Here is a 57,671-nt window from a genome sequence, read left to right as displayed (position 1 = left end):
CCGGCGAAACCGTCACCTTCGACGCGGAGTTGAAGGCGCCGGTCCTCGTCGACCCGCTCGACAAGCGGCTGACCTTCGGCCTGGAGTGGGACCTGCGGGAGAAGGCCACCGGCGACTGGCTGTCCGAGACGGACGGGGTGCCGCCGTCGAAGCACGCGGTCACCGCCGAGTACCCGACCTCCGACCAACTCGGCCTTGAGGACTTCTACTCGTACGCCGGGAAGAACACCGGTGCGGGTTCGGCGCTGATGAGCAATCTTCACGCCGGCAACGCCGTGTGGTCGTACAACTCCTTCTCGAACCCGTCGCTGGGCTTCTCGACCTTCCTGCGGCTGGCCTACAACTCGCAGGACGCGTCCAGCACTCCGGCCGGTTTCGGCTGGTCGCTGCAGGCCTCCTCGCCGGTCCGGCTCGGCACGCCGCTGGACTTCCACCCGGCCGCGCTGCTGCCCAAGCAGATCACGCTGACCGACGGCGACGGCACCAGCCATGTCTTCAGCAAGAACAAGAAGGGCGAGTGGGACTCCCCCGCCGGGGTCCACTTCCGCGTCAAGCAGTTGGAGAAGGACTGCCTGCTCCATCCCCATCAGCGGGAGGCCTGGGAGTTCCTGCGCCCGGACCGCACCCGGTTCCTCTTCGACTGCCAGGGCTATCCGAGCGCCCAGGTGGACAAGAACGGCAACCGGATGGAGTTCACGTACGAGGAGCGGCTGCTCGGGCACCCGTCGAAGCTGCTGAAGTACGTCACCGACGCCGAGGGGCGGCGCACGCTCACCGTCGACTACTGGGAGAAGGGCGAGGCGTACACCTACGTCGACAAGGACGGCGAGGTCCGTGAGGGCAAGCATCTCCTCAACCCGTTCATCATCGGCAAGGTCCGCTCCGTCACCGATGTCTCGGGCCGGCGGATCGACTTCACGTTCACCGAGAAGGGGATGCTGGCCCGGCTGACGGACGGTGCGAACGCCGCCGAGAAGCTCCGCAAGGTCTTCGTGTTCGACTACGGCAAGGAGTTCGACCACCCCGGCCTGAAGCTGGTCGCGGTCACCGACCCGGAGGGGAACGCCAGCAAGCTGGACTATGTCGGCCCGCACGACGAGAAGGACCAGCTGCACTACCTGGGGTACACGAAGGCGATCACGGACCGGCTCAAGGGCGTGACCGGGTACCGCTACAAGGACCCCGACGGCCATGACGGCAAGGGCACCGAGACGGTCGTCACGGACGCCGAGGGCAACCCGGCCACCCAGCGGATGGACGGCTACGGCCGCCCGGTGAAGCTCACCGACGCCAAGAAGCGGACCACGAAGCTGGGTTGGGACGCGGACAACAACGTCACGCGTCTGGAGGAGAACAACGGCGCCGCCCGCACCTGGAAGTACGACCCCAAGACGGGTTACCCGCTTCAGGTACGGGACGCCGAGAGCGTCAAGAACGACCGGCCCGCCGCCACGCTGACCTACGCGACCGGCGAGAACGGCTACATCGCCGACCTGGTGCGCCGCGTCTCTCCGGAGGGCCGCACCTGGCAGTTCGGCTACGACGCGCGCGGCAACATGATCTCGGTCACCGACCCCAAGGGTGTGCGGAGCGAACCCGAGGGCGACTACACCTCCGTCAACGCCTATGACGCGCGGGGCCGGCTCATCTCCGCCACCGACGCGAACGAGCACACCACGACGTTCGAGGACTACGACCCCTCCGGCTATCCCCGGGTGATCGAGGACGCCCTCGGCAACCGCACGGTGACGACGTACGACGTGCGCGGCAACGTCACCCAGGTCGAGGAGGCCGACGGGGCGACGACCACGCAGACGTACGACGTGTTCGCGCGTCCGCTGGAGAACCGCAGGCCGAAGGACCAGCAGGCCGGCGAGTTCATCGTCACGCCCGCGCCCGAGTACGACAGGAACGACAACACGCTCGTCTTCACCGCCCCCAACGGGGTGTCGAGCAGCAGCGAGTTCGACGCCGCCGACCAGCTGCTGAAGTCCGTCCAGCCGGGCGACGAGGAGGGCTCCCCGGAGCGTGTCTCGACCTTCACCTACGACAAGGTCGGCAACCAGCTCACCTCGACGGAGCCGAAGGGCAACCTGACCGAGAAGCCCGGCGACTTCACCTCGACGACCAAGTACGACGAGGTCTACCAGCCGATCGAGGCGGTCAACGCGGCGGGCAACCGGGCGAGCGCCGTCTACAACGACGTCGGTGACCTGGTGAAGGTCGTCGATGCCCGCAAGAACGAGACCGAGGACCCCGACGACTACACCAGCAGGTTCCGCTACGACCTCGACCACCGGCTCCTCGAGACCACCGACGCGGCCGGCAAGTCGACGACCAGCACCTACGACTGGGACGGTCTGACCGTCGCCACCACCGACGCCGACGGCAACCGCACCGAGCTGGTCCTGGACCCGCGCGGAGCTCTCGTCGAGGCGCACGTCCCGCACGACGGGGAGGGCGACGACGCGGTCATCCGCAAGACGCGCTTCGAGTACGACGAGGTCGGCAACCAGACCCGCGTCATCACCCCGCGCGGCATGGAGACCGGCGGCGACGACAAGGACTTCGCCGCCGAGACCGTCTACGACGAGCTGAACCGCGTCAAGGAGACCCTGAGCCCCTACGACCCGGACGACGGCCGGTACAACACGCCGGACCGGACGACGTACGAGTACGACGCGCTGAGCCGCGTGAAGAAGGTCAGTGCCCCGCCGTCCGAGGGCCAGAGCGTCCGCAACGAGACGGAGTACACCTACTTCGACACCGGCTGGATCAAGACGTCCACGGACGCCTTCGACATCAAGAACACCTACAAGTACAACGACCTGGGCCAGCAGATCCAGAACACCCTGACCAGCGCGGGCGGTTCGGTCTCCCGCACCCTCGACTCCGCCTTCTACCCGAGCGGCGCCCTCAAGTCCCGCTCGGACGACGGAGTCCCGGTCGGCCTCCAGGTCGCGCTCGTCGACAACTCGGACATCAACAACACGGCGACTCAGGGCCCTTGGGCGGAGGTCGCCGCCGAGGGCTCGTACGGCTACAACGCGCAGACCCACGCGGCCGGCTCGGGCGAGGACCGCTTCGTCTGGCAGCTGACCATCCCCCAGTCCGGGGACTACACGGTCTACGTCCAGTACCCGAAGGTCGACGGGGCGGCGAAGGACGCCACCTACGAGATCAAGCACAAGGAAGGCACCGAGACCAAAACCCTGGACCAGACCGAACTCCCTGGTGAGTGGCGCTCCTTGGGCAAGTACGCCTTCACCGAGGACACCGGCCAGGCCATCACCCTCACCGACAAGGCGACCGGCACGGTGGTCGCGGACGCGGTCCGGCTGGTCCGCGACTACGAGGGCGACACCGACAACGAGAAGAAGGACTTCTCCTACCGATACGACGCCAACGGCAACCAGATCGAGATCGTCGACAACAGCCCCGGGGTCGAGACCGACCGCTACACCCTGGCCTACGACGAACTCAACCAGCTCAGCGAGGTGAAGGAGCACGACGGGGACAGCGTCCGCAACACGACGGCCCTGACGTACGACGCCAACGGCAACACGCTGACGACGACCCACGACCTGACCTGGAGCAAGCTGGACTACGACCCGCTGGACCGGGTCGAACGCATCACCAACGCCGCCTCACCGACAGCCGGTGACCAGCAGATCACAAAGCTGGAGTACACAGCCCGGGGCGAGCTGAAGACACAGACGAAGCCCAACGGCAACGTCCTGACGCTCGACTACTACCTGGACGGAGCAACAAAGAAGACCACTGAGAAGTCCGACGGCACCCTCGTCGCCGAACACAACCTGAAGTACAACGCCAACGGCCACAAGGTCGAGGACGTCCTGAAGCTGATGGACGCCGACGACCACGGCGACACGATCGACAACACGTACGCGTACACGTACGACCCGCAGGACCGCATAGCCAAGGTCGTGAAGACCGGCGACGACGAGAAGACGGAGGAGTACCGCCACGACTCCGCCGGCAACGTGGTCTGGCAGACGGTCGACGACACGACCACGACCCACCGCTACGACCGCAACCGCCTCCTGACCTCCACAGCGGACGGCGCCTCGTCCACGTACAACTACGACCCGCTGGGCCGCCTCGACACCGTCTCCTTCGGCGGCGAGACGATCCAGAAGTACCGCTACGACGGCTTCGATCGTCCGGAGTCCATCAGGGCGGGCACCGGGGACGCGGCCCGGACGACCCGGATGACGTACGACGCCTTCGACCGCACGGTGAAGGAGACGGTCGGCGGGGACGACGCGAAGACGACGCTCTTCACGTACCTGGGCATCACCTCGAACTCCCTGAAGGAAGAGGTGACCGACGAGGGCGTCACGTCGTTCCAGTACGCCTCCTGGGGCCAGAAGCTCACCCAGATTAAGGACGAGGAGGACAAGGCCCCGGAGACCACCCAGTACCTCTACCACCCGCACGGCGACGTAGAGGCGCTGACCGACAAGGACGGCAACACCAAGACAACGTACGGCTACACGGCGTACGGCAAGAACGACACGGCCCAGTTCACGGGCGCGGACAAGCCGGGGGCGGGCGGCGAGGCCGCGGAGCCCTACAACTCGTACCGCTTCAACGCGAAGCGCTACGACACGACATCCGGCACGTACGACATGGGCTTCCGCACCTACGACCCGGGCTTGAACCGCTTCCTGACCCGGGACATGTACGGCGGCGCCCTGGCCGACATGGGCCTGACCACCGACCCCTTCACCGGCAACCGCTACGCCTTCGCCGGCGGCAACCCGATCTCCTTCATCGAGATCGACGGCCACCTGTTCGGCCTGTCGTGGTCGGACATCGGCCACGCCGCACTGGACGTGGTCGGCCTGATCCCGGTCGTGGGCGAGGTCGCGGACCTGGCCAACTGCGGCTGGTACGCGGCCGAAGGCGAGTATCTGGACGCGGCCCTGTCCTGCGCCTCCGCCATCCCGTTCGCGGGGTACGGGGCGACGGCGGCGAAGGCGGCGCGGTACGGCGACAAGGCGTTGGACGCGATCGATACGGCGGGCGACGCGAAGCGCGCGACGGACACCGCGACGAACGCGGGGCGGGCGACGGACACACCACCGGCAGGCGGCACCCCGGACGCCCCGACAACCCCGAAGGACCCGGCCCCGGCCAACCCGGCGCCGGCCCCGGCAGCCGCCCCGGCTCCGGCGGCACCGAAGCCCCCGGAGGCGCCGCCCGCCTGCCCCGTCGGGAACAGCTTCGTCCCTGGCACCGAGGTCCTGATGGCCGACGGGACCACGAAGCCGATCGAGGACGTCGGGATCGGCGACAAGGTCGCGGCGTCCGACGTGGAGACGGACGACACGCAGTCGCGGACGGTGACCCGCACCATCAAGGGTGAGGGCACCAAGAACCTGGTCACCCTCAAGGTCGACACGGACGGCCGGGCAGGAGCCGAGACCTCCACCATCACGGCCACCGACGGCCACCCGTTCTGGCTGCCGGACCTGGGCCGCTGGATGGAGGCCGGTGACCTCGAACGCGGTCAGTGGCTGAGCACGGGCAGCGGCAGCTGGGTCCAGATCACGGCCGTCAAGGCGCACAAGGCACAGGCGACGGTCTACAACCTGAGCGTTGAGGGCCTGCACTCGTACCATGTGCTGGCAGGGGCCACACCGGTCCTGGTCCACAATTGCGGTGCTCGTGTCGTCGATATGCACGGAAACGACATCGCGAATCCGGATGCGCTCGCTTCGGGCCTGCTCCGCCACACGAATACGGCACTTTCCGAATGGAACGCGGGAACCATCGGGTTTTCTCCGGCGGACCTCGCGAGAATCGCCCGGAAACCAAGCCGAGCCAACACCATCAAGGGAAATATCCTCGATGCCCGGGTGAAGGAACTCGCCGGCGGCGATTCGACGCTGCGCGACCTCTTCTCAACTCCTGGCGGTATGCCCGGCCCGGACTGGGTCAATACCGGTACAAGCGTTCCAGGAATCGGCTGGTACGATCTGACGACTCAACGTATGTGGGGGCAGCACGTGTTCGACTACGCCCCCAAGTTCGGTCCGGGAGTCGGCATCCTCTGGCAATGATTCCAACTTCGCCGCACCGTAGTGCTGTGACGGTGGGAAGATAATGGCTGGGTCGCCCGAACCCGACGGGCGACCCAGCCGTTTCTCGTAGCAAGATCTTCGAAAGGGCGAGTCGTGAGCAGCATTGTCAAGTTCTTTGTGGCGACGCGGGAAGATGCGATCGACACGTTGAACACCGGCCCCATCGCATCAACCCGCATAATTTCTTTCGGAAATTTCGATGCCGAGGAAGCGCTGCTGGACTGGGAAGCCCACCTCACCGGCAAAACCTTTTCAGAGCTTCTGGACAATGACGTCCCGGAGGAGGTTGCCGAGAGCGATGACGGTCCTGTGGTGCTCTTGCTGTCCGACGCACTCCTGAACTCGCTCTCTTCCGCATCGAGTTCTCAGCTCGACGAGCTCGCGATGTGGTGGGCGAGCAAGAAAGCAGTCGAGGGAATCGAGATCGATCCACCCCTCGCCGCGAATATTCTGCAGGAACTCGTCGAACTGATTCACCAGCAGCGCGAACCCGACGAAAGCGTGTACTGCTGGACGGGTTGAACGGGCAGGCGCTCGCCCTGGTGAGCGCGGTCCGTCGAGGGCCTCCTCTACGCAACCACCCGCCCGTTCAGCACCACCCGCGACGGGGCCCCCAGCACGCGCACATCCGTGCGGGGGTCCCGTTCGTACACCACCAGGTCTGCGGGGGCTCCCTCGTCCAAGCCGGGCCGGCCCAGCCACCGGCGGGCGCCCCATGTGGTCGCCGCGAGGGCCTCGACCGGTGGGATGCCGGCGGTGACCAGTTCCGCGACCTCGGCGGCGACCAGGCCGTGCGGGAGGGAGCTGCCCGCGTCGGTGCCGACGTAGACGGGGATTCCGGCGTCGTAGGCGTTGCGGACGGTGTCGTAGCGGCGTTCGTGGAGGCGGCGCATGTGGGCGGACCAGCGGGGGAACTTGGCCTCGCCGCCGGCCGCCATGGTCGGGAAGGTGGCGATGTTGACGAGTGTGGGGACGATGGCGACGCCCCGCGAGGCGAACAGCGGGATGAGGTCCTCCGTCAGGCCCGTCGCGTGCTCGACGCAGTCGATGCCCGCCTCGACGAGGTCGCGGAGGGACGATTCGGCGAAGCAGTGGGCCGTCACCCGGGCGCCCAGCAGGTGCGCCTCCGTGATCGCCGCCTCGACCGCCTCACGCGGCCAGCACGGTGTCAGGTCGCCCACCTCGCGGTCGATCCAGTCCCCCACCAGCTTCACCCAGCCGTCACCGCGCCGGGCCTCCCGCGCGACGTACGCGACCAGGTCCTCCGGCTCGATCTCATGGGCGAAGTTCCGGATGTAGCGGCGGGTGCGCGCGATGTGCCGGCCGGCCCGGATGATTTTCGGGAGGTCGTCGCGGTCGTCGATCCAGCGGGTGTCGGACGGGGAGCCCGCGTCCCGGAGCAGCAAGGCCCCCGCGTCCCGGTCCGTCAGGGCCTGCTTCTCCGCCACGTCGGCGTCGACCGGGCCGTGCACGCCCAGCCCGACGTGGCAGTGGGCGTCGACGAGGCCGGGCAGCGCCCAGCCCTCGACCGTGCGGATGTCGGGGGCGGTCGCGGGACGGTCGTAGGAGATCCGTCCGTCGACGACCCACAGCTCGTCCCGGACGTCCTCAGGTCCGACCAGGACCCGGCCCTTCACATGCAGCACCGGCTCATCGCTCATGTACTGCACCCTAGCCACCCGGCTGTTCGGCCTTGCCCACCTGGTCCGACGTCTCCTCCTCCACCTCCGCCATCGCCGGGTCGAGGAGGCGGGAGAGGAAGTGGCGGGTGCGGTCGTGCCGGGGGCTGCCGATGACCTGGGCCGGGGGGCCGTCCTCGACGATCACGCCGCCGTCCATGAAGAGGACGCGGTCGGCGACCTCGCGGGCGAAGGTCATCTCGTGGGTCACGACCATCATGGTCATGCCTTCGGTCGCCAGCCTGCGCATGACCGCGAGGACGTCGCCCACCAGTTCCGGGTCCAGCGCCGACGTCGGCTCGTCGAAGAGCATGACCTCGGGGCCCATCGACAGCGAGCGGGCGATCGCCACGCGCTGCTGCTGGCCGCCGGAGAGGGAGGCGGGGTAGGCGTTCGCCTTCTCCGACAGGCCCACGCGTTCCAGGTTCTCGGCGGCGACCCCGGCGGCCCGCGCCTTGTCCCTCCGCAGGACCCGGCGCTGCGGCAGCGTGAGGTTCTCGGTCACCGTGAGGTGCGGGAAGAGGTTGAACTGCTGGAAGACCATGCCGATCCGGCGGCGTACGGCGTCGATGTCGACGTCGGGGTCCGTCAGCTCGGTGCCGCCGACGAAGACCTGGCCCTTCGTGGGCTCCTCCAGGAGGTTCACACAGCGCAGCAGGGTCGACTTGCCGGAGCCCGACGGGCCGATGACGCACACCACCTCGCCCTGCCGGATCTCCAGGTCGATGCCCTTCAGCACCTCGTTGTCGCCGAACGCCTTGTACAGGCCGCGTACTTGGATCTCCGGGCGTCCGCCGAGGGACTTCCCGCCCAGGGTTTTCTCGCTCATTTCACGGCCTCCTGGGCCTTCGCCTCCATCCGGCGCACGACGAAGCCGAGCGGGATGGTCACCAGCAGGTAGCACAGGCCGGCGACCAGGATCGGCGTGGAGTTGGCGGTGGTGCTGGCCAGGTCGCGGCCGTACTTGGACAGTTCGCGCTCCTCCAGGGTGACGCCGAGGAACAGGACGAGAGAGGAGTCCTTGAAGAGGAGGACCAGTTCGTTGGTGAGCGGCGGGAGGATGATCCGGAACGCCTGCGGGATGATGATCGAGATCATCGCCTTCGCCGGTGAGAAGCCCAGGGAACGGGCCGCTTCCAGCTGGCCCTTGGGGACGGCCTGGATGCCCGCGCGGATCGTCTCCGCCATGTACGCCGCCGCCACCAGGCCCAGCGCGAGGGCGACCTTGCCGTACGTGCCGCCGGGGATCTCCGTGCCGGGGAAGGCCAGCGGCACGGCGACACCGATGAAGATGAAGATCAGCAGGGCGGGCAGGCCCCGGAAGATCTCGATGTACACACCGGCGAACCAGCGGTACGGGCCCACCGACGACAGCCGCATCAGCGCGATGACCATGCCGAGGACGAGGCCGAACGCGAAGCCGGACAGCGTGTACAGCACGGTGTTCTTGAGCGCCAGCGTGATGACGTCGGGGAACATCCGCTCGGCGATGTCCCACTGGGCGAACTGGTTCTTGAGCTGGTCCCAGTCGGCGGACACCGCGAAGGCGATGACCGCCGCGACGAACACCGCGTACTGCGCGCCCCGGGAGAGGGTGCGCTTCTGGGTCCGGCTCAGCCCCTTCTTCTTCGGCTGGAGCGGTGTGTCCGTGTCGGTCACGCTCATGAGGCGGACGGGGAGGCGGTGGCGGCGCTCTCGTCGTACGGGCCGATCCACTGCTCGTACAGCTTCTTGTACGTGCCGTCGGACTTGGCGTCGGCGAGCGCCTTGTTGACGGCGGCGAGGAGCTTGGTGTTGCCCTTCTTGACCGTGAAGCCGTACTCCTCACCGGTGTTGACCTGCTCGGCGACCTCGAAGGCGTCGGCGAGCACCGGGTCCTTCAGCCAGCCCTGGACGACCGGGTAGTCGATGACGACGGCGTCGACCTGGCCGGCGCGCAGGCCGTTGAGGACGGCGTCGGAGGACTCGAAGGAGACCGGGTCGAGGCCCTGGCTCTTGGCGTAGTCCTCACCGGTGGTCTGCGCCTGGGTGCCGACCTTGAAGTCCTCGTCGCCCTTGAGGTCCGCGAAGGAGCCGATGTCGGCCTTCTTGGCGGCGAGGACGGCCTGGGTGGCCTCGAAGTACGGGTCGGAGAAGTCGACGTTCTTCTTGCGCTCGTCGGTGATCGTCATACCGGCCGCGGCGAGGTCGCACTCGCCGGAGTTCAGGAAGGCACCCGTCTTGAAGTTCTCGAACGGCGTGTCCAGGATCTCCTGCTTGACGCCCAGGTCCTCGGCGACGAGGTCGATCAGCGACACGTCGAAGCCCTGCACCTTGCCGTCGATCTCCGACTGGAACGGCGGGTACGGCAGGTGGGTGCAGGTCGTCAGCTGACCGCCCTTCACCAGCTCCACCCCGCCGGCCGCGGTCTTGGTGCCGCCGCTGCCGCCGTCGCCGTCCGAGGAACAGCCGGCCACGAGCAGCAGCCCGGCCGTCGCGGTGGTGGCGGCCAGGATGCGGGTCCGGCGTCCGAGGACCGAGTTCACGGGGAGACCTCCTATGAGGGAACTGCGGGGAACACAGAGAAGACGGAGAAGACAGGGAACACAGACATCCGATTATAAGGAGATCTTTGACTTCCTCAAACCAAACCGATGGCTACTGGGCCGTTCGGCCTCAGATGTCGTCGTCGAGGGGCGAGCCGGGGCCGTCGGTACCCTCGACACCATCTACCCCGTGAGCGAAGAGAGCACCCCGTGACGCACCCGTTTCTGGATCTGGCCCCGTTGAGTGCGGCGCACTTCGCGTCGATCGAGGACCGGGTGGGCCGGCTGCTCGCCACGGAGCAGGACGTCGTGATCACACAGGGCGAGGCGCTGCTGCCGCTGGAGGGGGCGATTCGCGGGGCCGCCGGGCCCGGTACGACCGCGCTGAACGTGATCACCGGTCCGTACGGGCAGACATTCGGGAACTGGCTGCGGGACTGCGGCGCGACCGTGATCGACCTGGCCGTCCCCTTCCACACGGCGGTCACGGCCGAGCGGATCCGGGACGCCTTCGCCGAGCACCCGGCGATCGACTTCGTCTCACTGGTCCACGCGGAGGCGGCGACCGGCAACACGAACCCCGTGGCGGAGATCGGCGAGGTGGTCCGCGAGCAGGGGGCGCTCTTCTACCTGGACGCGGTCGCCTCCGTGGGCGCCGAGCCGGTGCTGCCCGACGCGTGGGGTGTCGACCTGTGCGTCATCGGGGCGCAGAAGGCGATGGGCGGGCCGGCCGGGGTGTCGGCGATCTCCGTGAGCGAGCGGGCGTGGGCGCGGATGGCAGCCAACCCGCGGGCGCCCAGGAGTTCCTACCTCTCGCTCCTTGACTGGAAGGAGCGCTGGATCGACGGTGGCCGCCGCGCCCTTCTCCACGCGCCCGCGCAGCTGGAGATGCTCGCGTTGGAGGCCTGCCTGGAGCGCATCGAGGGGGAGGGCCTGGACGCGGTGATGTCCCGTCACGCGCGCGCCGCCGCGGCGACCCGCGCGGGCACCTTCGCCCTGGGCGGCGGCCTGGAGCCGTACGTCCACGCGGCGGCCGACGCGGCGCCGGTCGCCACGACCCTGCGGGTGCCCGCCGGGGTCGACGCGTCGGAGCTGGTCGCCAAGGCGCTCGCCGCGGACCCCGCCCTGCCGCTGGCCGCGGGCGGCGGCGCCCTCGCCGCGGAGATGGTCCGCGTGAACCACTACGGCCCCGACGCGACCCCGGGCGTCGTGCACTCGAGCCTCGCGGGGCTGGGGGCGGCGCTGGCGGAGTTCGGGGTGGGGGTGGACCTGGAGGGGGCCCGGCGGGCGGCGGCTCAGGCCTGGGCGTAGCGGAACGGAACGGCTCCGCCGGGGGAATTGTGGGAAGTTTTTCCGGTAGGAATTCACATGGAATTCGCAGGGCAGAACCCCGTATTCTTCTGCCCGCTCTCCCCTCGCCTAAACGCAAAGGTTTCGCGAACACTGACGGGGCTAATTCGAGCAGATCTCGTGAGGGTTACGCGCGTGTGACCGACTCCACAACGCGCCCCTTTTGTTCGGTAATTTACGGTCAAACACCCCCACATCGACCATGTCTCGCTGGGCCTCTCACGCCCGCGTGATAACACGTGGGCGGCCCATGCGTAACCCCGCGCGGCGATGCAATTCGAAATTCCCCTCGGTAAATTCAAGCCCCATGACTGCCGCACAAGCAGAACCACTGACGGAAATCGTGGAAGGGATTCGGATCGACCGCCCGGACGTGGCGGACGGCGCGGCGCTGTGGCGTATCGCCGGGGACTCCGGAGCCCTGGACCTGAACTCCTCGTACAGCTATCTGCTGTGGTGCCGGGACTTCGCGGACACCTCGGCGGTGGCGCGGAACGAGACCGGGGAGCCGGTCGGGTTCGTGACCGGGTACGTGCGCCCGGAGCGGCCGGACACCCTGCTCGTGTGGCAGGTGGCCGTCGACGAGGCGCACCGGGGGCTCGGGCTCGCGGCCGCGCTGCTGGACGGGCTCACCGCACGGGTCGCGCGACGGCACCCCCTGACCGCCGTCGAGACCACCATCACGCCGGGGAACACCGCGTCCGAGCGCCTGTTCGCCGCGTACGCCGAACGTCATGGCGCGAGTGTCGAGCGCACGGTCCTGTTCGAGGCGGGTGACTTCCCGGACGGTCCGCACCAGCCCGAGGTGCTCCACCGCATCGGCCCGCTGTCCCCCTGAGCCCTCCCTCACCCCCACACACTTCCCCTCCCCCTCCCTCCCCTCCCCCCACGCATCGAGGAGCGATTCGACGTGACCATCACCCAGCCCGACCTGAGCGTCTTCGAGACCCTGGAGTCCGAGGTGCGCAGCTACTGCCGCGGCTGGCCCACCGTCTTCGACCGCGCGCAGGGCAGCCGCATGTTCGACGAGGACGGCCACACGTACCTGGACTTCTTCGCGGGCGCCGGTTCACTCAACTACGGCCACAACAACCCGGTACTCAAACGCGCTCTGATCGACTATCTGGAGCGGGACGGCGTCACCCACGGCCTCGACATGTCGACGACGGCGAAGCGGGCGTTCCTGGAGTCCTTCCAGAACCTCGTGCTGCGGCCGCGCGACCTGCCGTACAAGGTCATGTTCCCGGGGCCGACCGGCACCAACGCGGTGGAGTCGGCGCTGAAGCTGGCCCGGAAGGTGAAGGGGCGCGAGGCCATCGTGTCGTTCACCAACGCCTTCCACGGCATGTCGCTCGGCTCGCTCGCCGTCACCGGGAACGCCTTCAAGCGGGCCGGGGCCGGCATCCCGCTGGTGCACGGCACGCCCATGCCGTTCGACAACTACTTCGACGGCGCGGTCGAGGACTTCCTGTGGTTCGAGCGACTCCTGGAGGACCAGGGCTCCGGGCTGAACAAGCCCGCCGCCGTGATCGTGGAGACCGTGCAGGGCGAGGGCGGCATCAACGTCGCCCGCCCCGAGTGGCTGCGGGCGCTCGCCGAGCTGTGCGAGCGGCAGGACATGCTGCTCATCGTCGACGACATCCAGATGGGCTGCGGCCGCACGGGCGCCTTCTTCTCGTTCGAGGAGGCGGGCATCACGCCCGACATCGTCACCGTCTCCAAGTCCATCAGCGGCTACGGCCTGCCGATGTCGCTGTGCCTGTTCAAGCCGGAGCTGGACATCTGGGAGCCGGGCGAGCACAACGGCACCTTCCGCGGCAACAACCCCGCGTTCGTGACGGCGACGGCCGCCCTGGAGACGTACTGGGCGGACGGCTCCGTCATGGAGAAGCAGACCCGCAAGCGCGGTGAGCAGGTCGAGCAGGCCCTGATCTCGATCACCGAGGAGAACCTCGCCGATGTGAAGGAGTACCGCGGGCGCGGCCTGGTGTGGGGCATCGAGTTCCACGAGAAGGCGCGCGCGGGGCGGGTGGCCCAGCGGGCCTTCGAACTCGGCCTGCTGATCGAGACGTCGGGCCCGGAGAGCGAGGTCGTCAAGCTGCTGCCGGCCCTCACCATCACCCCGGAGGAGCTGGACGAGGGTCTGCGCGTCCTCGCCCGGGCCGTGCGGGAGACCGTCTGAGACCACAGTCGACCACCGGAAACACCTATCTAGGAGGCATCGCGAAACCGTGATCGTCCGTTCGTTCAAGGACATCGAAGGAACCGACCGGCATGTGAAGTCGGCGTCCGGCACCTGGGAGAGCAAGCGGATCGTCCTGGCCCGGGAACGGGTCGGGTTCTCGCTCCACGAGACCGTCCTGTACGCCGGTACGGAGACGTCGATGTGGTACGCGAACCACGTCGAGGCCGTCGTGTGCGTCGAGGGCGAGGCCGAGCTCACCGACCAGGAGACCGGGCGGAGTTACACGATCACGCCCGGAACCATGTACCTCCTCGACGGCCATGAGCGGCACACGCTGCGCGTCAAGGAGGACTTTCGCTGCCTCTGCGTCTTCAACCCGCCCGTCACGGGACGGGAGGACCACGACGAGAACGGCGTCTACCCCCTGCTCACCGAGGAGGTCTGAACCATCGTGACCACCATGACCGACATCACCGACCTCTACCCGAGCCGCGCGGCCACCGAGGTGTCCGTCCCCCGCCAGGACCCGGTCGTCTGGGGCTCCCCCGGCACGCCCGGCCCCGTCTCCCTGGCCGATCTCCAGGCGTACGAGCGTGACGGCTTCCTCGCCGTCGAGGAGCTCATCGCCCCGGACGAGGTCGCCGTCTACCGGGCGGAGCTGGAGCGGCTCGTCGCCGACCCGGCGATCCGCGCCGACGAGCGCTCGATCGTCGAGCCGAAGTCGCAGGAGATCCGCTCGGTCTTCGAGGTACACCGGATCAGCGAGCTGTTCGCGCAACTCGTGCGCGACGAGCGGGTCGTCGGGCGGGCCCGGCAGATCCTCGGCTCGGACGTCTACGTCCACCAGTCGCGGATCAATGTGAAGCCCGGCTTCGGCGCGTCCGGCTTCTACTGGCACTCCGACTTCGAGACCTGGCACGCCGAGGACGGGCTGCCGAACATGCGGACGGTGTCCGTCTCGATCGCCCTGACCGAGAACTACGACACCAACGGCGGCCTCATGATCATGCCGGGGTCGCACCGGACGTTCCTCGGCTGTGCGGGGGCCACCCCGCAGGACAACTACAAGAAGTCGCTGCAGATGCAGGACGCCGGCACCCCGTCCGACGAGGCGCTGACGGCCATGGCCTCCGAGTACGGCATCAAGCTGTTCACCGGCAAGGCCGGTTCGGCGACCTGGTTCGACTGCAACTGCATGCACGGCTCCGGGGACAACATCACGCCGTTCCCGCGCAGCAACGTCTTCATCGTCTTCAACAGCGTGGAGAACGCGGCGGTCGAGCCGTTCGCGGCGCCGGTACGGCGGCCGGAGTTCATCGGCGCACGGGACTTCACGCCCGTGCGGTGACCTCGCCGTCGCCCTGACCGGGCCGGGCGGTCGCTGCCCCCTGAGCGACCGCCCGGCCCTTCACACGTCCCGATCGGCCACGGCCGTACTACAGCGAGGGGTAGTCCGTGTAGCCCTTCGCGTCGCCGCCGTAGAAGGTCGCGGGGTCGGCCTCGTTGTACGGGCCGCCCGCCTTCAGCCGGGCCGGGAGGTCCGGGTTGGCGAGGAAGAGCTGGCCGAAGGCGACGATGTCGGCGGTGCCGTCCTCGACGAGGGCCAGGTCGTCGGGGCCGGTGGGGCCGTCCGTCGCCGGGTTGAGGATGAGCGTGCCGGAGAACAGCTTGCGCAGCCGCTGGGTCAGCTCACGCTGCCCGGGGGCCTCGCCGATGTGCAGATACGCGAGGCCGAGCGGCTCCAGGGCCTGGACCAGCGCGGTGTAGGTGGGCTCGGGGTCGGGCTCGCTGATGTCGTTGAAGGGGTTGCCGGGCGAGACGCGCAGCCCGGTGCGGTGCGCGCCGATCGCCTCCGCGACGGCCTTCACGGTCTCCACGGCGAAGCGGATGCGGTTCTCGTCGGAGCCGCCCCAGTCGTCGGTGCGCAGGTTGGAGCCGGGCGCGAGGAACTGGTGGATCAAGTAGCCGTTGGCGCCGTGCAGTTCCACTCCGTCGAAACCGGCCTCGATCGCGCGGCGCGCGGCCGCCGCGAACTCCTGGACGGTGTCGAGGACCTCGTCGTGGCTCAGCTCGCGCGGGGTCACGAAGTCCTTGGGGCCCACGTGCGTGTACACCTGTCCCTGCGCGGCGACCGCCGAGACGCCGACCGGGTGCAGGCCCTCGGGGAGCAGCACGGGGTGGCCGATCCGGCCGGTGTGCATCAGCTGGGCGAAGATCTTGCCGCCGGCCGCGTGCACGGCGTCGGTGACCTCGCGCCAGGCGGCCACCTGGTCCTCGTCGTGCAGCCCGGGCGTGTTCGGGTAGCCCTGGCCCACATGGCACGGCTGGATGCCCTCGGTCACGATGAGGCCGGCCGAGGCGCGCTGTGCGTAGTACTCGGCGGTGAGGCCGGTGGGACGGCCGCCCTCGGCGGCGCGGCTGCGGGTCATGGGCGCCATGGCTATGCGGTTGGCGAGCTGCGTGCCGGAGAGGTCGATGGGGTCGTACGCGGTGGTCACGGTAACTCCCGATGAGTGGATTATGTGGTCGGCCAATCAATCCAACCGGGGAGCACTGTAGCCCATTCCTTGGTCGGCCAACTTTTTTGGGGCGACCGGTACCCTTGGGTCGAGAGGCCGCGCTGACCAGGGAGTTTTCGATGGAGGCCACCGAGAAGTGTGCGACCACGCTGCCGTCCGCGGCACGTGGGGGGCCGGTCAGCCACGCGGTCTCCCGGGTGGCCCGGCTGCATCGCAACGCCGCCGGGCGGCTGTTGCGGGGGCTCGGGCTCCACCCCGGGCAGGAGCTGGTGATGATGCGCCTCTGGGAGGGCGGACCGGCGCGGCAGTCCGACCTGATCCGGTTGCTGGACCTCGATCCGTCCACGGTCACGAAGATGCTGCAGCGGCTTGAGCAGGCCGGGCATGTGCGGCGGGCGGCCGATCCTGCGGATCGGCGGGCCGTGCTCGTCGAGGCGACCGAGGAGAGTGGGGCTCTGTTGGAGCAGGTGGAGCGAGCTTGGGAGGAACTGGAGGCACAGACCCTGGCGGGGCTCGATGTCGGCGAGCGTCGACAGCTCTTGGTCCTGCTTGGCCGCGTCGAGTCGAATCTGTGTCCGGAGTCGACGGGCCGTTAGGGGTGGCGGGGACGCTGCGGGTGGGTGGGGGCTGGTCGCGCGGTTCCCCGCGCCCCTGAAGGGGCGCGACCCTCACCGGCAGCTACCAGGCCCCCTCACAGCCATGCCAGTGACGCCGCCCTCTCCAGTACGTTGCGTGCGGCGGCCTCGTCTCCCGTGATGCCCCTCGGTACCTCCTCCGGGGCGTACCGCCCACCCACCAGGAGGCAGAAGTCGACCGGGTCCAGGGTGAGTTCGGCGGTGACGGGCTCGGCGTCCGAGCCGAAGACCCAGGTGGTGTCGGTGGTGGGGCCGGTGATCTCGAACAGGACCGGAGGCGCGTCCTTCAGGGCCAGGCCGAGGATGCGGACCGCGAGGCGGACCAGGCGCTCCAGATGCTCGTCGGGCGGTGGCGGTACGGGGAGGCCGAGCGCGCGGCCGAGGTCGTCCGTGTGGATCCAGGCCTCGAAGGCGCGGACCACGAAGTGGTCGGCGACCGGCAGCCGCAGGCCCATCACCGTGACGGCGCGGGCGGCGAGTTCGGGGTCGCGGGCCTCGGGCGTGGCCAGCAGCGCGGCGGCCTGCGCGGCCCAGGTGGCGACCGTCTCCTCGGGTGTGCGGCCGTGCTCGTGGGCGATGACGTCGGCGGTGCGCCGGGCCCAGGCGTCCCCGGCGGAGGTCTCCTCCGGGATGTGCGAGGCGGGCAGGCGCGCGTCGACACCGAGGGGTACGGCGAGGTGCTCGTCGGCGGCGACGAGGTGCGCGACGGTGGCGTGCGCGTCCCAGTCGTGGACGACCGGCGTGCCCCAGCGGCCGTCCAGCTCCGGGACCAGTGCCTGGAGTCCGGCGACGGCGGCGGCGTAGGGCGCGGCGTGCGGGGCGACCTCGGGGACACGGGGGCGGCGGGCACGGAGGGCCGTGGCGAGGACACCGTCCACGCTCCCGTTCACGGAGCCACCCGGTACGGCGGCACCCGGCCCCGGCGTGCCGTCCAGCAGTCGTACGGTGTCCCTGAGCCGCTCGGCCTCCGCCGCGCAGGTCTCGCATCCGGCCAGGTGCAGGGGGACCGTCCGGTCGTCGCCGGGTGGGAGCGCGCCGACCGCCCAGGCGGCCAGCAGCTCCCGTACGCCGTCGTGGTCGTTGGTCATCGCGCGCCGCCCTTTCGCCCTGCCCCGTCCACGATACGCAGGACCCGCGCGGTCCGGGCGGTCCCGTACGCCCCCATCACGCGCCCCTCACCGTCGCGGGGTCCGATGGGTCCGCGAGGGACTCCGCCAGTTTGCGCAGGGCCGAGCGGAGCCGCGTCTTCGCGGTGCCCTCGGGTATGCCCAGTTCGACGGCGGCCTGGCGGTAGGTACGGCCCGCGAAATAGGCAAGGTGGACCACTTCCCGTTGGGGGCGCGGGAGTTCGGCGAGGGCGGTGTGCAGCAGGAGGGAGCGCTCGCGGTCGACGACCGCCTCGTCCGGGCCGGGCCCCGTGTCGGGGATGGCGTGCAGCGCCGAGTCGTCCGCGCGGGCGTCCTTGCGGTGCCGGGCCTCGCTGCGCACCCAGTCCACGGCCCGCCGGTGGGCGACCATGGACAGCCAGGTACGCAGCGAGCCCCGGCGCGCGTCGTAGCCGTACGGTCTGCTCCACAGCTGGGCGAAGACCTCCTGCGCCACGTCCTCGGCGGCCGCCGGGCTGCGGGTGACACGGACGGCCACCCGCCGGACGAGTGCCCCGTACGCCGCGTACGCCTCACGCAGCGCGGACTCGTCCCCGTACACCAGCCGCCGATGCAACTCCACATCGATGGACGGCTGTTCGAGCGTCGGCTCCACCGGCACCACCACCTCGTGAAGCCTTCCTAGCGTCCTCGCGCGGTCCGCGCCAGTGGGTCTCGGAAGTCAGCCGGACAGGACGTCCAGGATCCGGTCGACATCCGTGGGCGCGTTGTACAGGTGGAAGGCGGCCCGCAGATGGCCCGCACGGTCGGAGACCTCGACCCCCGCCCGGCTCAATTCCGCCTGCCGGTGGCCGATTCCGGGCACCGACACGATCGCCGAGCCGGGCGCCGGCACCGGCTCGTGGCCCAGTCCGGCGAGGCCCGCGCGGAAGCGGTCGGCCAGCGCGAGGTCGTGATCCCGTACGTTCGCCACGCCCAGTTCCTCGATCAGCGCGAGGGAGCGGCGGGCACCGGCGTACGAGAACAGGCTGGGGCTCTCGTCGAACCGGCGGGCGGAGCGGGCGAGTTCCTCGACCGGGCCGTAGCAGCTGTCCCACGGCTCCTCCCCCGCGACCCAGCCGGCGAAGAGGGGGGTGAGTCCGCCGAGGTCCTCCGGGACGACGAGGAAGGTCACCCCGCGCGGGCAGACAAGCCACTTGAAGGCGACGGAGACGACGTAGTCGTACGCGTCCGCCTCGATCGGCAGCCATCCCGCGGACTGCGACGCGTCGACGTACGTGCGTGCCCCGTGTGCCCGCGCGCTCTCGCGGATCGCGCCCAGGTCGGCGACCCGGCCGTCGGCGGACTGCACGGCGCTGACCGCGACGAGCGCCGTGCCCGGCCGCACCGACTCGGCGACCCGCTCCAGCGGCACCTGACGCACCTTGAGGTCGCCGCGCACGTGGAAGGGGTTCACGAGGGACGTGAAGTCGCCCTCGGCGGTCAGCACCTCCGCGCCCGCGGGCAGCGCGGCGGCGATCAGCCCGCTGTAGACGGCGACCGAGGCGCCGGCCGCCACACGGCGGTCCGGCACCCCGACGATCCGGCCGAAGGCCGCCCGCGCGGCCTCCACATCGGCGAACATGTCCTGCGGCCGCCCGGCCGCCACCGACTCCACGCCGGCCTTCATCGCGTCGACCGCGCGGGCGGGCAGCAGCCCCGTGCTCGCGGTGTTCAGATAGGTGTTCTTCGGGGCGAACTCGGTCCGAACGAGGCTCTCGAAGGTCTCCATGACACCACTGTGGGGCCGCGTGGACCCCACGTCCATTGAGATGTTTTGCACGGTTTCCCCAAGCGCCGCTTATACATGGCGGCCGACCTGGACGGCAGCGCCCCTTCAAGGGGCGCGGGGAACTGCGCGAGCGACCACGACGCACCGGCAGCCCGCGAACAACCGCACCCCCTACTGAGGCACGGCACATCCATCCGGCCCACAGGCCTCCGCACCCTCCGCCGCGACCAGCTTCAACGGCGGCCGCTCCCCCCACGCCTGCGCGAGAGCCTTCTCGAACACCTCCGCGGGCTGAGCCCCGGACACCCCGAACTTCCGGTCCAGCACGAAGAAGGGCACCCCGTTCGCGCCGAGCGCGGCGGCCTCCCGCTCGTCGGCCCGGACGGCGTCGGCGTACGCGTCCGAGTCGGCCAGCACCTTGCGCACGGCGTCCTCGTCGAGCCCCGCCTCGACGGCCAGCTCGACCAGATACGCGTCGGCGTCCGCGTACACGGACCGCTCGTCGGCGAAGTTCGCCCGGTAGAAGGCCTGCAGCAGCTCGCTCTGCCGGCCCTGCTCCTTGGCGAAGTGCAGCAGGCGGTGCATGTCGAAGGTGCTGCCGTGGTCGCGGCCCTCGGCCCGGTAGGCGAGCCCCTCGGCGGCGGCCTGCTCGCGGAGGTTGTGCTCGCCGGCCTGGGCCTGCGCCTCACTCATCCCGTACTTCTTGCTCAGCATGGTGAGCACCGGCTGGATGTCGTCCTTGGCCCGGCCCGGGTCGAGCTCGAAGGAGCGGTGCACCACCTCGACGCCGTCGCGGTGCGGGAAGGCCGCGAGCGCCTTCTCGAAGCGGGCCTTGCCCACGTAGCACCAGGGGCAGGCGATGTCGCTCCAGATCTCGACGCGCATGGTGTCAGCTCTCTCCAGGTCGTACGGGTACGGAGACGCCCTCCGCCTCCACGGTTGGTGAACGTTCAAGCAGCCTGGCTCATTCCCCGGTCACGGTGAACGTGAGGAGAAGGTGGTGGTCGCCCGGGGCGGGCCGGTGCTGTGGGTCGGGGGTCCAGCCCAGTCCGGTGTAGAAGGCCCGGGCCCGGTGGTTGTCCGTGTGCACGGAGAGGCCGGCCGTGCGTTTGCCGTCGGCCCGCCACTCCTCCACGCAGGCCGCGTGCAGGGCGCGGCCGGTGCCGCGGCGCCACTGCTCGGGGTCGACGTGGAACTGGGCGAGGTACACGGTGTCGGGGGGCGCGCCGTCGGCCGTACGGAAGGAGGCGACGGCGGTGATCCGGCCGTGCTCCACCGCGCACAGCACGTGCCCGTCCGGCCGTTCGATGGCTCGTCGCCAGGAGGCGGGCCAGTCCGTGCCGTCGTGGGGGATGCCGTCCGGGTGGTACGTCGCGCGGGCGCGGGCGTGCAGTGCGGTGATGCGCGGGGTCTCGGCGGGGAGCGCGGTCCTGATCACGCGCGCTCCGGTGACTCGGGTCACACGGTCCTTGATCATGCCGCTGAGGACGTGGGCGGGGGCGGTGTGGTTCCGGGGGGTTTCTTCGCCCCCGCCGCCCCTACCCATTCCCATCCCCAGGGGCTGCGCCCCTTCGACCCCCGTCTGCGGGTTCGTCGTGGTTGCTCGCGCAGTTCCCCGCGCCCCTGAAATGCTCAGCTGCCGTTCCTCAGGTCCTTCGGCCAGTTCGGGCGGAACTCGATCTCGTCGTACGTGACCACACAGCCCTCGCCCATCGGGGACTGGGTCATGAAGCCGACGAGGGCGGCGCCGCTCTGCTGTTCGCCGGCGAGGGTGAAGAGGCGGACGAAGGTCCACTGCTTGCCGTCGCGGGAGGCGTGGAAGGCGAAGGCCCGGCCGGTGCGGCTGACCCGCAGCCAGACCGAACTGCCCTCCACCGTGAAGGAGTTGGCGTCGTCCGAGTGCCCCCGGGTGACCACCGTGCACACGGTCGGCACATCCGGTGAGTACTCCAGGCAGAGCTTCGCCCAGGCCCGCTCCCCCACATGCACATACAGAACGCCCGCGTCGAACCCGGCGGCGAAGCCGACGGTGACACGGGCGATCAGCTGGAAGTCCCCCTCCGGCGCACCCAGCAGCCTGGGCGCGTCCGAAGCGGGATCCAGCCCCTCGTCGGTCGGCGGCACGAACCGGTCCTGCCGCGCCCCGGCCCACCCGGTCAGCACCCCGTCCTCATAGGACCAGTGCCCATCGGGACCGTATGTACGGAGCAGGAACGGGAGTTCGGGAATTTCGACGTCCATTGGGGGATTCTTACAGCCCCCGGCCCGCGGCAGCAGGCTTTTGAGGGGCGCGGGGAACTGCGCGATCAGCCACGAACGACCCGCAGCCCGCAGACACCGCACCCCTTATGGCGCTACCGCTCCAGAACCCCGTTGAACCGCCGAGGCAACCCCAGCGGGTTGTCGTCCCGAAGCTCCACCGGAAGCAGCGCCTCGGGCGCCCCCTGGTAGGCCACCGGCCGCAGCCACCGCTCGATCGCCGTACCGCCCACCGACGTGGACGTGGAGGTCGTGGCCGGGTAGGGCCCACCGTGGTGCTGGGCCGCAGCCACAGCCACACCCGTCGGCCACCCGTTGACCAGGACGCGCCCGGCCAGCGGCGTCAGCTCGGCGAGGATCTCCGGCCCACGCCCCTCGCCGGCGGCCTCCCCACCGGACAGGTGCACCGTGGCGGTGAGGTTGCCCGGCAGACGGGACAGCACCGACTTGGCCTCGCCCTCGTCCTCGTAGCGCGCCACGACCGTGAGCGGCCCGAAGCACTCCTCCAGGAGCAGGTCGTGCTCGCCCTCGGCCGCCAGCTTGGCGGCGGGGACGGTCAGGAACCCGGGGCTGACGGTGTGCTCGCCGCCCGCGCCGGCGGTGACCGGCGACTCCACGCCGGGCAGCTCCGCGCGCTCGGCGACACCGGCGAGGAAGTTGTCGCGCATCCGGTGGTCCAGCAGGACCCCGGAGTCGACGTCGCTGACCGCGTCGGTGAGCGACTTGAGCAGACGGTCACCGGCGTCGCCGGTGGGCGCCAGCACCAGCCCGGGCTTCACGCAGAACTGGCCGACGCCGAGGGTCATCGACCCGGCGAGCCCCGCACCGATCGCCTCGGCGCGCTCGGAGGCCGCGGCCTCCGTGATGAGGACGGGGTTCAGGGAGCCCAGCTCGCCGTGGAACGGGATCGGCACCGGGCGGGCGGCCGCCGCGTCGAAGAGGGCGCGGCCGCCGCGTACCGAACCGGTGAAGCCGGCGGCCGTGACGAGCGGGTGCTTGACCAGCTCGACGCCCGCCTCGAAGCCGTGGACGAGGCCGAGGACGCCCTCGGGGATGCCGTGCTCGGCGGCGGCCCGGCGCAGCACGATCGCGACCAGCTCGGACAGGGCCGGGTGGTCGGGGTGGGCCTTGACGACGACCGGGCACCCGGCGGCCAGCGCGCTCGCCGTGTCGCCGCCGGGAACGGAGAAGGCGAAGGGGAAGTTGGAGGCCGAGTAGACGGCGACGACACCCAGCGGGACCTTGTAGCGGCGCAGGTCGGGGATGGGCGGGGTCGCGGTGTCGTCGGGGTGGTTGATCACCACGTCGAGGAACGCGCCCTCGTCCACGATGTCGGCGAAGGCCCGCAGCTGGAAGCAGGTGCGGGCGAGTTCGCCGGTGAGCCGGACCGGGCCGAGCGCGGTCTCGGCGTCGGCGACCTCGACGAGCTGGTCCTTGGCCGCCTGGAGCTGGTCGGCGGCCGTGCGCAGGAAGGCCGAGCGGACGGTACGGTCGGCCAGGGAAGCACGGGCGGCGTGCGCCGCGCGGACGGCGGCGTCCACCTCCTGGGCTGTGGCCTCCACCGCAACCTGCTCGCGCTGCTTCCCGGTTCGGGGGTCGACACTCCAGACTGGTGCTGCTGCCACCGCGGGTTCCTCCACGTATATCTGGGTCAATTCCCAGGGGTATATCTGGGTCATTCACCAGGGTCGTTCGATATGCTGAACGCCGTCTCTGATGATGAATATGCTGTCGGAGACTATTTCCCGTCGAACGAAGGGGTCAAGGGCGATGTCGGCAGTCGAGACGGGCGGCGGAGCACAGGTCAAATCGGCGGTAAGGACCGTTGAGCTGCTCGAATACTTCGCCGGACGCCCCGGTATGCACTCCCTGGCCGCGGTCCAGGAGGCCGTCGGTTACCCCAAGTCGAGCCTGTACATGCTGCTTCGCACCCTCGTGGAGCTGGGCTGGGTCGAGACGGACGCGACGGGCACGCGGTACGGCATCGGCGTACGGGCGCTGCTCGTCGGCACGTCGTACATCGACGGCGACGAGGTCGTGACGCTGGCCCGGCCGACGCTGGACCGGCTGTCGGACGACACGACGGAGACGATCCACCTGGCCCGCCTCGACGGGACGAACGTCGTCTATCTGGCCACCCGCCAGTCGCAGCACTATCTGCGCCCCTTCACCCGCGTCGGCCGCCGGCTGCCCGCCCACTCCACCTCGCTCGGCAAGGCGCTGCTGGCCACCTACACCGACGAGCAGGTCCGCAAGCTGCTCCCGGAGACCCTTCCGGCGCTGACCGAGAACACGATCACGGACCGCGAGCGGCTCGTCGAGGAGCTGCACCAGATCCGCGAGCAGGGCTTCTCCGTCGACCGCGAGGAGAACACGCTCGGGCTGCGCTGCTTCGGCGTGGCGATCCCCTACCGCACGCCGGCCCGCGACGCCATCAGCTGCTCGGTGCCGGTGGCCCGGCTGACCCCCGCCCACGAGCAGCTGGTCAAGGACGCCCTCTTCGACGCGCGCGACCGGCTGACGCTGGCGACCAGGAGACTCTGAACCGGCACCGAACCGGCACTGAACCGGCTCGGTGGCAACCCCGGTTTCATGAGGACCCCATGAGAAAACCGGGCGAAGGGAACGGCTGATCGCATCCCGATCGTCTTTCCGGGTGCCATGAACAAGACGATCAGGCGCAGCGCCGTCTTCACCCTGCTGCTCGTGCTCGCCCTGCTGGTGAGGGCGACATGGGTGCAGTTCTACGAGGCCACGGCGCTCGCGGACGACCAGGACAACCGGCGCAACGCGATTCTGACGTACGCGGACCCGCTCGGGAACATCATCGTGGCCGGCGACTCGATCACCGGCTCGGCCCGGACCGAGGGCGGCGACCTCGCGTACAAGCGCACGTACACCGACGGCGAGCTGTACGCGGCGGTGACGGGCTATGCCTCGCAGGCCTACGCGCCCACGCAGTTGGAGGGCATCTACCAGGAGCTCCTCAACGGCACGGACCTCCGCCTGAAGACCGTGATGGACACGGTCACCGACAAGCGGGCCGACCCGGGCAATGTGATCACCACGATCGACCCGGCCGTGCAGAAGGCGGCGTACGACGCGCTCGGCGACAAGAAGGGCGCGGCCGTCGCGATCGACCCGACGAACGGGAAGATCCTCGCGGTGGTGTCGACCCCGTCGTACGACCCGTCGTCGCTCACCGATGCCAACACCGCCGGTACGGCCTGGAAGAAGCTCAACGCCGACGAGGACAAGCCGCTGACCAACCGGGCGCTGCGCCAGCCGCTGCCGCCGGGGTCGACGTTCAAGCTGGTCGTGGCGGCGGCCGCGCTGGAGGACGGGCTGTACGCGTCGGTGGACGCCAGGACCGACAGTCCGGACCCGTACACCCTGCCGGACACCACCACGGAGCTGTCGAACGAGAACGCGAGCGCGCCCTGCGAGAACGCCACGATCCGTACGGCGCTGCGGTACTCGTGCAACAACGTCTTCGCGAAGATGGCCGTCGACCTCGGGCAGGACAAGGTGCGGGCGACGGCCGAGAAGTTCGGCTTCAACGACAAGACGCAGGACGTGCCCGTGCGGGCCTACGAGAGCGTCTACCCGTCGGACATGAACAGGCCCTCCACGGCCCTGACAGGCATCGGCCAGTACGACGTCACCGCGACGCCGCTCCAGATGGCCATGGTGTCGGCGGCGATAGCGAACGGCGGCAAGCTGGTCTCGCCGCACATGGTCGCGCAGATCACCAACAGTGGCGGCGATGTCCTGGAGGACTACGACGCCGAGGCGGACACCAAGGAGATCGTCAGCTCGGAGACCGCCGAGCAGTTGCAGTCGGCGATGCGGACGGTCGTGGAGGACGGCACGGGTACGAACGCGCGGATCAGCGGGGCGACCGTGGGCGGCAAGACCGGTACGGCCCAGAACGGCGAGAAGAACAGCAAGACGCCGTACGCCTGGTTCACGTCGTACGGGAAGGCCGACGGCAAGGAGGTCGCTGTCGCGGTCGTCGTCGAGCAGTCGAACGCGGCGCGGTCGGAGGTCAGCGGCAACGGGTTGGCCGCGCCGGTTGCGAGGGCCGTGATGGAGGCGGCGCTGAAGGGTTGAAGACCACCTGAATAAGAAGGGCCGCCCCTCTCCCCCCGGGGGCGGCCCTTCGTTTTCGACTGCCGGCCGTATGTGGCTGGTCGCGCAGTTCCCCGCGCCCCTTACGGGGCGCGGTGGTTACTTGACCCCGAACAGCTGCTGGATCGGGTTGATCGCGAAGTACACCAGGAACAGGGCCGAGGTGCCCCACAGCAGCCAGTGGATCTCCTTGGCCTTGCCGAGGACCGTCTTGATGAGGACGAAGGCGAGGAAGCCGGCGCCGATGCCGTTGGTGATGGAGTAGGTGAACGGCATCACGGCGATGGTGAGGAACGCCGGGATGGCGATCTCGTACTTGTCCCAGTCGATGTTCTTGACCTGGGTCATCATCAGGAAGCCGACGGCGACGAGCGCGGGGGCGGCGGCCTGCATGGGGACGATGGTCAGCAGCGGGGTGAGGAAGAGCGCCACCGCGAAGAGGCCGCCGGTGATCAGGTTGGAGAAACCGGTGCGCGAGCCCTCGCCGACGCCGGCCGCGGACTCGATGTAGGAGGTCGCGGAGGACGAGGAGGCCGCGCCGCCCGCGACGGCCGCGGCACCGTCGATGAGGAGGACCCGGCCGAGGTTCGGGACCTTGCCCTCCTCGTCCAGCAGGCCCGCCTCGGCGGTGATGCCGACGACCGTGCCCATGGTGTCGAAGAAGTCCGACAGCAGCAGGGTGAAGATCAGCAGGACGACCGTGATGACGGTGGTCTCGCCGAACGAGCCGAACAGGCTGAAGTCGCCGATCAGTCCGAACTCTGGGGCGGCGACGATGTCGTCGGGGACCTTCGGGGTGGTCAGGCCCCAGCTCTTGATGTCGGCCACCGAGTTGATCACGATCGCAACGACCGTCATCGTCAGGATGCTGATGAGGATCGCGCCCTTCACCTTGCGGGCGAGGAGGCCGATGGTCAGCAGGACACCGAGACAGAAGACCAGGATGGGCCAGCCGGACAGCGCGCCGGTGGCGCCGAGCTGCACCGGGACGGTGGTGTTCGCGATGTCCGGGATACGGGTGACGAACCCGGCGTCGACGAAGCCGATGAAGGCGATGAACAGGCCGATGCCGACGCTGATCGCCTGCTTGAGCGCCTGCGGGATGGCGTGCATGACGGCCTCGCGCAGGCCCGTGACCACCAGGACGCAGATGAGGAGGCCTTCGAGGACGACCAGGCCCATCGCGTCGGACCAGCTCATCAGCGGGGCTATCTGGAAGGCGACGACCGCGTTGAGTCCGAGGCCGGCGGCGAGTGCGAGCGGCAGGTTGCCGCCGACGCCCATGATGATCGTCATCACGGCGGCCACGAGGGCGGTGGCGGTGACGAGTTCGGCGCCGTCGAGGGTGTGGCCGTACTTGTCCTTGGCGCTGCCGAGGATGATGGGATTCAGGACAAGGATGTACGCCATCGTGAAGAACGTGGCGAAGCCGCCGCGTACCTCCCGGGCGAAGGTGGATCCCCGAGCGGTGATCTTGAAGAAGCGATCGACGCTGCTCGCCCCGGGTGGCGCGGCTCCGGGACGGTCGGCCACCTTCTGTGCGTCGGACATGAACGGTGCTCCTAGTGACGTGCGTGGACTACGCGCGGATGCTGGCTGGATTGTTCCCCTGTTGAACCCGATTCAGGTTTTCTCCGTGTTACGGAATCGGAGTTCTCCCTGCAAGACGGCGTTCGACGCCGCGTACGAACACCTTTCACGATCACTGCTACTCTTCCGGATCTCGTCGGGAGTCGACCCCGGACGATCACATGTCATTCACATGACACGCACGGGCAGCAGGCTCGGCTGTCTGTGGCCGCAGCGAGAAGAGAGGTCCCCGTGGGCACTGTCGTCGACGACGCAGCCTCCGTGGAGTTCCACGCTTTCTTCGAACGGCATTATGCCGAACTGTCCCGCCTGGCCCATCTGCTGACGGGTGAGGCCGACGCCGCCGACGACCTGGCCGCGGACGCGTTGCTCGCGTTGTGGCACCGCTGGGACCGGGTCCGCGCGGCGGACCATCCGGTGGCGTACGCCCGCGGTGTCGTCGCCAATCTGGCCCGCACCCGGATCCGCAGCGCGGTCCGCGAGCGCCGCAGGATCACACTGTTCTGGTCGCAGCGCGAGGAGAAGACCGAGAATCCCGATGTGGCCGGCGTGGTCGACGTCCAGTCGGCGCTGCGCAGGCTGCCGTTCCGCAAGCGGGCGTGTGTGGTCCTGCGGCATGCCTTCGATCTCTCGGAGAAGGACACGGCGCTCGCCCTCGGGGTCTCGGTCGGTACGGTGAAGAGCCAGACGTCCAAGGGGATGGCCGAGTTGCAGAAGCTGCTCGGCACCGGGGACGCACCGCGGCGTATGCACGCGGGCGTGAACGGCACCGCGGGCGTGACGGGCACGAGTGTGACCGGCGCGGGTGTGCCGAGCAGCGGAGGAAGGGACCGATGAGGGACGTGCACGAGGAGCTGCGTGCCCGGCTGCGCGAGTCGGCCGAGGCGCACGAGCCCGACCGCGCCCGCATCCTGGCCCGGATCGAGCGCGGCATGGCCGCCCCCGGGGAGCGCCGCGTCCGCGAGGCGACGCGTCCGCCGCTGTGGGGCTGGGTGCGGGTGGTCACCGCCACCGCCGGTGTCGCGGGTGTGCTCGCGGTCGGCGGTTACGCGGTCGCCTCCGCGGTGAAGGGCGAGGAGAAGCCACCGGCCGACCAGACGGTCGCGGTCTCCCCGACGCCGGTCGACTCCCCGGCCGCGACGAGCCGGGCACCGGTCCCGCCCGACCAGCCGGGCCCGAGCGCCGGCGGCGGCGAGAAGCAGAAGGAACCCCGCTCGACCCCGTCCACGAGCCCGTCCACCAAGGACACGTCCGCGCCGGAGCTGCCCACCTCGGGGGACGAGGAGGACGGTCCGCTCTGGTCGGACGGTTCGGTCGACCCGCACAGCAACGACTTCTGGGCGCAGAGCAATGTGACCCTGAAGACGGACGAGCAACTCACCGAGCTGACCGTCCAGTTGCGGATCGCCCAGACCGGCGGGGTCACCTCCGCCGGCGCCTGGCGCTCGCTGCCGGAGCAGGACTTCGACCTCACGGTCGAGGAGGACGACGGCTTCCTGGTCTACACCTGGGTGCTGAAGGACGGCCGTACGGTCCCGAAGGGCGAGTTCGTCTTCGCCGGGCAGTACAACCACGAGCGCGGCGGCCGGGACGCGGGCGACGACCGCTACGCGATGGCGGCGAAGGCCGCCGGCGACGACCTCGCGGTGGCGGGCGACTTCGAGGGCAACGACGACGACTCCACAGACGAAGGCGATTCGTAAAGAAATCTCGCGGAGACGGCAACCCTTTCCCCACCGGTGGCGACCAAGAGGCGCAAGAGTCACCACCACCAAGGAATCGGGTTCATGACCGCACCTGCAGAACAGCGCGTCCGGCACCGCCGTCGGGTCACCCGCCGGCGGGCCGTGATCGGCTCGGTGGCCGCCCTCGCCCTCACCGGCGGGGCCGTCGTCACGACGTCGCTGCTGTCCACCGCCGGCGCCGCCGCGACCTGGCCGACGGCCAAGGGCAGCAAGGCCGTCTCCTCGACGATCAAGGTGTCGGGCACGTACGACGGCAAGCTGAAGAAGTTCTTCGGCAAGGGCGCGCTCGGCGGCGGCGGCCAGGACGAGGGCCAGGACCCGATCTTCGAGCTGGCGGACGGCGCGGTCCTGAAGAACGTGATCATCGGCGTCCCGGGAGCGGACGGAGTGCACTGCAAGGGCAGCTGCACCCTCAAGAACGTGTGGTGGCTGGACGTCGGTGAGGACGCCGCCAGCTTCAAGGGCAAGTCGTCGAAGGCCGTGTACAAGGTCGTCGGGGGCGGCGCGAGGAAGGCCGCGGACAAGGTCTTCCAGTTCAACGGCGCCGGGAAGCTCACCATCACCGGCTTCCGCGTGCGGAACTCCGGCAAGCTGGTGCGCTCCTGCGGCAACTGCGCGAAGCAGTACAAGCGCACGATCGTGCTGAGCGACATCGACGTCGTGGCACCCCTGAAGGCGATCGTCGGCGTCAACGCCAACTACGGCGACACCGCCACGCTCTCGAAGATCCGCATCCACGGTGACCCCAAGAAGAAGGTCAAGACCTGCGTGCGCTTCAAGGGCAACAGCTCGGGCAAGGAGCCGACCCAGATCGGCGTGGGCGCGGACGGAACCACCTGCAAGTTCCCGTCATCTGCCCTCACATACAAGTAACCCCAGATCCGACAATCCCGGAGAACCACCCTTGAGCACCCACAAGAGACGTCTCACGCGCCGACGCGTGCTCGGGGCCGGCGCCCTCGGCGTCGCCGCCACCGGTGCCGCCGTCGCGGGCGGCACCGGCCTCCTCTCCACCGCCTCCGCCGCCGGCTTCGGCCACTCCGACGACGGCAGGAACCTCGTCGTCGACACCGGGGCCGACCTGGTCTTCAAGGTCTCCAAGACCACCGGCGACATCACGTCCCTCGTCCACAAGGGCAAGGAGTACGAGGGCTACGGCGGCAAGCACTCCCACGTCGAGTCCGGTCTCGGCGCCTCGACCGTCACCATCGAGCAGTCCGGGTCGACGATCCTGATCAAGGCCGTGCACGGCGCGATCACCCAGTGGTACGCGGCCCGCAGCGGCCAGAACAACATCTACCTGTGGACGAACAAGGCGGACGCGTCCTTCACGGCGACCCGCTTCCTCGTCCGTCTGAAGTCCGGGATGTTCCCCAACGAGGGCCCGGACTCCTGGATCGAGGCCTCCGACAAGGTCATCGAGGCCGGTGACGTCTGGCGGCGCTCGGACGGCACGACCCACTCCAAGCACTACTCGGGCAAGCGGGTCATCGACTACGACCACATCGGCTTCACCACCGGTTCGGTCGGCCTGTGGATCGTCCGCTCCAACCACGAGAAGGCCTCCGGCGGCCCCTTCTACCGCTCGCTGCTGCGTCACTCCAACGACCTGGGCGCCGGGCTCTACGAGATCCTGCACTACAACCAGGCCCAGACGGAGGCGGAACGTTTCGGCCTCCAGGGCCCCTACGTCCTTGCCTTCACGAACGGCGGGGCGCCCTCGTCCTCCCTGTCCCACGACAAGCTGGACACCTCCTGGGTGGACGGACTGGGCATCACCGGCTGGGTCGGCAAGGCCGGGCGCGGCAAGGTGGCCGGCGTGGGCCTCAAGGGCATGGACGCCACGTACGCCTACACGGTCGGCTTCGCCAACGCGGACGCCCAGTACTGGGCGAAGGCGGCCGCCGGCACCGGCGCCTTCTCCTGCAAGGGGATGCTGCCGGGCACGTACACGCTGACCGTCTACAAGGGCGAGCTGGCCGTGCACACCCGGGAGGTGAAGGTGACGGCGGGCGGCTCGACCGCGCTGAACAGCATCACCCTCACCGGCGATCCCTCCGCCGCGAAGACCGTCTGGCGGCTCGGCGACTGGGACGGCACACCCGGCGAGTTCAAGAACGCCGAGCTGATGACGTACGCGCATCCCTCCGACGGCCGGGCGGCGAAGTGGACGGGCAACGTCACGCTCGGCAGCGGGGACCCGGCCGCGTCCTTCCCCGCGTACATGTGGCAGGCCGTCAACGACGGCATCCTCATCTACTTCAAGCTCACCGCCGCCCAGGCCGCCGCCGCGCACACCCTGCGTATCGGCGTCACGGACGCGTTCGCGGGCGGGCGACCGCGGGTATCAGTCAACGACTGGGTCTCGCCGATCCCGGCGGCTCCCAAGCAGCCCTCCACCCGCTCGCTCACCACGGGGTCGTACCGGGGGAACAACCACACGTTCACCTACAGCGTCCCTGCCAGTGCGTGGAAGTCGAACACCGGTGAGTACAACATCCTGAAGATCAACATCGTCAGTGGTTCGAGCGGCACGGACTTCCTGAGTCCGGGCACCTCGTTCGACTGCCTGGACCTGCTGGCCTGAGCCCCCCTCGGCCGGCAGCAGGTGCCGACCAGAGCCCCCCTCGGGGTCGGCACGCACAACGCCCCCCGCCGGTGACGACCGGCGGGGGGCGCCTTTTGAGGGGCGGGAGCCCTTCAGGGGCGCGGGGAACCGCGCGACCGGCCACAGACGGCCCGCAGCTCCCCACAACCCTTTCGCGGCAGTTCAGTTCATCGTCGAACCGATAGCCGTGGAGCCCGTCGTCAAGAACGACGTGGCCGGCAGCGAGCCATCCGCCTTACGGGCGCCGTACGCGCCGGCCGCATCCGTCGACTTGAAGGCCGGCGCGGCCACCCCGCTGTCCCAGTTGTTCGCGGCGGACACCGTGGACGAGCCCAGCTTCGCCTTCCCCGTCCCGTTGCCCACCGCGAGGTTCCGTGCCAGCCGGGCCTTGCCGGTGGCGAAGTAGAAACCCTGCGCCTTGTTGGCGTACGCGGTGTTGCGGTTCAGCAGGATCGCCCCGGTGTTGGAGTTCTCGGTGAAGCCGTGCAGCGTGTTGCCCCAGGCCGCGTTGTTGTTGACGGAGTGGGCGACGGACGCTCCGCCGCCGCCCAGCTTGAACCCGTTGCCGTTGCCCTCGAACGCGGAGTCGTTCCAGCGGTTCTTGCCGTTGCCGAAGGCCCAGGAGTGCTCGATGGTGACGGGCGAGGAGAACTGCCAGAGGTCGAGCCCGTCATCCGCGTTGTTGTAGAGGCGCGCGCCGGTGATCTTGTTGCCGGTGCCGGAGCCGAACTTCACGGCGATGCCGTCGGCGTTCTGGCCGTGGTTCGCGGCGTCGTAGTTGCCGTGACTGTCCAGGTTCCGCACGAGGTTGCCGGTCGTGCCGTCGCCGCGCAGCGTGAAGCCGGAGTCGCCGTTGTTCGCGGTGACGAGGTTCTCGAAGATCCCGCCGACCGAGGACGTGGCGACGAAGCCCTGGGCCGGGGAGTTCTGGAAGGTGAGGCCCGAGACGGTCCAGTGGTCGCCGTAGATCCCGGCGAGCCAGGAGCCGGCGGCGAGCTTGGAGCCGTCGATCGTGACCTTCTCGCTGCCGTACGCGGTGAGCGTGATCCGGGCCGAGGCGGTGCCGTTCGCCGTGGACTTCAGGGTCCGCGTCGGCTGGTAGGTGCCGCCGCGCACCTGGATGGTCGTACCGGCGGTGGCGCTCGCGACGGCCGCCTCCAGCTGGGCGGTGCCGGAGACGGTGACCGTGGTGGCAGCGGCCTGGGCACCGTTGTTCGAGAGGCCCAGGTGGACGCCGCCCGCCCCCGCGGCGACGGACACGGCGGCGGCGATCGACAGGGTGCGGGTTCTGCGATGGCGTCCGTTGGTGCTCTGACGCACGGGTGGTCCTTTCTCAGGGGGACGAGGACGAAGCAGGCCGGAGGGGCCGCCCCGGCCCGCTTCTGATCACTGGTCGCCACCCGGCGGCAAAGGGTTGCCGTGTCCATGCGGAAATTGGTCGAAAGTTTCGCTCGGAGTCTTCACACGCACAGCGATTGACGCGCTGAACCCCACTGACAACACTCCGAGGACAGCTCGCCCAACAGAATCCACCAGACTCCCACAGGATGTGTCATGAGCCGCACCGCCCGCACGATCCTGCTCCCTCTCCTGGCCCTCCTCCTCGGCCTGCTCGCCGCACCGCCGAGCCCGGCGCAGTCCGAGGCCGCGCCCGCCAAGAAACCCAAGAAGTACGCCGGTTATCTCTTCGCCTACTTCACCGGCGAGGGCACCGCCGACGGCGAGCAGATCCGCTACGCGCTCAGCGAGGGCAACGACGCCCTGCACTGGCGGGAGTTGAACGCGGGCGCGCCCGTCCTCACCTCCACCATCGGCGAGAAGGGTCTGCGCGACCCGTTCGTGATCCGCTCCCCCAAGGGCGACAAGTTCTACATGATCGCGACCGACCTGCGCATGTACCAGAACAGCAGCGGCAGTTGGGACCACGTCCAGCGCCACGGCAGCAAGTCCGTCATGGTCTGGGAGTCCACCGACCTGGTCCACTGGACCGACCAGCGCCTGGTGAAGGTGTCCCCCGACAACGCGGGCAACACCTGGGCGCCGGAGGCGTACTGGGACAGCGGGCTCGGCAAGTACGTGGTCTTCTGGGCGTCGAAGCTCTACGCCGACGACGACCCGGAGCACACCGGCTCGACGTACAACAAGATGATGTACGCGACGACGAAGGACTTCCGCACGTTCAGCGCGCCGAAGGTGTGGAACGACCCCGGCTACTCGGTCATCGACTCGACGGTGGTCGAGCACAAGGGCACGTACTACCGCTACACGAAGGACGAGCGGGACCCGACGTCCTCCAGCCCGTGCGCGAAGTTCATCACGGGCGAGAAGTCGACGTCCCTGACCTCGACCACGTACGACTTCGTCGCGGACTGCATCGGCAGTGGCGCGATGGAACGCGGGGAGGGGCCGACCGTCTTCAAGTCGAACACCGAGGAGAAGTGGTACCTCTTCATCGACGAGTACGGCGGCCGCGGCTACCTCCCGTTCGAGACGACGGATCTCGCCTCGGGCCGGTGGACGCCGTCACAGAACTACGACCTGCCCACCAGCCCGAGGCACGGCACGGTCATCCCGGTCACGAAGAAGGAGTACGACCGGCTGCTGGCCGCCTACGCGTAGGCCCCCGCTCAGTTCATCGTCGCGCCGATGGTCGTGCTGCCCGTGGTCAGGAAGGTGGTCGCGGGCAGCGTGCCGCTCGACGAGCGGGCGTTGTACGTCGAGGTGGCGTCGGTGGAGCGGAAGGAGGGCGTGGAGATGCCGGAGTCCCAGTTGTTGCCGGACGACACGACCGACGAGCCCTTGTTCACCGAGCCGGAGCCGTTGCCGACCGCCAGGTTCTTGCCGAGGCGGCCCGCGCCGGTGGCGAAGTAGTAGCCCCACTTGGCGTTGGCGTAGGCGGTGGTGCGGTTGATGACGATGGCGCCCTTGTTGCTGTTCTCGGTGAAGCCGTTGCCGGCGTTGTCCCAGGCGGCCGAGTTGTTGATGACATGGGCGACCACCTCGCCGTCGCCGCCCAGCTTGTAGCCGTTGCCGTCGCCCGCGAACGCGGAGTCCGACCAGCGGTTCTTGCCGTTGCCCATCGCCCAGGTGTGCTCGACGGTGACGGGCGAGGAGAAGGACCAGAAGTCCAGACCGTCGTCCGAGTTGTTGTAGAGGCGGGCACCGGTGATGAGGTTGCCGCTGCCGGAGCCGAACTTCACGGCGATGCCGTCCGCGTTCTCGCCGTGGGTGGCCGCGTCGTAGTGGCCGTACGAGTCGATGTTGCGGACCAGGTTGTTGGTGGTGCTGTCGCCGGTGAGCGTGAAGCCGGAGTCGCCGCCGTTGATGGTCCTGATGTTGTCCCAGACCGTGGAGGCGCAGGACTGGCAGACGACCGCGCTGTCCGGGGAGTTCTGGAAGGTGATCCCGGAGACGGTCCAGTAGTCGGCGGTCAGCTTGAAGATCCAGTCGCCGTCGGGGAGGTTCGAGCCGTCGATCTTCACGGTCTCGGAGCCGTAGGGCTGGAGCTGGATCCGGCTGGAGGAGGTGCCGTTCGCCGTCGACTGGAGGGTCGCCGTCGGATAGTAGGTGCCGCCGCGTACCTGGATGACCGTGCCGGCGGTGGCGTTCTTGATGGCGTTGGACAGGTCGGTGGAGTTGCTGACGACCACGGTGGCGGCCTGGGCGGGGGTCGCCAGGATGCCGAGGCCGGCGGCGGTCGCGGCGGCGGTGGCGAGAGCGGTGAGGGAGATCCTCGTACGATGCATGACGTGCGGGTCCTTTCGTCGTGACGCACAGGGGGACGGACGAAAACGGACGTGCTACAGGACGGCGTCCAGCCATGTGAAGGCGTCGTCCTGCATGGGGGCGGTGAACACATGGCCGAGGTCCGGCCGGATGCGGATGTCCAACCGCTCCCCGGCGTGGCGTGAGCGCCAGACGGCGCGCAGCTTCTCGTGGGCGACCCGGAGACCCTCGCCGGTGAAGAGGGGGTCCTGGCCGCCGTGGAGGAAGAGCATCGGCTTGGGGGCGCCGATGCTCGCCACGTCGGGGAAGTCGAGGTGCCGGGCGAGCCCGGGATGGAGCATGTAGTAGGAGGACTGGCCGCGCAGGATGTTGTTGCCGGGCACCATGACCTCCTTGAGCCCGGTCATCCAGCACACGCTCGCGGCGGCCGCGATGTCGTCGCTGAGCGCGGCCGTCTGCCAGGCCCGGAAGGCGCCCATGGAGAAGCCGAGGGCCGCGACCCGGCGCCGGTCCACCCGGTCGAGGCCCGCCAGGAAGGCCGCCGCGCGCACGTCCTCCCTGGCCATGAGCCCGGCGAGTGATGAGCCCAGGTTGGAGAAGTTGCTCGCGAGGGCCTGCTGCTGGTCGTAGGTGACCGGTCCCCGGTCACCCCAGCCGAGCGCGTCGAGGGCGAGGACGACATAGCCCCGCCGGGCCAGTTCGTCGCCGACGAAACGCCCGCTGAAGTACCGGTCGGCCCAGGCCTGCGCGGAGGTCAGCCGGGTGTCGTCGTACCAGGGCCGGACCAGCTTCTCCTTCCCGATGTCGAACCTGGCGCCGTGGTCGTGCAGGAGGAGGACGGCCGGGAACGGTCCGGTGCCGTGCGGGGTGAGCAGGGCGCCCCGGACGCGGCTGTACCGGGTGAGGGAGAAGGTGACCAACTCCCGTGTGTAGCCGTCCCCTTCGGATCGCTGCCCGCCGAACTCGGGGGTGTACGGGGTGTCGTCCCGGGCGACGAACAGATGCTCCTCGACCTTGGCCCGAGCCGCCCGCCGCCAGGTGCGGAAGTCCCGGATCGGCGAGGTGCCCCAGGCGAGCGGGAAGCGGAGCTCCTCCTTGAGGAGGGGATGGAAGTCGGGGAGGGCGCCTTCCAGCGCGGCGGCCTCGGCGGCACCCGAGGGCTCCGCCCCGGCCGCCGCTGCCGATGCTGATGCCGCTACCGATGCCGCCGCATCCGTTCCCGCTCCCGCTCCCGTTCCCGCGAACAGCGCCGCCGCCCCCGCGCCCACGACGAAGGCGCGGCGCCGCACAGGAGCACGAGCGGCCACCGGATCACGGGCAGTCGCCGGATCATGGGCAGTCGCCGGATCATGAGCGGCCATAAGGCCTCCAGTCCCCCAGATACGTCCGCCGCGTGTGCGCCCCGGCTTCGGCGTCCGTGAGCTGGGGCCGGTTCTCCGGCACCGAGATCACCGCGCCCGGACCGGAGTTGGCGTACTCGCGAAAGCGCATGGTCTGCCAGGGATAGGCCTCGCGCATGTTGGTGTACGGGGCGACCGCGTCGATCCCGGGGCCGATCCAGGTGTCCCGCACGACCAGCGAGGGCCAGGCGGTCGTCTCGTACGACGGCACCCAGGGACGGGCGATCTTGTACGCCGCGTCCTCGGCGCCGGAGGTGATCCGGCTGCGGAGGGCGAGGAAGCCGTAGGGGTTGGCCCGGGCGGTGGCGGGGGCGAAGACCATGCCCTTGGGGGTGAAGGACACATCCCGCTGGAGGGTGCGGAAGTGACAGGAGTCGAAGACGGCCCGGGCCCGCCCGAACACGAAGTCCACGTCACCCTCGATGTAGCAGTGCCGGTAGTACTGCCGGTCGAAGGCGTCCAGCGCGGTGGTGTCCGCGAACAGGGTGTCCTGGTGGGCGAGGAACCGGACGTTCTCGACGTGCGACCGGTCCCCGGTGACATACGCGGCGACGGCCTGCGTCCCCGTGACGTCGGGGTGGTCCGCGCGCAGCCAGTCGTTGGCGAGGGTCAGGTCGCGTACGGTCAGCCCGGGCGCCGCCGAGGTGAAGGTGGCGGAGCCCGCGGTGCCGTAGGTACCGCCCTCGGGCCTGGGGGTGCCGTTGGCGCGGTCGAAGACGATGACGGTGGCGCGGGGGTCGCGGGACGCGCCGCGCAGGGTCAACCCCCCTTTGCCTGCTGGGATGTTGACGACCTCGCGGTACGTCCCCGGGTGGACGACGATCGTCCACCCGGAGCCGTCCACCGCATCCACGGCCGCCTGGACCGACCCGCCGGGCCGCACGTGCAGGACCCGGCGGTTGTGGGCGAAGGCGGGTGCCGCGCCGGCGGCCACCAGGCCGCCGGCGATCCCGGTGAGCAGTGTGCGCCGACGCACCTCAGCACCTCTCCCACGGGGTCCAGTCACCGAGGTGGACCTCGCGGGTGGCCGACTCGGCCTGTTCATCCGTGAGTTGGGGCCGGTTCGCCGGGACGGAGACGACGGCGCCGGGTCCGGTGTTCCGGTACTCGGCGAACCGCTGGTCCTGCCAGGGGAAGCCCGACGACATGGTGGCGTAGGGCGCGACCGCGTCGATCCCGGCGCCGAGGCGGGTCTCGCGCACGGTGAGCATGGGCCGGGCGGTGGTGTCCGAGCTGGGCACCCAGGGGCGGGCCAGCTTGTAGTAGGCGTCCGGTGCCTCGCTGGTGATCCGGCCTCGGGTCACCAGATAGCCGCGCGGGTTGGCGCCCGCGGTGGAGGGCGCGAAGACGAACCCGTACGGGGCGCCCGTGAGGTCGGTCCTGGTCAGGGTGTGGAAGTGACAGCGTTCGAACACGGCCGTGGCCCGCCCGAAGACGAAGTCCACGTCCCCCTCGGCATAGCAGTCGCGGAAGTACTGCCGGGCGAAGGTGCCGAGTGCCATCGAGTCGGCGTACAGCGTGTCCTGATGACCGAGGAACCGGCATCGCACGAACGCCGACCGGTCGCCCTGCACCTTGATGGCGACTGCCTGGGTGCCGCTGATCCCCGGATGATCGGCACGCAGCCAGTCGTTGGCGAAGGTGATGTCCCGCGCGGTGAACCCGTCGGCCTGCACGAGCGTGGTCGCCGACCCGGTGGTGCCGTAGGTGCCGCCGCCGGGTTTCGGGGTGCCGGCCGCGTTGTCGTACACGACCACGACGTCCCGGGCGTCCCCCGAGGCGCCGATCCAGGTCATCTGCGTACGGGCGACACTGACGGCGACGGTCTCCCGGTACACGCCCGGGGCGACGACCAGCGTGTATCCGCTGCCGCTCGCGGCGGTCACGGCGGCCTGGACGGTGGTGAAGTCGCCGGAACCGCCGGCGTCCACGTACAGGGTCTGTTCGCTGAGCCGGGCGGACGGCGATCCGTACCGCCCGAAGACGGACCGTCCACGGGCGGCATGGGCGTACGGCGCGACCCCGAGCGCGAGCGCGGCCCCGACACTGGCGACGACGAACGACCTTCTGCTGAGCTCTATTTGACGTTCCGTCATCAGCAGACCTTCCCGGCACCCGCGCCGCCCGCGACGATGCCCGGCACGGCACGCGGCGGGTGGACCTTGGTCCGCAGGGTGGGCGTCCATCCGGCGCCGGACTGGAGGGTCTCCGCGGGGATCTCGGCGTTGTGGACGGCGATGAGGTCCGTCAGCTTGCCGTTGACGTAGTTGTTCTCGGCGGTGAGCGGCGACTCGTTCCACTTCTTCAGGACCTTGCCGACGCTCGCGCCGGGCGGCAGCGAGATCGCGTTGTCGCTGGCGTGCAGCTGCGAGGAGATGCCGACGCCGAAGATGTAGTAGTCGTCCTTCTGCGCCTCGGTGACCACGTAGTGGTTGTTGTAGACGTCGACCTGACCGAACCGCACGCGCGGGGAGCGCTGGAGGATCCCGTCGAAGCGGTTGTGGTGCATGGTGACCTTGAGCTTGCCGGCGTCGGTGGTGGCGAGGCCGTCGCCGTTTCCGATCAGCATGTTCTTGTCGTGGTTCTCGTAGCGGTTCCAGGACACGGTCACGTAGTTGGAGCCGCGCACGATGTCCGTCAGCCCGTCGTGCTGCTGGAAGACCTTGCCGAAGTAGACCGGCCGCTCGCTGTCGGGGAAGCGCCCGTCGGTGAACGTGTTGTGGTCGAGCCACACGTGGTCGGTGCCGTAGACGACCACGGTGTCGTACTCGGAGTTCCAGTTGCCGGTGTTGTTGTCGTCGGTCGGGTCCCACTTGGGGAAGCAGTCGAGCGGGGCCTCGATGGTGAGGTTGCGCATGATGACGTTCGAGACGCCCTTGATCTGGATGCTGCCACCGAGGATGCCGGAGTTCTTGCCGACGCCGACGATGGTGGTGTTGCTCGGGATGTTGGCCTTGATCTCCGAGTCCTGCCTGGCGGCGGACGCGACCCGCGCGTCCTCCTGCGGGCCGCTGGCGACCTCGTCGTTGCCCCAGACGGCCGGGTCGTAGTCCTTGAGGTACTGCTGGAGGTCGTACCCGCCGGTGACGAAGGCCTCACAGCCCTCGGAGACGGCGTCGATCAGGCCCTTGACCTTGATGATCTTCGGCGCGTCACCGCCGTCCTTCAGCGCGGCCTTGAACTCCGCCCAGGTGGTGACCGTGTAGATGTGCTCGGCCTTGGCCGCCGAGCCACCGGTGGTCCCACCCTCCGCCGAGCCCCAGCCGTCACCGGCGCCGAGCACCTGCCGACCGAGGTCACGCTCGGCGGCAGAGGCCACTCCGGTCCCGGTGACACCGAGCACGAGGGCGGTGCAGCCGACAACAGATGTCATGACATGGGCATGCCAGATACGAGGACGCATGAGTGCGGGTTCCTTTCGAAGCAGAAGGGGGAGGTGGCGCCCCCTTTGGGGGCGCGGGGCTGTGTCTATGTGCGGCTCCGCCGCGCGGGCGCGACCAGCCACAACCGACCGGCAGCCGAAAGCCGACCTACAAGCGGAGCGCTACGCCTCGGGCCACGTGATCCAGGAGTCCGGGATCTCCTCGTCCGAACGGCGAACATCCCGCGGCGAAAGCACCCGCCGTCGCAACAACTCGCCCACGACGAGCCGCGCCACGGCGATCGCCCCCGGCGGATTGAAGTGCGTGTTGTCCTGCTCGGTCTCGGTCCAGTTGAAGTACTTCTTGGTCTCCTCGACCCCGAGCTTCTGCCAGAGGGCGATCGACAGGGCCTGGACGTCGAGCAGAGCGACGTACTCCTTCTCGGCGAGCGCCCGCATGGACGCCGGATAGTCACCGTGCGTCGGCTGCGCCACCCCGGCCGCGTCGAACTTCCTGCGCTCGACGGACGTCGCGAGAACCGGCCGGGCGCCCCGGGCCCGAGCGCCGTCGATGTACTGGCGCAGACAGTCCTGGTAGGTCGTCCACGGCTCGGTGTACCGCGTCGGATCGGCGACCTTGGAGTCGTTGTGCCCGAACTGGATGACGAGGAAGTCCCCGGGCCGAATCACCTCGAGGATGGCGTCGAGTCGCCCCTCGTCGATGAAGCTCTTCGAACTACGGCCGTTCACCGCGTGGTTGGCGACCTTCAGCCCCGACCGGAGGAAGAACGGAAGAGCCATGCCCCATCCCGTCTCGGGAGCGGCGGCGGCGTACTTCTGCGCGGCGGTGGAATCACCGGCGATATGAATCGTGCGCTCCCGACGGGCCCCGCCGGGCGAGACCGCGGCGGACGCGGGCCCCGTGGCGGCGACGGCGAGCGGAACAGCGGCGACAGCCGCGCTGGTGACCTGTCTACGGGTGAGTGACACGTGCGGGTGCCTTTCTCAACAGGCTTACGGAAGGGGGCTGTTGTACGGTGCCTTTCAAGTGGGGGGGGATCCCCCGCGCCCCAAAGGGGCGCGGGGAACTGCGCGACCAGCCACAACGGACTGGCATCCTCGAACCGGCTCGCAGTGGAGCGTCAGCCCTTCTTCTGCTCATTCCATTCGGCCTGCGCCTTGTTCAGCTGATCGGCCAGCGAGTCCAGGAATTCCTTCGCAGTCGTCTGCCCGTCCATCACCTTCTGGAAGGCCGGCTCGTTGTCGGTCTTCGAGATCGTGTTCCAGTCCGGCAGGTAGTACGGCAGCTGCACGATCGTCGTCGACCCGTCGGTCAACGCGGCAGCGGCCAGCTTCGTCGGCTCGGCCTCGGAGATCCAGCTGTCCTTCGCGGCCTCGTTGTTCGCCGGCACCTGCCCCGCCGACTTGTTGAACTTGGAGTTCTCCTCGTGCGAGGTGGCGAACTCGATGAACTTCCAGGCCGCTTCCTTGTTCTTCGAGCTCTTGAACAGCCCGAGCCCGTCGACGGGGTTGGAGACCTGGACCCGCTTGCCGCCGGGACCGGTCGGCTGCGGAATGCCCCGGAACTTGTCGACGCCGAACGCCTTCACATGGTCCTGGTACGACCCCAGGTTGTGGTTCAGCATCCCGATCGTGCCGGAGTCGAACTGCGCGACCATCTTGGTGAAGTCGTTGTTGAGGTCGGCCGCCGGGGTGACCTTCTTGTAGAGGCCGACGTACTTCTCCAGGGCCTCGACGTTCTTCGGGTCGTTGACGGTGGTCTTCTCACCGGCGGAGTCCCAGAACGAGGTGATGCCGGACTGCCCGTACATCGCGTCCAGCGCCTGGGCGATGGAGCCGGCGCCACCGCGAATGGTGTAGCCGAACGCGTTCTTGTCCTTGTCGGTGAGCTTCTCGGCGGCCTCGTAGAACTTGTCCCAGTCGGTGGGCTCGTCGAGGCCCGCCTTCTCGAACAGGTCCGTGCGGTAGTAGAGGACGCCGTTGTTGGCGGAGGTCGGGATCGAGTACAGGGCGTCGCCCCCGCCGGCGGACTTCAGTGACTCGACCATCGCCTCGTTGAGCTTGCCGCTGAGCGAGGACTTGGAGAGCCGGTCGTCCAGCGGCTCCAGCGCACCCTGCGCGGCGAACCCGGCGGCCATGGCCGCGCCGACACCACCGACGTCCGGGAGGCCGCCGCCCTGGAGGGCGGTGTCGACCTTGGACTGGTACTCGGTGGAGGCGATCCCGACGTACTCGACCTTGATGTCCGGGTTGGCCTTCTGGAAGTCGGTGATGATCTCCTTCCAGATGTCGGTGCGGACACCGCCGTTGTTGTCCCAGAAGACGATCTCGCCCTTGCCGCTGCCCTCGGACCCCTTGTCGCCGCCCGCGCCACTGCCGTCGTCACCACAGGCGGTGGCGGTCAGCGCGAGTACGGATCCCAGGGCGATGGCCACAGCGGCGCGCCTGCTTCTGCGATTGCTGATCTTCATTGAACGGCTCTCTTCATTCTGGATACGAGGGTTATGAAGTTGTGGGGGGTCTGTTCTGTCGCGAAGCGGACTCGACGGACTCGACGGACTCAGCGGCCGTCGCCCACGTCGGTGCGAGTGCGAGCGCGATGCGGCGCCCAACCGTCCGTCCCCGCGAGGTACCTGGCGACCGTGTACGCCGAGGCGTCCGCGTCCGCCAGCTGCGGCCGGTCGGCCGTGACACCGGCCCCCGGCCCGTACGTCCGGTACTCCGTGAACCGGGCGTCCTTCCACGAGAAGCCGCTCATGTCCGTCCACGGCGACGACTTGACCGCGGCGGGCAGCTCGGTGTCCCGGAACAGCACCTGGGCGATGGCGTTCGGCTCGCCGCCCGGGTGCCAGGGCCGGCCCAGGAGGTAGGTCCCGGGCGGCGCGTCACTGACGACCTTCGACTTGGTGATCAGGAAGCCGTACGGATTGTCCTTCCACGTCGAAGCGGCCGTGATGTAGCCGTTGTTGGTGTCCGAGCCCCGGCTGAGCGCCCTGATCAGGGAGCGCTCGACGACGGTGGTGGCGCGGCCGTAGATGAAGTCGACATCGCCCTCGATGTACGAGTCGCGGATGTAGACCCGGCTGATGACGTCGAGCTTGGGGCTGTCGGTCATCAGGGTGTCCTGGTTGCCCAGGAAGGCCGTGTTCTCGAAGACGATCCGGTCACCGGTCGTCTTCACCGCCAGCGCCTGCTCGCCGTTCAGCTCGTGCGCGGCTTCGTCGAAGTCGTTGCTGAAGGTGAGGTTGCGGGCGGTCACGTCACTGGCGAGGATCCGCACGGTGGCGCTGCCGTTGGAGCCGCCGTACGCGGCGGGCGTGTCGTAGACGATGACGGTGTCCGAGCGATCCTGTCCAGTCCCCTGCAGCACCAAGTTGGGCTTGGTGGCGGGGATGAGGACCTTCGCGCGGTAGGTGCCGGGCGCGATGCGGAGGGTGACCGTGCCGTCGTTGCCGTCGGGCACGGCGTCGACGGCGGCCTGCACGGTCGGGTAGTCACCGGGGACGTTCAGCACGGTGTTGGTGCCGATCCGCTGCTGCGGCCCGGAGATGCGTGTGACCAGCGCGGGGACGGCGGCGGCCGGGTCGAGACGGTAGTCGTAGAAGTCCTTCGGGTCGAAGGCCGTGCCCCATGCGTCCCGCCGTCCGCCGACGTTCTTCAGGATCGACCCGCGCTGCACCAACTCGGCGGTGGCGTCGGCCTGGTAGGGATGCTGGACACCGTCGTAGTAGCTGTTCTCGATGACCATCTTCGTCTTGCCGCGCGCCCAGTTCCCGTACGTCCACACGGGGTCGCCGTCGGCCACCTGTGCCGACAGGTAGTTGTTGTAGAGGTGCGCGTAGGCGCAGTTGTCGGCCGACGGGTTGCGCTGTTTGGTGCCGCTGAACCAGTTGTGGTCGATGGTGATCTCGGTCCGGACGTTCGTCGTCCAGCCGATCCCGAACGCCTTGTTGTGGTTCTTGAACTGGTTGTGGGAGACGGTGATGTACCGGCTGTCCTTGCGGATGTCGAGCAGCCCGTCGCCCATGTGCTCGAAGCGGTTGTGGTCGATCCAGACGTGGTCGACGGTGTCCATCTGGATCGCGTCGAAGTCGGTCGTCTTGCCGTCCCAGTCGCCCTCGACGTAGGAGTCCCGGATCGTCAGATTGCGGATGATGACGTTGCTGGTACCGGGGTTGAGATGCAGCTCGCCGTGGACGATCTCACCGGTGCCGCCGACGCCGACGATGGTCTTGTTCGAGGTCACGACGATGTCCGAGCCGAAGGGCGCCACATCGATCGCGCCGGCCACCCGGATGACGTACGGCTCCTCGGCGGACGCATATCTGGCGAGCGAGGCCTGGTCGGTGACCGTGACCACCTTCCCGCCCGCGCCACCGGTGGTACCGCCGTCGAGGGAGGCGAAGCCATGGGGTGTGTCGCTCCAGCCACCGGGGGGTCCGGAAGTCCTGGCCGTCTCGGCGGTCCCGGCCGTCCCCACCGCACCGGCGGTCTCCGGTGCCGCGTCGGCCGGAGCGATGGCTCCGAGCCCCAGCGAGGCCACCAGGGCGGCGACCGTGGCCAGGGACCGGCCCAGGCCCGGTCTGGACCCCGGCCGTTTCGGCAAGCGCTTGCTACGGAGGTGCGTCATTGCGGCTCCCAACAGGCGTACGGGTGACGTGAGTCGAGCTATGAGCGGGTGATCCGGAAGTGCGTGAACGTGGCCGCCCCGGCGTGGCCGCCGCCGGTGGGCGCGACCGCGAAGAGGCCGAGCAGGGCGCCGACCCAGCGCCAGGGGGTGGCGGCGAAGACCTGGCCCGAGGACTCCCACCCCTCCCCCACGTCGTAGGAGAAGCGGCAGCGTGCCCCGGCCGAGGTCTCGATCCGCAGCCGGGCCCGCCCTCCGGGCGCCGGGCGGGGGTGGTCGGCGTCCCGTTCCCGCTCGGCGACGGTCTCGGCGAACCGGTGGACGAGGTGCACGCTCCCGTCGGCACCTCGCTGGAGTCCGATCCAGCGGAACGCGTCCCCGAGCACGGCGAGCCCGGCCCGTGCCCCCGGCTCCTCGCTGTCGAGCCGTAGCTCGACCTCGATGACGGCCGGGATCCCCGGCAGCCGCTGTGTGAGCACATTCGCCAGTTTCCGCAGGTCGTGCGCGTGCACGGAGCGCACGCACGTGAGCCGCAGCCCGTCCCCGGAGTGCTGGGTGGCCCAGCCGTCCTGCGGGTTGGCGGTCCACTGCCACTGGCGTCCGAAGCGGCCGCCGGGGAAGTCGTCGTCGGTGGCGGGCGCGGCCGGCGGCTGCGGCGGCAGCTCCGGCTTGCGGTGGACGGCGACGGGGGCACCCTGATCGCCGAGCACGGGCCAGCCGTCCGGGCCCCAGCGCATCGGCTGGAGGTGGACGACCCTGCCGTACGCGCCCCGCTGCTGGAAGTGCGCGAACCAGTCCTCGCCGGCCGCCGTGCGCACCCAGCCGCCCTGGTGCGGGCCGTTGACCTCGGTGTCCTTCTGCTCCAGGACGATCCGCTCCTCGTAGGGGCCTAAGAACTCGCGGGAGCGGAAGACACCCTGCCAGCCGGTCTCCACTCCCCCGGCGGGGGCGAAGATCCAGTACCAGCCGTCGTGGCGGTAGAGCTTGGGCCCTTCCAGGGTGAACCAGCCGGGGAGCCGGTCCGCGTCGACGATCACCTTGCCCTCGTCGAGCAGCCCGGTGCCGTCGGGCCGCATCCGGTGCCCGGTGAGCCGGTTCTTGATCCCGGAGCGGGACTTGGCCCAGGCGTGCACGAGGTACGCCTCGCCGGTCTCCTCGTCCCACAGCGGGCAGGGGTCGATGAGTCCCTTGCCCTCCTTGACCAGGTGCGGGCGGGTCCAAGGGCCCCTGATGCCGGGGGCGTTGACCTGGTAGATGCCGTGGTCGGGGTCGCCCCAGAAGATCCAGAACCGGTCGTCGAAATGCCGGAGCGAGGGCGCCCACACACCGCAGTCGTGACGCGGAACCCTGAACTCGGCAGCCGGTTCGAGGTGTTGGAGCGCGTGGCCGACGAGCGTCCAGTTGACCAGGTCCCGGGAGTGGAGCAGGGGAAGGCCCGGGACCCGGCCGAAGCTGGAGGCCGTCATATAGAAGTCGTCGGCCACGCGCAGGACATCGGGGTCGGACCAGTCGGCGTCGAGGATCGGATTGCGGTAGGTGCCGTCGCCCTGGTCGGCGGAGAAGGCGGGCGCGGTGGCGGTGGCACTGGCCGTGGGGGCGGAGGCACTGGCCGTGGTGGCGGAGGCGCTGGCCGTGGTGGCGGATATCTCGCTCACGGGCTCACCGCCTTGCGGACGAGGGCCGCCGCCTCGCCCCGGTCGAGGGCGCCGTCGGCGACGACGGTGACGACCCGGCGTACGAGCGTCTCCCCCGGCTCGATCGGGACGCGCTCGGTGGGGGCGAGGGAGGAGCCGACGCCCGGGTACTCGTCGGCGCGCACGAACCACGGGTCGCGGCGGGTGGTGTCGGTGGCTCCGGCGAAGACGAGCGTCCAGTCACCGCCGACGAGAGCGAGCCAGTCGGCGCGACTGCCGTGGACCGCCGCTTCTCCCTCCGCCTCGGCGGTGAGGACGCGGGGTGCCGTGGCCTCCTTGCGGGCCCGCCAGAAGAAGCCGCCGTACGCGGCGCCGGGGCGGCCGTTGGTGGCGGGGCTGCCGATCGACACCGGCTCACCGGTGGTGTTGGTGAGGGAGAAGGTGAAGTCCAACGCCCAGGCGGCGTCGGTGAGTTCGGTGGCCGCGACCGTACGGCGTTCGCGCAGCAGCTCGGTGCCGGACGCCGCCCAGCGCAGCTCCTCGACGAAGCCGTCGGGGTCGCGCAGCTGGAAGGCGATGTGGCGCTGGGAGCCGTGGTTGTCGAGCTCGGTCGGGCCCTGGTCGCGGACGTAGGTCCGTCCGCCCCAGAAGTTGTGCCCCTCGACGTCGGGAACGGCGACACCGACGCCGAGGTGGTGGAGGTGGTCCGCGGGGCTCAGCTCGGTGACCGCCGTACCGGACAGGGTCGTGACGGGGTGCAGATAGGGGCGCGGGGAGAGCCGGCCCGGCAGTTCGGGCCGGGTGATGTACCGGCCCACCGGGCGGCCCGCCACCCGCAGCACCAGGGAGTCGTTGCTCGTCATCACGTGCTCACCTCTTTCGCTGGAGCTCCGGGGAGCGCCCAGGAGGCGCCCAGTTCGGAGTAGAGGGCGAGGGTGTCGGCCGAGGCGGCGACGAGGCCGTCGATGCCGTCGACGACCCGGCGGTCCTCGTCGGGCAGCTTGTGCCAGGCGTCGGCCGGGAGCGCGATCGGGTCGGGGGCGACGCGGATCGCCTCGACGACCTTCATGAACGCGCCGGTCGTGTCCGGCGGGACCAGCAGATCGGTGCCGTCGACGAGATGGTCGACGAGGTTCTCCAGCAGGTCCGTGCGGCCGTACTCGATCTCCTCCGGGCCGTGTCCGGCCCGCTGGACGAGCACGCGGTCCTGCTTGTACCAGAAGGTGATCCGGCCGCTGGTGCCGTGGACGACGTTGTACGGCTCGTCCGGGTGCTCGGCGCACAGCGTGGCGGCGACGGTGATCCGGCCGCCGTCGACGGTGGTGACGCGCACGCACGAGGTGTCGTCGGACTCGATGTCGTTGGCGCGCAGCAGCTCGGTCTCGATGGCGGTGACGTCCTCGGCACGCTGGGCGCCGCCGAGCGCGAGCCCGGTGGCGACGGCGTGCGCGAGGGGGTTGGTGAGCACCCCGTCGATCACGTCGACGCCGTTCAGGCGCCGCTTGCCGGCCCAGGGCGCCCGCCGGTAGTACGCCTCGGCGCGGGCCCAGGCCCCGGCGCCGCCGATGCCGACGACCTCGCCGATCATGCCGTCCGCGACCATCCTCCGGATCGCGGGTACGGCGTGCGAGCCCAGCGACTGGAAGCCGATCTGGCAGACCACACCCGCCGCGGCCACCCCGTCCGCCATCCGGCGGAACTCGGCGTACGACGGGGCCGGCGGCTTCTCCAGCAGGACGTGGACGCCCCGCTCGGCCGCCGTCAGGGCCAGGTCGGTGTGGGTGGGAATGGGCGTGCAGATCACGGCGATCGCGGCGCCTGTCGAGTCGAGGAGCGCCCCGAAGTCGGCGGACTGCTCGGGCGTGCCGAGGCCGTCCGGGATCTCGTCCGCGCCCAGCGGGGTCAGCTCGCAGATACCGGCGAGCCGGACGATCCCCTTGTCCGCGAGGCGGCGGATGTTCTCCAGATGCCAGCGGCCATGGCCTCGGGCGCCCGCGAGGACGAGCGGAAGCGGGGTGTGGTGGGTGACGGTCATCGGATCCTCCCTGCGCCCGCGCCGCGTGCCACCTCTCGGTCGGCCTTCCCGGCGCTGTCGATCTTTTGGTGCAGGGTAGGCGTCCAGCCCACGTCGGCCGTGAGGTCACGCTCGCTGCCGGAGTTGTAGGCGTTGTGAATGGCCAGAAGATCCACCGGATAGCCGTTGAAGAGGGTGCCCGTCTGGTGCAGGGCGGTGCCGTTCCAGCTCTTCACCAGGTCGGCGGCCTCGACATGGCCCGGCGTGGTGAAGGCGTTGTTCTCGGCGTACACGGCGGACTCGGTGGAGACGCCGAGGGAGTAACGGTAGTCGTGGGCGCCGTCCGGGACGACGTACCGGTTGTTGTAGAGGTGCACCTGCCCGAAGCGGACGCGCGGCGCGCGCTGCACGACGCCTGCGAACTCGTTGTGGTGCAGGGTCACCCGGAGCTTGCCCCGGTCGCCGGTGGCCGTGTCCCCGTTGCCGATGAGGATGCCCTTGTCGTGGTCGACGAAGCGGCTCCACGAGACGGTGACCAGGTCGGAGGCGTTGGTGATGTCGAGCAGGCCGTCGTGGCGGAGGTAGTTGCGGCCGAAGTACGTCGGCTCGTCCTCGTCGGGGTGTCCCTTGTCGGAGACGGTGACATGGTCGATCCAGACGTGGCTGGAGCCGCGCACCCAGATGTTGTCGTACGCCGTCTTCCAGTCGCCGAGGCCGCCGGTGTTGGGCTGCCAGACGGGGAAGCAGTCGTAGGCGTCCCGGAGTTCGAGGTTGCGGATGATCACGTTGTCCGCGCCCTTGAGCTGGAGGCCGGCGCCCTTCAGGACCGCCGAGGAACCGAGTCCGACGAGGGTGGTGTGGGAGCCGACGGCCAGCTCGATCCGCTCGGCCTGCTGGGCCGCCGACGCCTGCCGGGCCTCCTCCTGGGGGCCGCTGGGCTTGGCGGAGCCCCAGGTGCGCGGGTCGTAGGCGGCCAGGTACTCCTTCAGGTCGTAGCCGTCGGTCGCGTAGTCGTCGCAGTCGAGCCTCTCGCCGTCGTCGCCGGTGTTGGCGTCGATGGTCCCCGCGATCCGGATGATCTTCGGGGTGGCGCTGCCGCCGTCGAGCGCGCGGACCAGCTCGCTCCTGGTGCGTACGGTGAACACATGGGCGTCGTCGGCGGTGGAACCCCCCGTGGTACCACCGTCGGCCGCGGCCCAGCCGTCGTCCGCCGCGAGCGTGTCCCGGCCGATGTCCCGGGACCCGGCCCCGGCCGGGGTGGTGAGCGCGACGCCCAACATCCCTGCGAGGGCGACGAGTTGAACCCCTCTCCGCCGTATGGTCATCCCTTCACCGCCCCGGCGCTGAAGCCCGTGATCAGCCACTTCTGGATGAAGGCGAAGACGATGACCACCGGTACGGCGGCGATGATGCCGCCGGCCGCCAGCGCGCCCAGGTCGACGCTGTCCGCGCTGAGCAGGGTGTTGAGGCCGACCGGGATGGTCTGCTTGTCCTGGTTGCTGAGGAACATCAGGGCGAACAGGAAGTGGTTCCAGGAGTGCACGAAGGCGAAGGAGCCGACGGCGATCAGCCCGGGCCGCAGCAGCGGCAGCACGACCACCCGGAACGCGGTGAACCGGTTGCAGCCGTCCACCCAGGCCGCTTCCTCGAGGGAGTACGGCACGTTCTTGATGAAGTTGCTGATCAGGATGATCGACAGCGGCAGCTGGAAGACCGTCTCGGCGAGGATGACACTGCCCAGCGAGTTGATCATCTGCAGCTCGGCGAAGATCTGGAACAGCGGGACCAGGAGCAGTGCGCCCGGTACGAACTGGGAGCACAGCAGCGCCAGCATGAACGCGTTCTTGATCTTGAAGTCGAAGCGGGCGAGGGCGTAGCCGCCGGCCAGCGCGACGACCGTGGTCATCACCAGGGTGGCGACACCGACCAGGACGCTGTTCTGGAAGTAGGTGCCGAAGCTCCGCTCGTTCCACACCTTCTCGAAGTGCTCGAACGTGATGGGCCACGGCACGAGCGAGGTCGAGCCGGGCTTGCGCAGCGCGAAGAGCAGGATCCAGTAGAAGGGGACGAGGGTGAAGACGAGGTAGATCGACAGCGGCAGATAGATCTGCCAGCGCGGCACCTCGTCCCAGGCGCGGCGGACCTTGCCCGGTCGCTGCGGGGGCTCCTCGGCCGCGGGCGCGGTCCGGATCGGAGCGGTCTTCTCGGCGTCCTTGGTGATCACTTGGACTCGCCTCCGAACTTGCTCAGCCGCAGATAGACCATCGAGCAGAAGAGCAGGATCACGAACGCGACCGTGGTCAGGGCGGACGCGTAGCCGAAGTTGTGGGCGTCGACGGAGGTGTTGGCGATGTACAGCGGGAGGGTCGTGGTCTCTCCGGCCGGTCCGCCACCCGTCAAGGTGTAGAGCAGGTCGACGTTGTTGAACTCCCACACCGCGCGCAGCAGCGTGGAGAGGATGATCGCGTCCTTCAGGTGCGGCAGTGTGATGTGCAGGAACTGCCGGACACGGCTGGCGCCGTCGACCTCGGCGGCCTCGTACAGGTCCTTCGAGATGGACTGGAGGTCGGCGAGGATGAGGATCGCGAAGAAGGGGACACCGCGCCACAGGTCGGCGACGACGGCCGCCGAGAAGACGGTGGAGGTGTCGGAGAGCCAGCTGGTGCCGTACTCACCGATGCCCATGTCCGCGAGGTAACGGGTGATGCCCGTCTGGGAGTTGTAGAGCAGCACCCAGATCGCGGAGGTCAGCACCCCGGAGACGGCCCAGGGCGAGAAGACCAGCGCGCGGCCCAGGGCTCGCCCGACGAACGTCTGGTTGACGATGAGCGCGAGGGCGAGACCGAACAGCAGTTGGAGCGAGACCTCGACGACCACCCACTTGGCGCTGAACACCAGGGTGTCCCAGAACAGCGGGTCCTCGGTGAAGGCGTGGACGAAGTTGTCGAAGCCGGCGAAGCCGTTCCGCCAGGGCTTGGTGGGGTTGTAGTGCTGCAGGCTGTAGTAGAAGACGCTGATGACCGGGTAGGCGATGAAGCCCAGCATGAGCAGGGCGGCCGGGGCGATCAACAGGTAGGGCAGCCTGCGCGGGGTCGCGGAGGCACGGCGCCGCGCACGGCTCCGCCGGGGTGGCGCGGGGGGTTTCGCCACGGCTGCGGCTTGGGCCATGACTGGGGCTCCGTTTCTGGGTACGTCGTGGTGCGTTGTCGTGCAGGAAGCGCTTTCTCGATCTGCGTGGGTGTGCTGGATTGCGCGGTACGGGGTGCCACTTGTGGTGCGTTGGCGGATGCGGGTGCGTTGTGGCTTGTCGCGCAGTTCCCCGCGCCCCTTAAACAACCCGGGGTGCCTTCGTCACCCGGCGTACGGGTCCGGGACCTTGCCCGGTCTGGCCAGGAACTCGAAGTCGCAGCCGGTGTCCGCCTGGGTGATCTGGTCGTTGTAGAGCGCGCCGTAGCCGCGCTCGTAGCGGGTGGGCGGTGGTGTCCACTCCGCCCGGCGGCGCTCCAACTCCTCGTCGTCCACGTTGACTCGAAGCATGCGCTGGTCGACGTCGAGGGTGATCGAGTCGCCGGTGCGCACCAGGGCGAGCGGTCCGCCGACGTACGACTCGGGCGCCACGTGCAGGACGCAGGCGCCGTAACTCGTCCCGCTCATCCGGGCGTCGGAGATCCGCACCATGTCCCGTACGCCCTGCTTCAGCAGATGGTCGGGGATGGGCAGCATCCCGTACTCGGGCATGCCCGGGCCGCCCTTGGGTCCGGCGTTGCGCAGCACGAGCACGCTGTCGGCGGTGATGTCGAGGGACGGGTCGTTGATGGTCCGCTGCATCGTCCGGTAGTCGTCGAAGACGACCGCCGGACCCGTGTGCTTGAGCAGGTGCGGCTCGGCCGAGATGTGCTTGATGACCGCGCCGTCCGGGCAGAGGTTGCCGCGCAGGACGGCGACTCCGCCCTCGGTGGCGACCGGGTTGTCCCGGGTCCGGATCACGTCGTCGTCGTGGACGAGCGCGCCGTCGAGCTGCTCGCGCATCGTGTCGCAGGAGACGGTCGGCCGGTCCAGGTGGAGCAGGTCGGTGATCCGGGACAGGAACCCGGGGAGGCCGCCCGCGAAGTGGAAGTCCTCCATCAGGTACCTCTGGCCGCCGGGCCGGACGTTGGCCAGCACCGGGACCGTACGGGCGATGCGGTCGAAGTCGTCGAGGGTGAGCTTGACGCCCGCGCGGCCGGCCATGGCGATGAGGTGGATGACCGCGTTGGTCGAGCCGCCGAGTCCGAGGACGGTGGTGACGGCGTCCTCGAAGGCCTCGCCGGTGAGGATGTCGCTCAACTTCCGGTCCTTGTGGACCAGTTCGACGATCCTGAGCCCGGCGGCGGCAGCCATGCGGTCGTGCCCGGAGTCGACGGCCGGGATGCTGGACGCGCCCGGGACCGTGACTCCCAGCGCCTCGGCGGCGGCGGTGAGCGTGGACGCCGTACCCATCGTCATGCAGTGACCGGGTGAGCGGGCGAGCCCGGACTCCAGCTCGGTCATCTCGCAGTCGCCGATGAGCCCGGCGCGCTTGTCGTCCCAGTACTTCCACATGTCGGTGCCGGAGCCGAGGACCTCGTTGCGCCAGTGCCCCGGCAGCATGGGCCCGGCCGGCACGAACACGGTCGGCAGGTCGACGCTGGCCGCCCCCATGAGGAGCGCGGGCGTGGACTTGTCGCAACCGCCCATCAGCACGGCCCCGTCGACCGGGTACGAGCGCAGCAGCTCCTCGGTCTCCATCGCGAGCATGTTGCGGTAGAGCATCGGGGTCGGCTTCTGGAAGGTCTCGCTCAGCGTCGACACCGGGAACTCCAGCGGGAAACCGCCGGCCTGCCACACGCCCCGCTTGACCGCCTGCGCGCGATCACGGAGGTGCACATGACAGGGGTTGATGTCCGACCAGGTGTTGAGGATCGCGATGACCGGCTTGCCGAGGTGCTCCTCGGGGAGGTAGCCGAGCTGACGGGTGCGGGCGCGGTGGCTGAAGGAGCGTAGGCCGTCGGTGCCGTACCACTGGTGGCTTCTGAGTTCTTCCGGCTTCTTCACATCGACCACCCGGCGGCTATGGCGGCGACCTCGGCGCGTTCGTCCTCGGGCAGCTGCCTGCTGGGGGCCCGGACGTCGCGGCGGCAGAGGCCGAGGGAGGCGAGGGCCTCCTTGACGACGGTCACGTTGTTGGCGGAGCCGTTGGCGGCGCGCAGCTCCTCGAAGCGGCGGATCTGCTCCCAGACCTTCATGGCGCCCGGGAAGTCACCCGATCGAAGCGCTTCGATCATGTTCAGCGAGACGGCCGGGGCGACGTTCACCAGACCCGAGGTGAAGCCGGTGGCGCCGGCCGAGAAGTAGGAGGGCGCGTACGGTTCGGCGAGCCCGGCCACCCAGACGAAGCGTTCCAGCCCGGCGTCGCGGGCGAAGGCGGCGAAGCGCGCGGCGTCCGGGACGGCGTATTTGACCCCGATCACGTTCGGGCAGGTGTCGGCGAGTTCGGCGAGACGGGCGCCGGTGAGCTGCGCGTTGCGGATGTAGGGCACGACCCCGAGCTCGGGCACGGCCTCGGCGATCGCCCGGTGGTAGTCGACCCAGCCGCTCTGCGAGACGTAGGGGTGGACGGGCTGATGGACCATCACCATCTGTGCGCCGGCCTCGCGGGCGTGCTCGGCGGAGGCGATCGCGGTCGGCACGTCGTGTCCGACGCCGACCAGGAGCACGGCCCGGTCGCCGGCCTCGTCCATGGTCAACTCCGTGACCAGACGGCGCTCTTCGGGGGTGAGGGCGTAGAACTCACCGGTGTTGCCGTTCGGGGTGAGGGTGGTGATCCCGCCGTCGAGCAGCCGACGCAGCAGGGCCCGGTGGGCGCCCTGGTCGACGGTGCCGTCCTCGGCGAACGGCGTCACCGGGATGGCCACCACGTCGGCCAGAGCCGTCCGTTGGGTCTCGAACGTCACGCTGCTCATTGATGACCTTCCTCTTCGAGGACTGCGGAGGCTGTCGGGCTGCGCCACCCATGGGGCCTCTCGGCCTGGGGGGCTTCGTGGCTCATGGGGCTTCGCGGCTCACTGGGCCTCGTGGACTCGGGGGCTTGCTGGGCTGCGCGGGCCGTGCGGGTCGTCGGGCTCGCGGGCGCCCTAGGTCTGGCGGGTGTTCCCGGCTTCCTCCGCCTCGCGGGCCCCGGGAAAGGCCCGTTCGACGAACGAGGCGATGTGCGCGTGCAGGGCGGCGGCCGCGCCGTCGGCGTCTTGGTCGAGGGCGAGCCGCAGGATCTCCCGGTGCTCGGCGGCCTCCCGTTCCCAGGAGGGGTCGGCGGCCCAGGCGACGGCCGAGACCAGCGCCGCCTGGTCGCGTACCTCGTCGAGCATCCGGCCGAGCAGCGGATTGCCGCACGGCACATACAGCGCGCGGTGGAACTCCCGGTTGGCCAGCGACCGTTCGGCGGTGTCCGTGGCCTCGTCGGCCCTGGCCAGCGCGTCACTCGCCGCGTTCCACGAGGTACCGCGGCGCACCGAGCGCCGCAGGGCCTCCGGCTCCAGGAGCAGCCGTACGTCGTAGACCTCGCGCGCCATGTCCGCGTCCACCATGCGCACCGTGACGCCCTTGTACTGGTTCATCACGACGAGCCCGGTCCCGGCCAACGTCTTGAGCGCCTCACGCACGGGCGTCTTGGACACCCCGAACTGCGCGGCCAGCTCGGTCTCGACCAGGGCCTGACCCGGCGTCAACTGCCCGGTGAGGATGCGGTGCTTGATCCCCTCCAGCACGAACTGCGTGCGGGACGGGATCGGCATGGGCACAGAGGTCATGCGCGCCTCTCGATCTGCGTATGGGATCTCACGTATGCGATCTCACGTATGGGATCTCCCATATCGCGTCTCATATATGACGTACGAAGTACGACGCGTTGAAGGTAGGAGGGGCCCCGTGTTTCGTCAATGCTTCTGGCAAAAGAATGTGTGGTTGCCGTCACACGATCTTGGTGTCGCCCTCACGCGCGCTCTCGGTGGGACCCCCGAAGACCACGGCCGCCCGCCCGGTCGCCCCCTCGGGCGTCAGCGTGGGCCCCACATGCGTGATGAGCAGCCGGCTCGCGCCCTTGGCGTACGTCCCGGCCTCCTCCGGCGTGAGATGCACCCGGGGTTCGCCTTCGCGATGTGTGTCGACGTCCGCCTCGCACAGGAACAGGTCGGCGCTGCCGGCGAGCAGGGACAGCGCCTCGCACGGACCACTGTCCCCCGAGTACGCGAACACCCGCCCCTGGCACTCGGCGCGCAGCCCGTACGCCTCCCCGTCGTGGACGACGGCCCGGGCGGTGAGGATGAGATTCCAGTGCCGGACCGTGTGGCCGTCGTACAGGGGCCGGAAGTCGAACACCCCGCTCAGGAAAGCCGTGTCCGACCGCCCGAAGAACCCCGCGAGCCGCTCCGCGCAGTCGCCGGGCGCGTAGACGGGCAGCGGTGCCGGCAGGGTGAGGCCGCCGTAGGCGAAGCCGTACATCGCGGCCACCAGATCCGCGCTGTGGTCCGCGTGCAGATGGGAGATCCAGATCGCGGTGAGCCGGGTGGGGTCCGTGTGCCGCTGCAACTCGGCGAACGTCCCGAACCCCGCGTCCACCCATACCTCGGCGCCCCCGCCGCGCAGCAGATAGCCGGAGGCGGGCCGCCCCGGGCCGGGGTGCGGTGAGGCGGTGCCGAGGACGGTGAGGCTCAGGGGCATGTTCGGGAGCGTACGGACGCGGGCGGGGGCGCGCGCCGCGTTTGAGCGTTCTGTCTCGTGGACGCTCCTCCGGCTTGCGGAACCTACGGCTTTTGGGTCCCTAGGGCTTCCAGAACGGATCACGTCCGCTCAAACCGATCACCCGGTCCAGCAGCGGCGCGTCGTCCGGCACCGGCACCACGGGGCCGAAGATCTCACCGCGCCCGGGGTCGTCGACCGCCGCGGCGAGGAAGGAGTGCGTCGCCGCGAGAGCCGCCGGATCGGGTTCGTACGCCTGCCCGGTGGCCCGGGCGAGGTCCCAGCCGTGCACGACCAGCTCGTCCACCGCCACGGCACCGGCGACGGCCCCAGGCAGCGACACCCCGCCCGCCCGGGTCTCACCCGTCCAGGCGGCCGGGTCGCGCCAGGCCTCGGCGAGCTCGTCGAGCACCTGAGGCAGCTCCTCGCGCCAGCCCGGCCCGATGTCCGGCACCGCCGCCTGCGGGTCGGTGTCCGTCGTGGGACCCAGGTCCTTCCGGCCCGCGTCACGGAAGGCGATGGTCAGCCCGAGCAGATGCCCGAGGAGGTGGTGCACGGCGTACTCCGGGCACGGGGTGGGCTCGGAGAGCTGGTCGTCGCGGACGGCTCCGGCGAGGCGGGCGATGACATGGGTCTGGGGGGTGAGGTCGAGGGGGGTCGGGTCGGGGTCGTCGTGGCTCATGCGGTGCTCCTTGGATCGGCGGCGTGCCGGGGCCGGTGGTCTCCCCTTGTTCGTTCTTCGGTAGACCCCCGGCGTCCCGAGAACTCATCGCTCGCCACGCACCCGCTCCTGCCGGCGACGGGGCGGCGCCCCTCACCCGCTGATCGGTCAGCCCGTGGTGTCCTCCTTGAGCCGGTCGGCGTCGCAGTAGTCCTGGTGCCAGTACGGGTACGGCAGGGGCGGCGCGCTCGTCTCGTCCAGG

At 69.6% G+C, this 57,671-nt stretch carries 48 protein-coding genes and 1 pseudogene (2 of these 49 running past the window's edge); 15 read left to right on the top strand and 34 right to left on the bottom strand.

The genetic code is table 11. From position 1 onward, the window contains the following. A protein-coding gene (locus tag JIX56_RS36140; protein WP_257546891.1) for a golvesin C-terminal-like domain-containing protein crosses the window boundary here: on the top strand, positions 1–6,089 show its 3' portion. 934 nt of this gene lie to the left of the window's left edge; the window shows 6,089 of its 7,023 coding nt (coding positions 935–7,023); its start codon lies off the left edge, out of view; the stop codon is at positions 6,087–6,089. A gap of 114 nt (positions 6,090–6,203) precedes the next feature. After that, entirely contained in the window at positions 6,204–6,632 is a 429-nt protein-coding gene (locus tag JIX56_RS36135; protein WP_257546890.1) for a hypothetical protein, read from the top strand. 47 nt (positions 6,633–6,679) lie between these two features. Here JIX56_RS36135 and JIX56_RS36130 read toward each other — a convergent pair whose 3' ends face one another. From JIX56_RS36130 to JIX56_RS36115, 4 genes are read right to left on the bottom strand one after another with little or no spacing between them, the layout of a single operon-like run. Continuing rightward, positions 6,680–7,771: an amidohydrolase family protein gene (locus JIX56_RS36130; RefSeq protein WP_257546888.1), complete on the bottom strand. Its 1,092-nt coding sequence runs from the start codon at positions 7,769–7,771 to the stop codon at positions 6,680–6,682. A gap of 10 nt (positions 7,772–7,781) precedes the next feature. Then, positions 7,782–8,618, bottom strand: coding sequence for an amino acid ABC transporter ATP-binding protein (locus tag JIX56_RS36125; RefSeq protein WP_257546886.1), 837 nt, complete (start codon positions 8,616–8,618; stop codon positions 7,782–7,784). Further along, the gene (locus JIX56_RS36120) at positions 8,615–9,454 is read right to left on the bottom strand and encodes an amino acid ABC transporter permease (protein ID WP_257546884.1); all 840 of its coding nucleotides are present in this window, start codon (positions 9,452–9,454) and stop codon (positions 8,615–8,617) included. The genes JIX56_RS36125 and JIX56_RS36120 overlap by 4 nt, the downstream gene beginning before the upstream one ends. Beyond that, positions 9,451–10,314, bottom strand: coding sequence for a transporter substrate-binding domain-containing protein (locus JIX56_RS36115; RefSeq protein WP_257546883.1), 864 nt, complete (start codon positions 10,312–10,314; stop codon positions 9,451–9,453). Before JIX56_RS36115 ends, JIX56_RS36120 begins: the two co-directional genes overlap by 4 nt. A gap of 210 nt (positions 10,315–10,524) precedes the next feature. Between JIX56_RS36115 and JIX56_RS36110 the strand changes: the two genes are divergently transcribed. The 5 genes from JIX56_RS36110 to thpD all read left to right on the top strand — a co-directional run bounded on the left by JIX56_RS36110 (position 10,525) and on the right by thpD (position 15,197). After that, on the top strand, positions 10,525–11,625 hold the full coding sequence (locus JIX56_RS36110) for a pyridoxal-phosphate-dependent aminotransferase family protein (RefSeq protein WP_257546881.1): 1,101 nt from the start codon (positions 10,525–10,527) through the stop codon (positions 11,623–11,625). Between the two features lie 346 nt (positions 11,626–11,971). Next, positions 11,972–12,502, top strand: coding sequence for a diaminobutyrate acetyltransferase (ectA, locus tag JIX56_RS36105; protein WP_257546879.1), 531 nt, complete (start codon positions 11,972–11,974; stop codon positions 12,500–12,502). A 72-nt stretch (positions 12,503–12,574) separates the two neighbouring features. Then, on the top strand, positions 12,575–13,846 hold the full coding sequence (gene ectB / locus JIX56_RS36100) for a diaminobutyrate--2-oxoglutarate transaminase (protein WP_257546878.1): 1,272 nt from the start codon (positions 12,575–12,577) through the stop codon (positions 13,844–13,846). Between the two features lie 49 nt (positions 13,847–13,895). Next, positions 13,896–14,294, top strand: coding sequence for an ectoine synthase (locus JIX56_RS36095; protein WP_257546876.1), 399 nt, complete (start codon positions 13,896–13,898; stop codon positions 14,292–14,294). 3 nt (positions 14,295–14,297) lie between these two features. Next, entirely contained in the window at positions 14,298–15,197 is a 900-nt protein-coding gene (gene thpD / locus JIX56_RS36090) for an ectoine hydroxylase (RefSeq protein WP_257551310.1), read from the top strand. 88 nt (positions 15,198–15,285) lie between these two features. On the opposite strand, the gene JIX56_RS36085 is transcribed toward thpD, so the two are convergent. Further along, positions 15,286–16,347 (bottom strand): alkene reductase, encoded by a 1,062-nt coding sequence (locus JIX56_RS36085; protein WP_257546874.1) that lies wholly within the window; start codon positions 16,345–16,347, stop codon positions 15,286–15,288. A gap of 140 nt (positions 16,348–16,487) precedes the next feature. Between JIX56_RS36085 and JIX56_RS36080 the strand changes: the two genes are divergently transcribed. Next, positions 16,488–16,964, top strand: coding sequence for a MarR family winged helix-turn-helix transcriptional regulator (locus JIX56_RS36080; RefSeq protein ID WP_257546872.1), 477 nt, complete (start codon positions 16,488–16,490; stop codon positions 16,962–16,964). 95 nt (positions 16,965–17,059) lie between these two features. Here JIX56_RS36080 and JIX56_RS36075 read toward each other — a convergent pair whose 3' ends face one another. From JIX56_RS36075 to JIX56_RS36045, 7 genes are all read right to left on the bottom strand, one after another. Continuing rightward, on the bottom strand, positions 17,060–18,091 hold the full coding sequence (locus JIX56_RS36075) for a maleylpyruvate isomerase family mycothiol-dependent enzyme (protein WP_257546871.1): 1,032 nt from the start codon (positions 18,089–18,091) through the stop codon (positions 17,060–17,062). Between the two features lie 76 nt (positions 18,092–18,167). Then, a complete protein-coding gene (locus JIX56_RS36070; RefSeq protein ID WP_257546869.1) occupies positions 18,168–18,776 on the bottom strand; it encodes an RNA polymerase sigma factor in 609 nt (202 codons plus the stop codon). Between the two features lie 54 nt (positions 18,777–18,830). Then, positions 18,831–19,880, bottom strand: coding sequence for an aminotransferase class V-fold PLP-dependent enzyme (locus tag JIX56_RS36065; RefSeq protein WP_257546867.1), 1,050 nt, complete (start codon positions 19,878–19,880; stop codon positions 18,831–18,833). A gap of 171 nt (positions 19,881–20,051) precedes the next feature. Then, a complete protein-coding gene (locus tag JIX56_RS36060; protein WP_257546865.1) occupies positions 20,052–20,765 on the bottom strand; it encodes a DsbA family oxidoreductase in 714 nt (237 codons plus the stop codon). 79 nt (positions 20,766–20,844) lie between these two features. Then, positions 20,845–21,357: a GNAT family N-acetyltransferase gene (locus JIX56_RS36055; RefSeq protein WP_257546863.1), complete on the bottom strand. Its 513-nt coding sequence runs from the start codon at positions 21,355–21,357 to the stop codon at positions 20,845–20,847. 155 nt (positions 21,358–21,512) lie between these two features. Next, positions 21,513–22,121 (bottom strand): DUF1349 domain-containing protein, encoded by a 609-nt coding sequence (locus JIX56_RS36050; protein ID WP_257546861.1) that lies wholly within the window; start codon positions 22,119–22,121, stop codon positions 21,513–21,515. Between the two features lie 113 nt (positions 22,122–22,234). After that, on the bottom strand, positions 22,235–23,764 hold the full coding sequence (locus tag JIX56_RS36045) for an aldehyde dehydrogenase (NADP(+)) (RefSeq protein ID WP_257546859.1): 1,530 nt from the start codon (positions 23,762–23,764) through the stop codon (positions 22,235–22,237). A 145-nt stretch (positions 23,765–23,909) separates the two neighbouring features. Here JIX56_RS36045 and JIX56_RS36040 point away from each other — a divergent pair, with 145 nt between their 5' ends. Next, the gene (locus JIX56_RS36040; protein ID WP_257546857.1) at positions 23,910–24,683 is read left to right on the top strand and encodes an IclR family transcriptional regulator; all 774 of its coding nucleotides are present in this window, start codon (positions 23,910–23,912) and stop codon (positions 24,681–24,683) included. A 117-nt stretch (positions 24,684–24,800) separates the two neighbouring features. Then, complete coding sequence (locus JIX56_RS36035) at positions 24,801–26,252, top strand: peptidoglycan D,D-transpeptidase FtsI family protein (RefSeq protein WP_257546855.1); 1,452 nt, start codon at positions 24,801–24,803, stop codon at positions 26,250–26,252. Between the two features lie 117 nt (positions 26,253–26,369). Here JIX56_RS36035 and JIX56_RS36030 read toward each other — a convergent pair whose 3' ends face one another. After that, complete coding sequence (locus tag JIX56_RS36030; RefSeq protein WP_257546854.1) at positions 26,370–27,821, bottom strand: NCS2 family permease; 1,452 nt, start codon at positions 27,819–27,821, stop codon at positions 26,370–26,372. Between the two features lie 270 nt (positions 27,822–28,091). Here JIX56_RS36030 and JIX56_RS36025 point away from each other — a divergent pair, with 270 nt between their 5' ends. From JIX56_RS36025 to JIX56_RS36010, 4 genes are all read left to right on the top strand, one after another. Further along, positions 28,092–28,697 (top strand): SigE family RNA polymerase sigma factor, encoded by a 606-nt coding sequence (locus tag JIX56_RS36025; RefSeq protein WP_257546852.1) that lies wholly within the window; start codon positions 28,092–28,094, stop codon positions 28,695–28,697. Next, positions 28,694–29,563 (top strand): hypothetical protein, encoded by an 870-nt coding sequence (locus JIX56_RS36020; protein WP_257546850.1) that lies wholly within the window; start codon positions 28,694–28,696, stop codon positions 29,561–29,563. The genes JIX56_RS36025 and JIX56_RS36020 overlap by 4 nt, the downstream gene beginning before the upstream one ends. A gap of 84 nt (positions 29,564–29,647) precedes the next feature. Beyond that, positions 29,648–30,478, top strand: coding sequence for a pectate lyase (locus JIX56_RS36015; protein WP_257546848.1), 831 nt, complete (start codon positions 29,648–29,650; stop codon positions 30,476–30,478). 31 nt (positions 30,479–30,509) lie between these two features. Then, the gene (locus JIX56_RS36010) at positions 30,510–32,192 is read left to right on the top strand and encodes a rhamnogalacturonan lyase B N-terminal domain-containing protein (protein ID WP_257546846.1); all 1,683 of its coding nucleotides are present in this window, start codon (positions 30,510–30,512) and stop codon (positions 32,190–32,192) included. Between the two features lie 183 nt (positions 32,193–32,375). Here JIX56_RS36010 and JIX56_RS36005 read toward each other — a convergent pair whose 3' ends face one another. Beyond that, positions 32,376–33,533: a right-handed parallel beta-helix repeat-containing protein gene (locus tag JIX56_RS36005; RefSeq protein ID WP_257546844.1), complete on the bottom strand. Its 1,158-nt coding sequence runs from the start codon at positions 33,531–33,533 to the stop codon at positions 32,376–32,378. A gap of 234 nt (positions 33,534–33,767) precedes the next feature. On the opposite strand from JIX56_RS36005, the pseudogene JIX56_RS36000 reads away from it, so the two are divergent. Continuing rightward, a pseudogene (locus JIX56_RS36000) lies at positions 33,768–34,826 on the top strand (glycoside hydrolase family 43 protein); the annotation flags it as partial. Positions 34,827–34,840: 14 nt separating this feature from the next. Here the strand turns inward: JIX56_RS36000 and JIX56_RS35995 are convergent. The 20 genes from JIX56_RS35995 to JIX56_RS35900 all read right to left on the bottom strand — a co-directional run. Further along, positions 34,841–35,959, bottom strand: a complete 1,119-nt coding sequence (locus JIX56_RS35995) for a right-handed parallel beta-helix repeat-containing protein (RefSeq protein ID WP_257546842.1) — start codon at positions 35,957–35,959, stop codon at positions 34,841–34,843. 54 nt (positions 35,960–36,013) lie between these two features. Continuing rightward, positions 36,014–37,246 carry a dienelactone hydrolase family protein gene (locus tag JIX56_RS35990; protein ID WP_257546840.1) on the bottom strand — a complete coding sequence of 411 codons (1,233 nt, stop codon included), beginning with the start codon at positions 37,244–37,246 and terminating at the stop codon, positions 36,014–36,016. Positions 37,247–37,286: 40 nt separating this feature from the next. After that, positions 37,287–38,315 (bottom strand): pectinesterase family protein, encoded by a 1,029-nt coding sequence (locus JIX56_RS35985; protein WP_257546838.1) that lies wholly within the window; start codon positions 38,313–38,315, stop codon positions 37,287–37,289. 1 nt (position 38,316) lies between these two features. Continuing rightward, positions 38,317–39,435 (bottom strand): pectinesterase family protein, encoded by a 1,119-nt coding sequence (locus tag JIX56_RS35980; RefSeq protein ID WP_257546836.1) that lies wholly within the window; start codon positions 39,433–39,435, stop codon positions 38,317–38,319. Beyond that, complete coding sequence (locus tag JIX56_RS35975) at positions 39,435–40,742, bottom strand: pectate lyase family protein (RefSeq protein WP_257546835.1); 1,308 nt, start codon at positions 40,740–40,742, stop codon at positions 39,435–39,437. The genes JIX56_RS35980 and JIX56_RS35975 overlap by 1 nt, the downstream gene beginning before the upstream one ends. 141 nt (positions 40,743–40,883) lie before the next feature. After that, positions 40,884–41,690 carry a rhamnogalacturonan acetylesterase gene (locus tag JIX56_RS35970; RefSeq protein ID WP_257546833.1) on the bottom strand — a complete coding sequence of 269 codons (807 nt, stop codon included), beginning with the start codon at positions 41,688–41,690 and terminating at the stop codon, positions 40,884–40,886. 152 nt (positions 41,691–41,842) lie between these two features. Next, entirely contained in the window at positions 41,843–43,192 is a 1,350-nt protein-coding gene (locus JIX56_RS35965) for an ABC transporter substrate-binding protein (protein WP_257546831.1), read from the bottom strand. An 89-nt stretch (positions 43,193–43,281) separates the two neighbouring features. Then, positions 43,282–45,351, bottom strand: coding sequence for a pectinesterase family protein (locus JIX56_RS35960; RefSeq protein ID WP_257546829.1), 2,070 nt, complete (start codon positions 45,349–45,351; stop codon positions 43,282–43,284). A gap of 38 nt (positions 45,352–45,389) precedes the next feature. Further along, positions 45,390–46,871 carry a glycoside hydrolase family 43 protein gene (locus JIX56_RS35955; RefSeq protein ID WP_257551309.1) on the bottom strand — a complete coding sequence of 494 codons (1,482 nt, stop codon included), beginning with the start codon at positions 46,869–46,871 and terminating at the stop codon, positions 45,390–45,392. A 128-nt stretch (positions 46,872–46,999) separates the two neighbouring features. Beyond that, on the bottom strand, positions 47,000–47,845 hold the full coding sequence (locus JIX56_RS35950) for a PmoA family protein (RefSeq protein ID WP_257546827.1): 846 nt from the start codon (positions 47,843–47,845) through the stop codon (positions 47,000–47,002). Continuing rightward, positions 47,845–49,017 (bottom strand): Gfo/Idh/MocA family protein, encoded by a 1,173-nt coding sequence (locus JIX56_RS35945; protein WP_257546825.1) that lies wholly within the window; start codon positions 49,015–49,017, stop codon positions 47,845–47,847. The genes JIX56_RS35950 and JIX56_RS35945 overlap by 1 nt, the downstream gene beginning before the upstream one ends. Continuing rightward, complete coding sequence (locus JIX56_RS35940; RefSeq protein WP_257546823.1) at positions 49,014–50,321, bottom strand: pectate lyase family protein; 1,308 nt, start codon at positions 50,319–50,321, stop codon at positions 49,014–49,016. The genes JIX56_RS35945 and JIX56_RS35940 overlap by 4 nt, the downstream gene beginning before the upstream one ends. Next, positions 50,318–51,220 carry a carbohydrate ABC transporter permease gene (locus JIX56_RS35935; protein ID WP_257546822.1) on the bottom strand — a complete coding sequence of 301 codons (903 nt, stop codon included), beginning with the start codon at positions 51,218–51,220 and terminating at the stop codon, positions 50,318–50,320. Before JIX56_RS35935 ends, JIX56_RS35940 begins: the two co-directional genes overlap by 4 nt. Further along, positions 51,217–52,164 (bottom strand): carbohydrate ABC transporter permease, encoded by a 948-nt coding sequence (locus JIX56_RS35930; protein WP_257546820.1) that lies wholly within the window; start codon positions 52,162–52,164, stop codon positions 51,217–51,219. Before JIX56_RS35930 ends, JIX56_RS35935 begins: the two co-directional genes overlap by 4 nt. Positions 52,165–52,347: 183 nt before the next feature. Next, a complete protein-coding gene (gene araD / locus JIX56_RS35925) occupies positions 52,348–54,078 on the bottom strand; it encodes an L-arabinonate dehydratase (RefSeq protein ID WP_257546818.1) in 1,731 nt (576 codons plus the stop codon). After that, the gene (locus JIX56_RS35920) at positions 54,066–54,977 is read right to left on the bottom strand and encodes a dihydrodipicolinate synthase family protein (RefSeq protein WP_257546816.1); all 912 of its coding nucleotides are present in this window, start codon (positions 54,975–54,977) and stop codon (positions 54,066–54,068) included. Before JIX56_RS35920 ends, araD begins: the two co-directional genes overlap by 13 nt. A gap of 171 nt (positions 54,978–55,148) precedes the next feature. Beyond that, the gene (locus JIX56_RS35915) at positions 55,149–55,820 is read right to left on the bottom strand and encodes a GntR family transcriptional regulator (RefSeq protein WP_257546814.1); all 672 of its coding nucleotides are present in this window, start codon (positions 55,818–55,820) and stop codon (positions 55,149–55,151) included. A 160-nt stretch (positions 55,821–55,980) separates the two neighbouring features. Beyond that, positions 55,981–56,730 carry an MBL fold metallo-hydrolase gene (locus tag JIX56_RS35910; protein ID WP_257546812.1) on the bottom strand — a complete coding sequence of 250 codons (750 nt, stop codon included), beginning with the start codon at positions 56,728–56,730 and terminating at the stop codon, positions 55,981–55,983. 100 nt (positions 56,731–56,830) lie between these two features. Continuing rightward, on the bottom strand, positions 56,831–57,430 hold the full coding sequence (locus JIX56_RS35905; RefSeq protein WP_257546810.1) for a TIGR03086 family metal-binding protein: 600 nt from the start codon (positions 57,428–57,430) through the stop codon (positions 56,831–56,833). Positions 57,431–57,577: 147 nt separating this feature from the next. Further along, positions 57,578–57,671, bottom strand: partial view of an aldo/keto reductase gene (locus tag JIX56_RS35900; RefSeq protein ID WP_257546808.1) — the 3' end only. 941 nt of this gene lie beyond the right edge of the window; only the last 94 of its 1,035 coding nucleotides appear in the window; its start codon lies beyond the right edge, outside the window; its stop codon occupies positions 57,578–57,580.

The organism is Streptomyces sp. CA-210063 (assembly GCF_024612015.1).
In the GTDB taxonomy this organism is placed as follows: Bacteria; Actinomycetota; Actinomycetes; order Streptomycetales; family Streptomycetaceae; genus Streptomyces.
This window is presented reverse-complemented; position numbering and strand designations above follow the sequence as displayed.

Excerpts from the sequence above, each read along its gene's own strand:
- JIX56_RS36030 (WP_257546854.1), bottom strand. The coding sequence starts at position 27,821 with ATGTCCGACGCACAGAAGGTGGCCGACCGTCCCGGAGCCGCGCCACCC.
- JIX56_RS36130 (WP_257546888.1), bottom strand. The coding sequence starts at position 7,771 with ATGAGCGATGAGCCGGTGCTGCATGTGAAGGGCCGGGTCCTGGTCGGA.
- JIX56_RS35915 (WP_257546814.1), bottom strand. The coding sequence starts at position 55,820 with ATGACCTCTGTGCCCATGCCGATCCCGTCCCGCACGCAGTTCGTGCTG.
- JIX56_RS36075 (WP_257546871.1), bottom strand. The coding sequence starts at position 18,091 with ATGACCAACGACCACGACGGCGTACGGGAGCTGCTGGCCGCCTGGGCG.
- JIX56_RS35930 (WP_257546820.1), bottom strand. The coding sequence starts at position 52,164 with ATGGCCCAAGCCGCAGCCGTGGCGAAACCCCCCGCGCCACCCCGGCGG.
- JIX56_RS35995 (WP_257546842.1), bottom strand. The coding sequence starts at position 35,959 with ATGCATCGTACGAGGATCTCCCTCACCGCTCTCGCCACCGCCGCCGCG.
- JIX56_RS35945 (WP_257546825.1), bottom strand. The coding sequence starts at position 49,017 with ATGACCGTCACCCACCACACCCCGCTTCCGCTCGTCCTCGCGGGCGCC.
- JIX56_RS35950 (WP_257546827.1), bottom strand. The coding sequence starts at position 47,845 with ATGACGAGCAACGACTCCCTGGTGCTGCGGGTGGCGGGCCGCCCGGTG.
- ectA (WP_257546879.1), top strand. The coding sequence starts at position 11,972 with ATGACTGCCGCACAAGCAGAACCACTGACGGAAATCGTGGAAGGGATT.
- JIX56_RS36125 (WP_257546886.1), bottom strand. The coding sequence starts at position 8,618 with ATGAGCGAGAAAACCCTGGGCGGGAAGTCCCTCGGCGGACGCCCGGAG.
- JIX56_RS36065 (WP_257546867.1), bottom strand. The coding sequence starts at position 19,880 with ATGGAGACCTTCGAGAGCCTCGTTCGGACCGAGTTCGCCCCGAAGAAC.
- JIX56_RS36015 (WP_257546848.1), top strand. The coding sequence starts at position 29,648 with ATGACCGCACCTGCAGAACAGCGCGTCCGGCACCGCCGTCGGGTCACC.
- JIX56_RS35980 (WP_257546836.1), bottom strand. The coding sequence starts at position 39,435 with ATGACGGAACGTCAAATAGAGCTCAGCAGAAGGTCGTTCGTCGTCGCC.
- JIX56_RS35965 (WP_257546831.1), bottom strand. The coding sequence starts at position 43,192 with ATGAAGATCAGCAATCGCAGAAGCAGGCGCGCCGCTGTGGCCATCGCC.
- JIX56_RS36040 (WP_257546857.1), top strand. The coding sequence starts at position 23,910 with ATGTCGGCAGTCGAGACGGGCGGCGGAGCACAGGTCAAATCGGCGGTA.
- JIX56_RS36120 (WP_257546884.1), bottom strand. The coding sequence starts at position 9,454 with ATGAGCGTGACCGACACGGACACACCGCTCCAGCCGAAGAAGAAGGGG.
- JIX56_RS36050 (WP_257546861.1), bottom strand. The coding sequence starts at position 22,121 with ATGGACGTCGAAATTCCCGAACTCCCGTTCCTGCTCCGTACATACGGT.
- JIX56_RS36080 (WP_257546872.1), top strand. The coding sequence starts at position 16,488 with ATGGAGGCCACCGAGAAGTGTGCGACCACGCTGCCGTCCGCGGCACGT.
- JIX56_RS36020 (WP_257546850.1), top strand. The coding sequence starts at position 28,694 with ATGAGGGACGTGCACGAGGAGCTGCGTGCCCGGCTGCGCGAGTCGGCC.
- JIX56_RS35905 (WP_257546810.1), bottom strand. The coding sequence starts at position 57,430 with ATGAGCCACGACGACCCCGACCCGACCCCCCTCGACCTCACCCCCCAG.
- JIX56_RS36060 (WP_257546865.1), bottom strand. The coding sequence starts at position 20,765 with ATGCGCGTCGAGATCTGGAGCGACATCGCCTGCCCCTGGTGCTACGTG.
- JIX56_RS35960 (WP_257546829.1), bottom strand. The coding sequence starts at position 45,351 with ATGACGCACCTCCGTAGCAAGCGCTTGCCGAAACGGCCGGGGTCCAGA.
- JIX56_RS36035 (WP_257546855.1), top strand. The coding sequence starts at position 24,801 with ATGAACAAGACGATCAGGCGCAGCGCCGTCTTCACCCTGCTGCTCGTG.
- JIX56_RS35940 (WP_257546823.1), bottom strand. The coding sequence starts at position 50,321 with ATGACCATACGGCGGAGAGGGGTTCAACTCGTCGCCCTCGCAGGGATG.
- JIX56_RS36055 (WP_257546863.1), bottom strand. The coding sequence starts at position 21,357 with ATGATCAAGGACCGTGTGACCCGAGTCACCGGAGCGCGCGTGATCAGG.
- JIX56_RS35920 (WP_257546816.1), bottom strand. The coding sequence starts at position 54,977 with ATGAGCAGCGTGACGTTCGAGACCCAACGGACGGCTCTGGCCGACGTG.
- JIX56_RS35975 (WP_257546835.1), bottom strand. The coding sequence starts at position 40,742 with ATGCGTCCTCGTATCTGGCATGCCCATGTCATGACATCTGTTGTCGGC.
- JIX56_RS35910 (WP_257546812.1), bottom strand. The coding sequence starts at position 56,730 with ATGCCCCTGAGCCTCACCGTCCTCGGCACCGCCTCACCGCACCCCGGC.